Origin of the sequence: Streptomyces sp. 378 (assembly GCF_030124145.1) — a bacterium.
Lineage (GTDB): Bacteria > Actinomycetota > Actinomycetes > Streptomycetales > Streptomycetaceae > Streptomyces.
Genome location: NZ_JASKMS010000017.1, coordinates 1 through 55,340 on the forward strand (window position 1 = coordinate 1; position 55,340 = coordinate 55,340).

General features: G+C 71.0%; 54 protein-coding genes (1 of these 54 running past the window's edge). 32 read left to right on the forward strand and 22 right to left on the reverse strand.

The window, feature by feature from the left end:
- Positions 1-537, forward strand: a 537-nt coding sequence (locus QNO09_RS22375; protein ID WP_502962336.1) for a phosphoglucose isomerase-related protein, incomplete at its 5' end; no start/stop codon positions are given.
- Positions 538-847: 310 nt separating this feature from the next.
- On the opposite strand, the gene QNO09_RS22385 is transcribed toward QNO09_RS22375, so the two are convergent.
- From QNO09_RS22385 to QNO09_RS22395, 3 genes are read right to left on the reverse strand one after another with little or no spacing between them, the layout of a single operon-like run.
- On the reverse strand, positions 848-3,130 hold the full coding sequence (locus QNO09_RS22385) for an FtsX-like permease family protein (protein ID WP_283972022.1): 2,283 nt from the start codon (positions 3,128-3,130) through the stop codon (positions 848-850).
- Between the two features lie 39 nt (positions 3,131-3,169).
- The gene (locus tag QNO09_RS22390; protein ID WP_283972023.1) at positions 3,170-3,928 is read right to left on the reverse strand and encodes an ABC transporter ATP-binding protein; all 759 of its coding nucleotides are present in this window, start codon (positions 3,926-3,928) and stop codon (positions 3,170-3,172) included.
- Complete coding sequence (locus tag QNO09_RS22395) at positions 3,925-4,440, reverse strand: PadR family transcriptional regulator (protein ID WP_283972024.1); 516 nt, start codon at positions 4,438-4,440, stop codon at positions 3,925-3,927. The genes QNO09_RS22390 and QNO09_RS22395 overlap by 4 nt, the downstream gene beginning before the upstream one ends.
- 122 nt (positions 4,441-4,562) lie before the next feature.
- Between QNO09_RS22395 and QNO09_RS22400 the strand changes: the two genes are divergently transcribed.
- The 5 genes from QNO09_RS22400 to QNO09_RS22420 all read left to right on the forward strand — a co-directional run bounded on the left by QNO09_RS22400 (position 4,563) and on the right by QNO09_RS22420 (position 11,243).
- Complete coding sequence (locus QNO09_RS22400) at positions 4,563-5,834, forward strand: ABC transporter substrate-binding protein (RefSeq protein WP_283972025.1); 1,272 nt, start codon at positions 4,563-4,565, stop codon at positions 5,832-5,834.
- Positions 5,835-6,005: 171 nt separating this feature from the next.
- Positions 6,006-7,661, forward strand: coding sequence for a glycoside hydrolase family 13 protein (locus QNO09_RS22405; RefSeq protein ID WP_283972026.1), 1,656 nt, complete (start codon positions 6,006-6,008; stop codon positions 7,659-7,661).
- 52 nt (positions 7,662-7,713) lie between these two features.
- Positions 7,714-9,039 (forward strand): ABC transporter substrate-binding protein, encoded by a 1,326-nt coding sequence (locus QNO09_RS22410; protein ID WP_283972027.1) that lies wholly within the window; start codon positions 7,714-7,716, stop codon positions 9,037-9,039.
- 6 nt (positions 9,040-9,045) lie between these two features.
- Entirely contained in the window at positions 9,046-10,407 is a 1,362-nt protein-coding gene (locus tag QNO09_RS22415; protein WP_283972028.1) for a carbohydrate ABC transporter permease, read from the forward strand.
- Complete coding sequence (locus QNO09_RS22420; RefSeq protein WP_283972029.1) at positions 10,404-11,243, forward strand: carbohydrate ABC transporter permease; 840 nt, start codon at positions 10,404-10,406, stop codon at positions 11,241-11,243. Before QNO09_RS22415 ends, QNO09_RS22420 begins: the two co-directional genes overlap by 4 nt.
- A gap of 51 nt (positions 11,244-11,294) precedes the next feature.
- On the opposite strand, the gene pgl is transcribed toward QNO09_RS22420, so the two are convergent.
- Genes pgl through tkt form a run of 5 tightly spaced genes read right to left on the reverse strand, consistent with a single transcriptional unit; the run spans position 11,295 to position 17,924 of the window.
- On the reverse strand, positions 11,295-12,080 hold the full coding sequence (gene pgl, locus QNO09_RS22425; RefSeq protein WP_283972030.1) for a 6-phosphogluconolactonase: 786 nt from the start codon (positions 12,078-12,080) through the stop codon (positions 11,295-11,297).
- The gene (opcA, locus tag QNO09_RS22430; protein WP_283972031.1) at positions 12,077-13,159 is read right to left on the reverse strand and encodes a glucose-6-phosphate dehydrogenase assembly protein OpcA; all 1,083 of its coding nucleotides are present in this window, start codon (positions 13,157-13,159) and stop codon (positions 12,077-12,079) included. The genes pgl and opcA overlap by 4 nt, the downstream gene beginning before the upstream one ends.
- Entirely contained in the window at positions 13,156-14,679 is a 1,524-nt protein-coding gene (zwf, locus tag QNO09_RS22435) for a glucose-6-phosphate dehydrogenase (protein ID WP_283972032.1), read from the reverse strand. The genes opcA and zwf overlap by 4 nt, the downstream gene beginning before the upstream one ends.
- 4 nt (positions 14,680-14,683) lie before the next feature.
- Positions 14,684-15,802 (reverse strand): transaldolase, encoded by a 1,119-nt coding sequence (gene tal / locus QNO09_RS22440; RefSeq protein WP_283972033.1) that lies wholly within the window; start codon positions 15,800-15,802, stop codon positions 14,684-14,686.
- A 34-nt stretch (positions 15,803-15,836) separates the two neighbouring features.
- Positions 15,837-17,924: a transketolase gene (gene tkt, locus QNO09_RS22445; RefSeq protein ID WP_283972034.1), complete on the reverse strand. Its 2,088-nt coding sequence runs from the start codon at positions 17,922-17,924 to the stop codon at positions 15,837-15,839.
- 383 nt (positions 17,925-18,307) lie between these two features.
- Between tkt and QNO09_RS22450 the strand changes: the two genes are divergently transcribed.
- From QNO09_RS22450 to QNO09_RS22460, 3 genes are all read left to right on the forward strand, one after another.
- A complete protein-coding gene (locus tag QNO09_RS22450) occupies positions 18,308-19,225 on the forward strand; it encodes a heme o synthase (RefSeq protein ID WP_283972035.1) in 918 nt (305 codons plus the stop codon).
- 58 nt (positions 19,226-19,283) lie between these two features.
- Positions 19,284-19,616 (forward strand): hypothetical protein, encoded by a 333-nt coding sequence (locus QNO09_RS22455; protein ID WP_283972036.1) that lies wholly within the window; start codon positions 19,284-19,286, stop codon positions 19,614-19,616.
- Between the two features lie 175 nt (positions 19,617-19,791).
- Entirely contained in the window at positions 19,792-20,898 is a 1,107-nt protein-coding gene (locus QNO09_RS22460) for an amidohydrolase family protein (protein ID WP_283972037.1), read from the forward strand.
- Between the two features lie 33 nt (positions 20,899-20,931).
- Here the strand turns inward: QNO09_RS22460 and QNO09_RS22465 are convergent, their stop codons facing one another.
- From QNO09_RS22465 to QNO09_RS22480, 4 genes are read right to left on the reverse strand one after another with little or no spacing between them, the layout of a single operon-like run.
- Positions 20,932-21,939 carry a COX15/CtaA family protein gene (locus QNO09_RS22465; RefSeq protein ID WP_283972038.1) on the reverse strand — a complete coding sequence of 336 codons (1,008 nt, stop codon included), beginning with the start codon at positions 21,937-21,939 and terminating at the stop codon, positions 20,932-20,934.
- Between the two features lie 54 nt (positions 21,940-21,993).
- On the reverse strand, positions 21,994-22,710 hold the full coding sequence (locus tag QNO09_RS22470) for an ABC transporter permease (protein WP_283972181.1): 717 nt from the start codon (positions 22,708-22,710) through the stop codon (positions 21,994-21,996).
- A 56-nt stretch (positions 22,711-22,766) separates the two neighbouring features.
- Entirely contained in the window at positions 22,767-23,690 is a 924-nt protein-coding gene (locus QNO09_RS22475) for an ABC transporter ATP-binding protein (RefSeq protein WP_283972039.1), read from the reverse strand.
- A gap of 49 nt (positions 23,691-23,739) precedes the next feature.
- Positions 23,740-24,534, reverse strand: coding sequence for an AAC(3) family N-acetyltransferase (locus QNO09_RS22480; RefSeq protein ID WP_283972040.1), 795 nt, complete (start codon positions 24,532-24,534; stop codon positions 23,740-23,742).
- Between the two features lie 160 nt (positions 24,535-24,694).
- On the opposite strand from QNO09_RS22480, the gene QNO09_RS22485 reads away from it, so the two are divergent.
- The 8 genes from QNO09_RS22485 (at position 24,695) to QNO09_RS22520 (ending at position 31,281) form a co-directional block, all read left to right on the forward strand.
- Complete coding sequence (locus QNO09_RS22485) at positions 24,695-25,417, forward strand: helix-turn-helix transcriptional regulator (RefSeq protein ID WP_283972041.1); 723 nt, start codon at positions 24,695-24,697, stop codon at positions 25,415-25,417.
- On the forward strand, positions 25,414-26,835 hold the full coding sequence (gene sufB, locus QNO09_RS22490) for a Fe-S cluster assembly protein SufB (RefSeq protein ID WP_062926168.1): 1,422 nt from the start codon (positions 25,414-25,416) through the stop codon (positions 26,833-26,835). Before QNO09_RS22485 ends, sufB begins: the two co-directional genes overlap by 4 nt.
- 86 nt (positions 26,836-26,921) lie before the next feature.
- Positions 26,922-28,106 (forward strand): Fe-S cluster assembly protein SufD, encoded by a 1,185-nt coding sequence (gene sufD, locus QNO09_RS22495; RefSeq protein ID WP_283972042.1) that lies wholly within the window; start codon positions 26,922-26,924, stop codon positions 28,104-28,106.
- Positions 28,103-28,420, forward strand: coding sequence for a non-heme iron oxygenase ferredoxin subunit (locus QNO09_RS22500; RefSeq protein ID WP_073721582.1), 318 nt, complete (start codon positions 28,103-28,105; stop codon positions 28,418-28,420). Before sufD ends, QNO09_RS22500 begins: the two co-directional genes overlap by 4 nt.
- A gap of 7 nt (positions 28,421-28,427) precedes the next feature.
- Positions 28,428-29,213, forward strand: a complete 786-nt coding sequence (sufC, locus tag QNO09_RS22505) for a Fe-S cluster assembly ATPase SufC (RefSeq protein WP_283972043.1) — start codon at positions 28,428-28,430, stop codon at positions 29,211-29,213.
- Positions 29,210-30,466 (forward strand): cysteine desulfurase, encoded by a 1,257-nt coding sequence (locus tag QNO09_RS22510; protein WP_283972044.1) that lies wholly within the window; start codon positions 29,210-29,212, stop codon positions 30,464-30,466. The genes sufC and QNO09_RS22510 overlap by 4 nt, the downstream gene beginning before the upstream one ends.
- A gap of 15 nt (positions 30,467-30,481) precedes the next feature.
- Positions 30,482-30,952, forward strand: coding sequence for a Fe-S cluster assembly sulfur transfer protein SufU (gene sufU, locus QNO09_RS22515; RefSeq protein WP_033310795.1), 471 nt, complete (start codon positions 30,482-30,484; stop codon positions 30,950-30,952).
- Positions 30,949-31,281, forward strand: a complete 333-nt coding sequence (locus QNO09_RS22520) for a metal-sulfur cluster assembly factor (RefSeq protein ID WP_028809645.1) — start codon at positions 30,949-30,951, stop codon at positions 31,279-31,281. Before sufU ends, QNO09_RS22520 begins: the two co-directional genes overlap by 4 nt.
- Positions 31,282-31,340: 59 nt before the next feature.
- Here the strand turns inward: QNO09_RS22520 and QNO09_RS22525 are convergent, their stop codons facing one another.
- Complete coding sequence (locus QNO09_RS22525) at positions 31,341-32,180, reverse strand: AbfB domain-containing protein (RefSeq protein ID WP_283972045.1); 840 nt, start codon at positions 32,178-32,180, stop codon at positions 31,341-31,343.
- Between the two features lie 180 nt (positions 32,181-32,360).
- Between QNO09_RS22525 and QNO09_RS22530 the strand changes: the two genes are divergently transcribed.
- The 4 genes from QNO09_RS22530 to QNO09_RS22545 all read left to right on the forward strand — a co-directional run bounded on the left by QNO09_RS22530 (position 32,361) and on the right by QNO09_RS22545 (position 34,699).
- Positions 32,361-32,681, forward strand: coding sequence for a DMT family transporter (locus tag QNO09_RS22530; RefSeq protein ID WP_349636982.1), 321 nt, complete (start codon positions 32,361-32,363; stop codon positions 32,679-32,681).
- Positions 32,681-33,217 carry a TetR/AcrR family transcriptional regulator gene (locus QNO09_RS22535; protein ID WP_283972046.1) on the forward strand — a complete coding sequence of 179 codons (537 nt, stop codon included), beginning with the start codon at positions 32,681-32,683 and terminating at the stop codon, positions 33,215-33,217. The genes QNO09_RS22530 and QNO09_RS22535 overlap by 1 nt, the downstream gene beginning before the upstream one ends.
- 148 nt (positions 33,218-33,365) lie before the next feature.
- Complete coding sequence (gene dapD / locus QNO09_RS22540) at positions 33,366-34,355, forward strand: 2,3,4,5-tetrahydropyridine-2,6-dicarboxylate N-succinyltransferase (protein WP_234850925.1); 990 nt, start codon at positions 33,366-33,368, stop codon at positions 34,353-34,355.
- Positions 34,356-34,468: 113 nt separating this feature from the next.
- Entirely contained in the window at positions 34,469-34,699 is a 231-nt protein-coding gene (locus tag QNO09_RS22545) for a hypothetical protein (protein WP_283972047.1), read from the forward strand.
- A gap of 116 nt (positions 34,700-34,815) precedes the next feature.
- Here the strand turns inward: QNO09_RS22545 and dapA are convergent, their stop codons facing one another.
- Complete coding sequence (dapA, locus tag QNO09_RS22550; protein WP_283972048.1) at positions 34,816-35,712, reverse strand: 4-hydroxy-tetrahydrodipicolinate synthase; 897 nt, start codon at positions 35,710-35,712, stop codon at positions 34,816-34,818.
- Between the two features lie 225 nt (positions 35,713-35,937).
- On the opposite strand from dapA, the gene QNO09_RS22555 reads away from it, so the two are divergent.
- The 3 genes from QNO09_RS22555 to QNO09_RS22565 all read left to right on the forward strand — a co-directional run bounded on the left by QNO09_RS22555 (position 35,938) and on the right by QNO09_RS22565 (position 37,608).
- The gene (locus QNO09_RS22555) at positions 35,938-36,357 is read left to right on the forward strand and encodes a phage holin family protein (protein ID WP_283972049.1); all 420 of its coding nucleotides are present in this window, start codon (positions 35,938-35,940) and stop codon (positions 36,355-36,357) included.
- Entirely contained in the window at positions 36,354-36,719 is a 366-nt protein-coding gene (locus QNO09_RS22560; protein ID WP_283972050.1) for a DUF3618 domain-containing protein, read from the forward strand. Before QNO09_RS22555 ends, QNO09_RS22560 begins: the two co-directional genes overlap by 4 nt.
- Before the next feature lie 202 nt (positions 36,720-36,921).
- Entirely contained in the window at positions 36,922-37,608 is a 687-nt protein-coding gene (locus tag QNO09_RS22565; protein ID WP_283972051.1) for an antibiotic biosynthesis monooxygenase, read from the forward strand.
- A 53-nt stretch (positions 37,609-37,661) separates the two neighbouring features.
- On the opposite strand, the gene QNO09_RS22570 is transcribed toward QNO09_RS22565, so the two are convergent.
- Complete coding sequence (locus tag QNO09_RS22570; RefSeq protein WP_283972052.1) at positions 37,662-39,491, reverse strand: DUF8508 domain-containing protein; 1,830 nt, start codon at positions 39,489-39,491, stop codon at positions 37,662-37,664.
- Positions 39,492-39,802: 311 nt separating this feature from the next.
- Here QNO09_RS22570 and QNO09_RS22575 point away from each other — a divergent pair, with 311 nt between their 5' ends.
- The 8 genes from QNO09_RS22575 to QNO09_RS22610 all read left to right on the forward strand — a co-directional run bounded on the left by QNO09_RS22575 (position 39,803) and on the right by QNO09_RS22610 (position 49,040).
- Positions 39,803-41,221: a hypothetical protein gene (locus QNO09_RS22575; RefSeq protein ID WP_283972053.1), complete on the forward strand. Its 1,419-nt coding sequence runs from the start codon at positions 39,803-39,805 to the stop codon at positions 41,219-41,221.
- A gap of 179 nt (positions 41,222-41,400) precedes the next feature.
- A complete protein-coding gene (locus QNO09_RS22580; protein WP_283972054.1) occupies positions 41,401-42,855 on the forward strand; it encodes an alkaline phosphatase PhoX in 1,455 nt (484 codons plus the stop codon).
- 344 nt (positions 42,856-43,199) lie between these two features.
- Complete coding sequence (locus QNO09_RS22585; RefSeq protein ID WP_283972055.1) at positions 43,200-44,783, forward strand: TROVE domain-containing protein; 1,584 nt, start codon at positions 43,200-43,202, stop codon at positions 44,781-44,783.
- Positions 44,784-44,875: 92 nt separating this feature from the next.
- Positions 44,876-45,517, forward strand: a complete 642-nt coding sequence (locus QNO09_RS22590) for a GntR family transcriptional regulator (RefSeq protein WP_283972056.1) — start codon at positions 44,876-44,878, stop codon at positions 45,515-45,517.
- A 25-nt stretch (positions 45,518-45,542) separates the two neighbouring features.
- Positions 45,543-46,559: a 1-aminocyclopropane-1-carboxylate deaminase gene (locus QNO09_RS22595; protein WP_283972057.1), complete on the forward strand. Its 1,017-nt coding sequence runs from the start codon at positions 45,543-45,545 to the stop codon at positions 46,557-46,559.
- Between the two features lie 92 nt (positions 46,560-46,651).
- Complete coding sequence (locus QNO09_RS22600; protein ID WP_283972058.1) at positions 46,652-47,056, forward strand: VOC family protein; 405 nt, start codon at positions 46,652-46,654, stop codon at positions 47,054-47,056.
- A 318-nt stretch (positions 47,057-47,374) separates the two neighbouring features.
- A complete protein-coding gene (locus tag QNO09_RS22605) occupies positions 47,375-48,400 on the forward strand; it encodes a LacI family DNA-binding transcriptional regulator (protein ID WP_283972059.1) in 1,026 nt (341 codons plus the stop codon).
- Between the two features lie 70 nt (positions 48,401-48,470).
- Positions 48,471-49,040 carry a TetR/AcrR family transcriptional regulator gene (locus QNO09_RS22610; protein ID WP_283972060.1) on the forward strand — a complete coding sequence of 190 codons (570 nt, stop codon included), beginning with the start codon at positions 48,471-48,473 and terminating at the stop codon, positions 49,038-49,040.
- A 56-nt stretch (positions 49,041-49,096) separates the two neighbouring features.
- Here the strand turns inward: QNO09_RS22610 and QNO09_RS22615 are convergent, their stop codons facing one another.
- From QNO09_RS22615 to QNO09_RS22645, 7 genes are all read right to left on the reverse strand, one after another.
- Positions 49,097-50,296: a TerD family protein gene (locus QNO09_RS22615; RefSeq protein ID WP_283972183.1), complete on the reverse strand. Its 1,200-nt coding sequence runs from the start codon at positions 50,294-50,296 to the stop codon at positions 49,097-49,099.
- Between the two features lie 64 nt (positions 50,297-50,360).
- A complete protein-coding gene (locus QNO09_RS22620) occupies positions 50,361-50,582 on the reverse strand; it encodes a hypothetical protein (protein ID WP_283972061.1) in 222 nt (73 codons plus the stop codon).
- Positions 50,583-50,660: 78 nt separating this feature from the next.
- Positions 50,661-51,650: a zinc-dependent alcohol dehydrogenase family protein gene (locus QNO09_RS22625; RefSeq protein ID WP_283972062.1), complete on the reverse strand. Its 990-nt coding sequence runs from the start codon at positions 51,648-51,650 to the stop codon at positions 50,661-50,663.
- Positions 51,647-52,498 carry a carbohydrate ABC transporter permease gene (locus QNO09_RS22630; protein WP_283972063.1) on the reverse strand — a complete coding sequence of 284 codons (852 nt, stop codon included), beginning with the start codon at positions 52,496-52,498 and terminating at the stop codon, positions 51,647-51,649. The genes QNO09_RS22625 and QNO09_RS22630 overlap by 4 nt, the downstream gene beginning before the upstream one ends.
- A complete protein-coding gene (locus QNO09_RS22635) occupies positions 52,495-53,436 on the reverse strand; it encodes a carbohydrate ABC transporter permease (RefSeq protein ID WP_283972064.1) in 942 nt (313 codons plus the stop codon). Before QNO09_RS22635 ends, QNO09_RS22630 begins: the two co-directional genes overlap by 4 nt.
- Positions 53,433-54,806 (reverse strand): ABC transporter substrate-binding protein, encoded by a 1,374-nt coding sequence (locus QNO09_RS22640; RefSeq protein ID WP_283972065.1) that lies wholly within the window; start codon positions 54,804-54,806, stop codon positions 53,433-53,435. Before QNO09_RS22640 ends, QNO09_RS22635 begins: the two co-directional genes overlap by 4 nt.
- A gap of 81 nt (positions 54,807-54,887) precedes the next feature.
- Positions 54,888-55,340, reverse strand: partial view of a DeoR/GlpR family DNA-binding transcription regulator gene (locus QNO09_RS22645; RefSeq protein ID WP_283972066.1) — the 3' portion only. 318 nt of this gene lie beyond the right edge of the window; only the last 453 of its 771 coding nucleotides appear in the window; the start codon falls outside the window, past its right edge; its stop codon occupies positions 54,888-54,890.

Genomic DNA, 55,340 nt, shown 5'->3' on the forward strand with positions numbered 1-55,340 from the left:
TGGCAGACCGGGCCGGTGGTGTGGGGCACGCCGGGCACCAACGGGCAGCACGCCTACTACCAGCTCATCCACCAGGGCACCAAGCTCATCCCGGCCGACTTCATCGGCTTCGCGCGGCCGGTCGGCGAGCTGAGCGAGCAGCTGAAGGCGCAGCACGACCTGCTGATGGCCAACTTCTTCGCCCAGACGCAGGCGCTCGCCTTCGGTAAGACCCCGGACGAGGTGCGGGCCGAGGGTGCGCCGGAGGAACTGGTGCCGCACAAGACGTTCCCGGGCAACCACCCGACGACCACGATCCTCGCGCCCGAGCTGACGCCGTCCGTCCTCGGCCAGTTGGTCGCCCTCTACGAGCACAAGGTGTTCGTGCAGGGCGCGGTGTGGAACATCGACTCCTTCGACCAGTGGGGCGTGGAGCTGGGCAAGGTCCTCGCCAAGCGCGTCGAGCCCGCGCTGACCGAGGGCGCGCAGGTCGAGGGCCTGGACGCCTCCACCGAGGCCCTGGTCGCCGCGTACCGGGAGCTGCGCGGACGGCGGTGACCATCGCGGACGGAAAGCGGGCGGCCACGCGCCCTCCTGGGCGCTCCGGTGACCGTCAGCGCCATCGTGCTACTGGAGATGGGGCGGCTCAGACGACGCTACGGGATCCGGCTGAAAGCCCATCCCGCCACCCTGACACCGGCGCCCGGGCCGGTCCCGCCGATGCCTCCGGCGGGAGCGCCCGATCTGCCCCCGCAGGGGAGGAACCCGTACGGCCATCCGTATGCGCCGGGCGGTCAGCACCCGTACGCCCCGCACCCGCACCCGCCGTACACCCCGCGGCACCCCTACGGCGGCTGACCGCGGGAGGTCAGGCCACGGCGCTCAGCGTGTCCGCGAGCCGTCGCCGTGCCGCCCGCGCGGCGGGCACGGCGGCCAGGGCCGCCGCGCAGAGCACCGCTGCCGTGCCGAGCAGCAACATGAGCACGGCGGACGGGCCCTGGGCGATTCCGGCGCCGATGCCGCTGGATCGTCCCTGGGCGTCGATCAGCCAGTGGGCGAGCGGCAGCCCCAGGGCCGTGGCGGCGAGGACGGCCGCCAGGGCGGTGAGGCCGGTGGCCGTGACCGTGATCGCCGTGATCTGCCGGGGGGACAGGCCGATCGCCTTCAGGGCCAGCAGGTCCCGTTCGCTCTCGCGGACGGTGCCGCCGATCGCGGTCAGCAGCTCGATGAGCCCGATGAGGGCGAGCACGGCGATCAGCCCGGCCACGACCGCCCGGAGCGGCGAGAGCCCGTCCGCCGGGTTGGTCACCGTGTGCACGTCGAGGTGGCCGCGTCCGGCCGTGGCGAGCCGGTCGGCGACCTCACGCGGGTCGGCGCCGGGATCCAGGCGGAGCTCGTAGAGGGTCGGCCCGAGTCCGGGGTCGTTCGCGCGGAGCGTGTCGAGGGACGTGGAGATGACCCGGCCGGCGTTCTCCGGCTCGATGCTGCGGCCCACGATGTGCAGGATCTGCGGCTGGTCCCCGACGGTCATCCGGACCCAGTCGCCGACCCGTACGTCCAGCAGGTCGAGCAGCCCCTGCCCGGCCACGGCCTCGTCGGCGCCGCGGGCGGGGCGGCCCTCGGCGAGGGTGTAGGGATAGGGGTCCCGGTCGGTGCCGAGGCCACGCAGCGCGATGGTCGCCGTCTGGCCGGGCACCAGGGCGGCCGTCTCGACGCCCGGGTAGGCGGCGGCCACCTCCGGGTCGCGTTCCAGCAGCGTAAGGGTCTGCTCCTCGCTGTGGCCGGTGTCGGCACGGACGCTGAGCGTGGTGGGCAGGCCGATCCGCTCGGGCTCGCCGCGGAAGCGGTCGAGGGTGGTCCAGGCGCTCATCGCCACCACGATCAGCAGCAGCGGCAGCGCCAGCCGGGCGACGGTGGCCAGGGACCGGGTACGGCGGGTGAACGCCTTGTGCCAGCCCAGCACCAGCGCGGGCGGGACGCGCACGCCCAGGGCCCGGCGCGCCACGCCGGACAGCCGCCCGCCGGAGGTAGCGGCCGGCCTCGGCACCGGCACCGGCGGCACGCGCCCGGCCCGCCAGGCGGCCAGCCCGGTGGTCGCGCCGATGAACAGCACCGCGCCCGCGGGGACCACGAGCAGCGCCACGGTGTGTCCGGGCAGCCCCTGCCACACCCCCACCGCGTCCCCGAGCCGCCCCGGGATCCGGCTGCCCAGGGCCTCGGCGAGACCGGCGGCGGCCACGGCGCCCAGCAGGGCGTACGCGAGGTGCTGGAGCAGGAAGATCCGGACCACCTGGCCCGGGGTGAAGCCGATGGCCTTCAGGACGGAGAGGTCCCTCAGATGGCCGCGGATACGGGTGCCGATCGCCCCGTGCACGGCGAGCCCGGCCGCGACCAGCGCACCCAGCCCGAACAGGCCCAGCACCTGACCGAGCAGCCGGTTGTCGCCCTGCGCCTCGGCGCGAGCCTGCTGCCAGGTGGAGACCTCGCCGATCGCCCCGGATCCCAGCACGGTCACGGCACGCTGGACGAGGTAGGAGGTGTCGCCCGGGTCCGCCAGCCGCAGCCCGATCACCTGGCCGCCGGGGTCCGGCACGGCCGCCGGCAGCGCCCAGACCAGGCCCGGCTGCTCACCGGGCCGGTAGCGCGGCTCGGCGCTGTCGGCGAGGCCCACGACGGTCAGCTCCCGGGCGGTGCCGGGCACGGTGAGGGTGTCGCCGGGTTCGGCCAGCAGGGCGCGGGCGAGGCGGCTCTCCAGCACCACGCCGTGCGGGGCCGAGGCGTCCAGCCAGTGGCCGGAGACGATCGAGGGCCGGCCGACGGAGGGCCGCTCGGGGGTGGCGCGCAGTTCGACGGCGGCGCGGCTGCCGCGTGAGGAGACGGTGGTGGAGGCGGTGGGGTAGGGACCGGCGACGGAGTCGACGCCGTCCAGCGCGGCCAGTTTCCCCGTGTCGGCCGCCGGGTCGGTGTGCAGCCACACATGCGCGCCGTGCGACTGCGTGAAGACGCGCTGCCAGGGGTTGGTCGCATAGCCGAACAGGGCCGTGGCCAGCAGCAGGGCGGCGACGATGCCCGCGGTGGCGAGGACGAGGAACAGCGCCTCGCCGCGGTGCGTGCGCAGATCGGAGTGGGCCCAGCGCAGGGCGGCTCGCATACGGGTCAGCCCTTCCGGGGAACGTCGTGCACCCGCATGTCAGTCCTTCAGCTCCAGCACACCGGATATCCCGGAGCGGCGCGGCGCGGTGGCGGTGCCGTCGAGTTCCGCGTCGTCGGCGATCCGGCCGTCGAAGAAGCTGATCACCCGGTCCGCGGCGCTCGCCAGCCGGGCGTCATGCGTGACCAGCACGATCGTCTGGCCGCGCTGGTGGAAGCGGGTCAGCAGCCGCATCACCTCGCGGGTGCCCTTGCTGTCGAGGCTGCCCGCGGGCTCGTCCGCCAGCAGCAGCGGCGGGTGGTTGACCAGGGCCCGGGCCAGGGCGACGCGCTGCTGCTCGCCACCGGACAGCTCGCCCGGCATGCCGCGCTCCTTGCCCGTCAGGCCCAGCTCGGCCAGCAGCGCCTCCCGCTCGGCGCGCGCCTGCTTCGGCGGGGTCCCGGCGAGCAGGGCGGGCAGCTCCACGTTGTCCGCGACGGACAGGTTCGAGACGAGGTTGAAGAACTGGAAGACGATCCCGATCCGCTTCCTGCGCTCGACCGCCCAGCGCGCCTCGCCGTAGGTGTCGGTGGACTCGCCGTCGAGCCAGATGTGGCCCGCGTCCGGCCGCTGGAGTCCGCCCAGCAGATGCAGCAGCGTCGACTTGCCGGCGCCGGACGGGCCGGTGATCGCCACGAACTCACCGGACCGGACACACAGGTCGACCCCGCGCACGGCGTGGGCGGGCGCGCCCTCGCCGTGGTGGGTCTTCACCAGCCCCTCGGCGCGCAGCACGGGAGCGGGACGGTCGTCGCTCACTCCAGCTCCTCCAGCTCTTCCTGGCACCGTTCCAGCCAGTCGAGGTCGGCCTGCAGGTGCAGCATCGCGCCCTCGATCAGCAGGTGGGCGATGCGGTTGTCGCGGTCTTCGGCGGCGGCCAGCCTCGACAGCTGCCGCATCGTGTTCAGATACTGGCGCCGCTGCTGGTTGATCAGGGTGATCTGCTCGGCGAGGCCGGTCTGCGGAGCGAGCGCCAGCTTCATGAAGAACTCGTCCCGTACCCGCGGCTCGTCCTCGGGCGCCTCGAACCAGGCGCGCAGCGCCTCCCGCCCGGCCTCGGTGAGGTGGTAGACCTTCTTGTTGGGCCGGCTGGACTGTGTCACGTCCTCGCCCTCGATCAGTCCCGACTTCTCGAGGCGGCCGAGGGTCACATAGATCTGGCCGACGTTCGGCTGAGGGTACGCGGAGCCCAGCAGTTGCTCAAGGTCCTGCTTGAGCTCGTAGCCGTGGGCGGGTCCGCGGGCGAGGAGGGCCAGGAGGGGCAGGCGCACGCGTGCAGTCCTCCTGTCTGGTCCAATGTGCTCCAGGCCCTAGTATCGCCCATACCTAACAGGTATACATGGCCTCGGATTCCGGGCAAGGGTGCCCAGCGCCGGTGTACAGGGAGGAACCTATGCGGTGGATCCATGCCGCGGGTAGGGGCCTTCTCGTTCTCGTCGTGGTCCTGACCGGGTATGTCGCCGCCGGAGCGCAGGCGGGCGAGCCCTCCGAGGGCGCCCGGGGGCCGCTCACCCTGGCCACCGCCGGAGACCTCACCGGGTACCTCGGCCCCCTGCTGGAGGGCTGGAACCGTACGCATCCCGGTGAGGAGGTCGCTCTCGTCGAACTGCCGGACTCGGCCGACGAGACGCAGGCCCAGATGATCACCGACCTGCGCGACGGCGACCGCAGTCGGTTCGACGTGCTCAACATCGACGTCAACTGGACACCGGAGTTCGCCGCGGCGGGCTGGATCCGGCCCCTGCCCCGGGACCGTTTCCCGCTGAAGACGTTCCTCCAGCCGGTCGTGGACACGGCGACCTACGACGGGCAGCTCTACGCCGTCCCGTACGTCACCAACGCCGGCCTGCTCCTGTACCGCAAGGACGTCCTCGCGAAGGAGGGCGTCGAGCCGCCGCGCACCTGGGCGGAGCTGGAGCGGTACGCGAAGACCATCGCCCCGAAGCACGGCCTCGACGGCTATGCCGGGCAGTTCCTGCCCTATGAGGGGCTGACCGTGAACGCGGCCGAGGCGGTCTACTCGGCGGGCGGCTCGATCCTCGGCGACGAGGGGGAGCGCGTCACCGTCGACTCGGCGGCGGCCCGCAGGGGCATCGGATTCCTGGCGCGCGGCGTGCGTGAGGGCTGGATCCCGAGGGAAGCGCTGACGTACAAGGAGGAGGAGTCCAAGCAGGCCTTCCAGGACGGACGGTTGCTCTTCCTGCGGAACTGGCCGTACGCCTACGTCGGCGCCTCCGCCCCCGGCTCCAAGGTCGCCGGGAAGGTCGGCGCCGTGCCCCTGCCCGGGCCCGACGGGCCGGGGACGAGCGTCCTGGGCGGCTCCAACCTGGCCGTCAGCGCGCACACGCGGCACCCCGACTCGGCGGCCCGCCTGATCGCGTACCTCACCAGTGAGCGCGTCCAGCGCCAGGTCCTCACCCGCGGCGCGCTGCCGCCCGTACGGGCCGATCTCTACAAGGACCCCGAGCTCATCCGCAGGTTCCCCTACCTGCCGACCCTGCGCACGAGCGTCCTCGCGGCCGAGCCGCGCCCCAAGAGCCCGCGCTACGGCCAGGTCAGTCTGGTCGTCCAGGCGGTCGTGCACGACGCGATGGCGGGGCACCAGACGCCCGCGGCGGCGGTGCGGCGGCTGGCGCGGGAGCTCGCGCTCGTCTCGCGCCGGTAGCGCGAACGCGCTCGGCGGATGGAGCGGCGGCGGTCTCCCTAGTTACTTGTTAGGTAACGCAGGGGTCTCATCTTGCTTCATTGTGCCCGGTAAGTCCTGATTAGATACCTCAACCTGTCGGTAGCTTCTGCCTTTTCGTTGACACCCTCTCGACACGCCTACTTAACATGCATGCATAACCGCTGCCCTCCTCAGAGACAGGTCGATGGGTTGAACAGGCACCACTGGTGGCGTGACGCAGTGATCTATCAGGTCTACGTCCGCAGCTTCCTCGACAGCACCGGCGACGGCGTCGGCGACCTCGCCGGCGTCCGGGCCGGACTGCCGTACCTGAAGAAGCTCGGCGTCGACGGGATCTGGCTGAGCCCCTTCTACCCCTCGCCGCAGCACGACCACGGCTACGACGTGGCCGACTACTGCGACGTCGACCCGCTCTTCGGCGACCTCGGCGAGTTCGACCGGCTGGTGGGGGCCGCGCGGCGGCTCGGCGTCAAAGTGCTGCTCGACATCGTCCCGAACCACTGCTCCAGCGAGCACCCCTGGTTCCGCGAGGCGCTCACCTCGGCGCCCGGCAGCCCGGCCCGCGCCCGCTTCCACTTCGCCGACGGCCGCGGCCCGGACGGCGCCGAGCCGCCCAACAACTGGCACGCCATGTTCGGCGGCCCCGCCTGGAGCCGGGTGACGGAGCCCGACGGCCGACCCGGGCAGTGGTACCTGCACATGTTCACGCCCGAGCAGCCCGACTGGAACTGGCGCAACCCCGAGATCACCGCGGAGTTCGACCGGATCCTGCGCTTCTGGCTGGACCGGGGCGTCGACGGCTTCCGCATCGACGTCGCCGCCGGCCTCTTCAAACACCCGGAGCTGCCCGACTCCGACGACCCGGAGGCCGACGCCCGCACCCGCGACTCGGTCAACCCGCTCGCCTGGAACCAGCCCGAGGTCCACGACGTCTGGCGCCGCTGGCGCTCCCTGTGCGAGGAGTACACCGAGCGCGACGGCCGCGACCGCCTCCTCGTCGGCGAGGTCTCCGTCCCCACCGCCCGCGAGCACGCGCGGTACGTCCGCCCCGACGAACTGCACCAGGCCTTCTTCTTCGACCTGCTCAGCGCCCCCTGGAACCCGGACGCCTTCCGGAAGGTCATCTCCGAGGCCATGCAGGACATCGCCGGCACCGGCTCGACGGTCACCTGGGTCCTCAACAACCACGACCAGGTCCGCACCGTCACCCGCTACGGCGAACCGGCCACCGACGGCAGCGGCCTCGGGGCCGCCCGGGCCCGCGCCGCCGCGCTGCTGCTGCTGGCGCTGCCCGGCGCCGCGTACATCTACCAGGGCGAGGAGTTGGGCCTGCCGGAGGTCGTGGACCTGCCCGACGACGTCCTCACCGACCCGATCTTCCGCCGCACCGGCAGCCGGGCCCGCATCCGCGACGGCTGCCGGGTTCCGCTGCCCTGGTCGGGCCAGGCCTCGCCGTTCGGCTTCACCCCCGGCGTGGAGAGCGCCAAGCCGTGGCTGCCGCAGCCCGAGTACTTCGCCGAGTACGCCACCGACCGCGCCCTCGCCGACACCCGCTCCTTCTGGCACCTGTACCGCGACGGTCTGCAACTGCGCTCCGCCCTGCCCCAGTTGGGCGAGGGCACCCTGCGCTGGCTGGACACTCCGCCCGGCGTCCTGGCCTTCGAACGCGGCGACCTGGTGTGCGCCGTCAACTTCGGCACCGCCCCCACCCCCGCGCCGGTCCCCGGCTCCCCCCTGCTCGCCAGCGGCCCCTGCCCGCCCGGAGTGCTCTCCGGGTCCACGGCCGCCTGGTGGATCCGTTCCTGAACGCACCGCAAGCGAACGCCTCACAAGTCAACTCCCCGAAGGGACATCAACGATGATGCGACGACGTACCACCCTGCTCACCGGCTGCACCGCCCTCGTCCTGGCGCTCGGCGCGACCGCCTGTGGCGGCGGACCCGTCTCGGCCGGCGGCGGCGACAAGGCGCTCGACGGCCAGTCGATCACCGTGGCCGGCGTCTGGTCCGGCACCGAGCAGAAGAACTTCCAGAAGGTGCTGGACGCCTTCACCGAGAAGACCGGCGCCAAGACGCAGTTCACGTCCACCGGCGACAACGTCTCCACCGTCGTCGGCAGCAAGATCGAGGGCGGCAACGCCCCCGACGTCGTGATGGTTCCGCAGGTCGGCGTGCTCAAGCAGTTCGCGCAGAACGGCTGGCTCAAGCCGCTGTCGAAGAAGACCGAGCAGGCCGTCGACGCCGGGTACGCCCCCGTGTGGAAGAAGTACGGCAGCGTCGACGGCACCCTGTACGGCCTGTACTTCAAGGCCGCCCACAAGTCGACCGTCTGGTACAGCCCCGACGCCCTGGAGCAGGCCGGGGTCAAGCCCCCGAAGAGCTACGACGAGATGCTGAAGGCCGGGCAGACGGTGTCCGACTCCGGTCTCGCCGCGTTCTCCGTCGCCGGTCAGGACGGCTGGACCCTCACCGACTGGTTCGAGAACGTCTACCTCTCCCAGGCCGGGCCCGAGAAGTACGACGCCCTCGCCGCCCACAAGCTGAAGTGGACCGACGCGTCCGTCGTCGACGCCCTCACCACCCTCGGCAAGCTCTTCAAGGACAAGCAGCTCATCGCGGGCGGCCAGAAGGGCGCCCTGAACACCGACTTCCCCGGCTCGGTGGAGAAGGTGTTCGGCCCGCAGCCCGAAGCCGGCATGGTCTACGAGGGCGACTTCGTCGCCGGTGTCGCCAAGGACCAGTTCGGCAAGAAGATCGGCCAGGACGCGAACTTCTTCCCGTTCCCGGCGGTCGGCGGCGGCGAAGCACCGGTCGTCAGCGGCGGCGACGCCGCCGTCGTCCTCAAGGACGGCAAGAACCAGAAGGCCGCCCAGGCCCTCCTGGAGTACCTGGCGACCCCCGAGGCCTCGGCCGTCTGGGCCGAGGCGGGCGGCTTCCTCTCCCCGAACAAGAAGCTCGACCTCGCTTCCTACGGTGACGACGTCACCCGCGCCACCGCCAAGTCCCTCGTCGACGCCGGGGATTCGGTCCGCTTCGACATGTCCGACCAGGCCCCGGCCGCGTTCGGCGGCACCAAGGGCACCGGCGAGTGGAAGCTGCTGCAGGACTTCCTGCGCGACCCGTCCGACCCGAAGGGCACCGCGGCGAGGCTGGAGGCCGCGGCGGCCAAGGCGTACCAGGACTGATACGCCATGACAGCCACCCTCGTGAAAGAGACGGGCCCCCCACCGCCCGGGCCGGTCGCCGACCCCAACAGGCGGCTGCGCCGGCGCGGGAAGATCATCGCCCTGCTGTTCGTGCTGCCCGCGCTGCTGCTGCTCGGCGCGCTCGTCGTCTACCCCGTGCTGTTCAGCATCGGCCGCAGCTTCTTCGACGCCTCCGGGACGAGCTTCGTCGGCGGCGACAACTACGCCGAGATGTTCCGCGACCCGGCGACCCTCAAGGCCGTCCGCAACACGGCCGTCTGGGTCGTCGTCGCCCCGGCCCTGCTCACCGGACTCGGCCTGATCCTCGCCGTGCTGGTGGAGAAGGTCCGCTGGGCCACGGCCTTCAAACTGCTCCTCTTCATGCCGATGGCGGTCTCCTTCCTCGCCGCCGGCATCATCTTCCGGCTCGCCTACGACCAGGACCCCGACAAGGGCGTGCTCAACGCCGCGGTGGTCTCCGTTCACGACGCCTTCGAGCCGGAGTCCTCGTACCCGACGGCCCGGGCGCGTGACGGCCAGGGTCTGACCAAGGACGAGGACGGGTCGTACCGCACGAGCGCGAGCGCGTCCCCCGGGGACGCGGTGACGCTGGGCCTGGTCGGCGTACAGCCCGCCGACCTGCCCGGCGGCGCCCGGCCCGCCTTCGCGGCGGCGGAGCGCAAGGCCGGCCCCGACGAACTGCGCGGGGTCGTCTACCTGGACTTCGTGCCCGGTGGGGGAGGGGAGCAGGGCAGGGTCGACCGGGGGGAGAAGGGACTGCCGGAGATGCGGGTCGAGGCGGTCCGCGGCGGTGAGACGATCGCCACGACCACCACGGCCGCCGACGGTTCCTTCGGCTTCGAGGGGCTCGCATCGGGTTCCTACCAGGTGCGACTGCCGTCGTCGAACTTCGCCCAGCCCTACGAGGGCGTCTCCTGGCTCGGACCGGCGCTGGTCACCCCGGCGATCATCGGCGCGTACCTCTGGATCTGGACCGGCTTCGCCATGGTGCTGATCGGCGCGGGACTGTCGACGCTGCCGCGGGACGCCCTGGAGGCGGCGCGGATGGACGGCGCCAACGAGTGGCAGATCTTCCGGCGGATCACGGTGCCGCTGCTGGCCCCCGTCCTGTCGGTCGTGTTCATCACCCTCGTCATCAACGTGATGAAGGTCTTCGACCTCGTCTACATCATCGCCCCCGGGCCCGTGCAGGAGGACGCGACCGTGCTCGCGACGCAGATGTGGCTGGTGTCGTTCGGCGGCGGCAACAACCAGGGACTCGGCAGCGCCCTCGGCGTGCTGCTCCTGCTGCTGGTCGTCCCGGCCATGGTGTTCAACGTCCGCCGTTTCCGAAGGGGGCAGCGATGAACGCGGTCCGGCGCGGGCTGGGCAGCGGAGTCGTCCAGGCCTTCCTCGTCCTGGTGGGCCTGGTGTGGATGACGCCGCTGGCCGGGCTGTTCCTGTCCTCGCTGCGGTCCTCCGAGGACACGGCGAAGGGCGGCTGGTGGACGGTGTTCTCCAGCCCCGGGCAACTGTCCCTCGACAACTACTCCTCACTGCTGGGGAACGCCGGGATCACCCAGGCGTTCTGGAACACGGTGCTGATATCGGTGCCGACGACGGTGCTGGTCGTGGTGGTCGCGGCCCTCGCGGGGTACGCCTTCGCGTGGCTGGACTTCCCCGGGCGGGAGGTGATCTTCCTGGTCGTGGTCGCGCTGCTGGTGGTGCCGGTGCAGATCGGTCTGCTGCCGGTCGCCAAACTCTTCGGACAACTGGGCCTCTTCGGCACGATCCCCGGCGTCGTGCTCTTCCACGTGGCCTACGGTCTTCCCTTCGCGGTGTTCCTGCTGCGGAACTACTTCGCCGAGATGCCGAAGGAGATGCTGGAGGCGGCGCGCATGGACGGCGGCACCGAGTGGCGCATCTTCACGCGGCTCGTCCTGCCCGTGGGACGGCCCGCGATCGCCTCCCTGGCCATCTTCCAGTTCCTGTGGGTGTGGAACGACATGCTGGTGGCACTGCTGTTCGCGGACAGCGCCTCACAGCCGCTGACCGTGGAACTCCAGTCGCAGATCCGCCAGTTCGGCAGCAACATCGACGTCCTGGCACCCGGGGCGTTCGTGTCCCTGGTCGTCCCGGTGGTCGTGTTCTTCGCGTTCCAGCGGCACTTCGTGCAGGGCGTGATGGCGGGGTCGGTGAAGTAGCGCATACGTTTCGGGCCCCCGCTTCACTGCGAAGCGGGGGCCCGAAGGCGTTCACGCCGACGCTGGTGGATACAGCGAACGCGGCAGTCGGGAAGCCGCCGCCCCGTCCATCAGCCACAAGGTACGGCTCCTGCCGTACGCCCCCGCTGCCGGGGCCTGGATCTCGCCCGCGCCCGACAGGGCGATCGCCGCCGCCTGGGCCTTGTCCTCGCCCGCGGCCAGCAGCCACACCTCACGGGCCGCACGGATCGCCGGCAGGGTCAGCGTCACCCGGGTCGGCGGCGGCTTGGGCGCGCCGTGGACACCGACCACCGTGCGGTCGGTCTCCCTGACTGCCGGCAGCTCCGGGAACAGCGACGCCACGTGCGTGTCCGGGCCCACGCCCAGCATCAGCACGTCGAAGGTGGGCACGGGCCCGTGGTTCTCCGGGCCCGCCGCCGCTGCCAACTCCTGCGCGTACGCGGCAGCCGCCGCGTCCACGTCGGTGCCGTCAGGGCCGTCCGATGCGGGCATCGCGTGCACCCGCTTCGGGGCGAGCGGCACCGAGTCGAGGAGAGCCTCCCTCGCCTGGGTGACGTTGCGGTCCGGGTCCCCCTCGGGCAGGAACCGCTCGTCACCCCACCAGAGGTCGAGCCGGCTCCAGTCGATCGCGTCCCGGGCGGGCGCCGCGGCCAGGGCCGCCAGCAGGCCGTTGCCGTTGCGGCCGCCCGTCAGGACCACGGACGCCGAGCCCCGGGAGGCCTGCGCGTCCACGATCCTGGTGATCAGCCGGGCCGCCGCGGCCTGCGCCATCAGCTCCTTGTCGCGGTGCACGACCAGCTGCGGTGCCGTACTCACTTCGCCTCCGCCTTCCGGACCGGCTCCAGCGCCGGCGGTTCCCGCCTCACCGGTGCCTGCGCCGTCGCTTCCGCAGCGGGTGCTTTCGCGGCAGTTTCGACGGGAGCGGGGAGGGCGAGTCCTGCTCGCCCCTCACTTTTGGGCACCGAGCCCGAGGACTTCAGCCGGTCCACGCCGTAGCGCAGGGCGGACGCGTACGTGTCGTCCGGGTCCAGCCGCCGCAGCTCCTCCGCCATCAGCTCGGCGGTCTCCCGGCGCTTGAGCGCCACCGCCCGGTCCGGCTGGCCCTCGATGGAGAGCGTCGCCAGGGAGCCGTCGGCACGGTCCAGCTTGATGGGGCCGCAGTTGGTGTCCATCCGGACCGCCGTCAGACCGGGCCCGCCGGACAGCGAGCGCTTCACGGGGACGTCCAGCCGGTCCGCGAGCCACATCGCCAGCAGCTCACAGCTCGGGTTGAACTCCTCGCCCTCCACCTCGACGGCCCGGACCTCGCAGGCCACCTGGTCCAGGGCCGCCGCCAGCATGGAGCGCCAGGGCGTGATGCGGGTCCAGGACAGGTCCGTGTCGCCCGGGGTGTAGGTCCCGGACCGGGTGGCCAGGTCCCGTACCGGCTGCTCGGAGGCGTACGTGTCGGTGACGCGGCGCTGGGCGAGGGCCCCCAGGGGGTCCTTCGCCGGGTCGAGCGGCGCGTTCACCGGCCACCACACCACCACCGGGGCGTCCGGCAGCAGCAGCGGCAGCACCACCGACTGGGCGTGATCGACGACCTCGCCGTACAGCCGGAGCACCACCGTCTCGCCGGAACCCGCGTCGGCCCCGACCCGGACCTCCGCGTCGAGACGGGACTGCGTACGGTCGCGGGGCGAACGGGAGACGCGCTTGATGACCACGAGCGTGCGGGCGGGATGCTCGTGCGAGGCGTCGTTCGCGGCCTTCAGCGCGTCGTAGGCGTTCTCCTCGTCCGTCACGATGACCAGCGTGAGCACCATGCCGACCGCCGGGGTGCCGATCGCCCGGCGGCCCTGCACCAGCGCCTTGTTGACCTTGCTGGCCGTGGTGTCCGTGAGGTCTATCTTCATGGCCGACGCCAGCTCCGTCCGTGTCGCTCGAGCATTTCGTCCGCCTCGACGGGCCCCCAGGTACCGGCCGGGTACTGGGCGGGCCTGTCGTTCTTGTCCCAGTACTCCTCGATCGGGTCGAGGATCTTCCAGGACAGCTCGACCTCCTCGGTGCGCGGGAAGAGGTTCGAGTCACCGAGCAGGACGTCCAGGATGAGACGCTCGTACGCCTCCGGGCTGGACTCCGTGAAGGACTCGCCGTAGGCGAAGTCCATCGACACGTCCCGGATCTCCATCGACGTGCCCGGCACCTTCGAGCCGAAGCGGACCGTCACGCCCTCGTCCGGCTGGACGCGGATGACGATCGCGTTGGAACCCAGCTCCTCGGTGGCCGTCGAGTCGAAGGGGGAGTGCGGGGCCCGCTGGAAGACGACCGCGATCTCCGTCACCCGGCGGCCGAGCCGCTTGCCGGTGCGCAGATAGAACGGGACACCCGCCCAGCGGCGGTTGTCGATCTCCAGCTTGATCGCGGCGTACGTGTCGGTCTTCGACGAGGCGTTGATGCCGTCCTCGTCGAGATAGCCGATCACCTTCGCGCCGCCCTGCCAGCCGGCCGCGTACTGGCCGCGCACGGTGTCCCGGCCCATGTCCTTCGGCAGCTTCACGGCGCCGAGGACCTTGGTCTTCTCGGCGGCCAGCGCGTCCGCGTCGAAGGAGGCCGGCTCCTCCATGGCGGTCAGCGCCAGGAGCTGGAGCAGGTGGTTCTGGATGACGTCACGGGCCGCGCCGATGCCGTCGTAGTAACCGGCCCGGCCGCCGATGCCGATGTCCTCCGCCATGGTGATCTGCACGTGGTCCACGAGGGACCGGTTCCAGATCGGCTCGAACATCGTGTTGGCGAAGCGCAGCGCCAGGATGTTCTGGACGGTCTCCTTGCCCAGGTAGTGGTCGATGCGGAAGACCTGGTCCGGGGCGAAGACCTCGTGGACGACCTTGTTGAGCTCCTCGGCCGACTTCAGGTCGTGCCCGAACGGCTTCTCGATGACCGCGCGCCGCCAGGAGCCGCCCGTCTGGTCGGCCAGCTGGTGCTTCTTCAGTTGCTGGATGACCACCGGGAAGGACTTCGGCGGCACCGACAGGTAGAAGGCGAAGTTGCCGCCGGTGCCCTGGGCCTTGTCCAGCTCGTCGATCGTGGAGCGCAGCCGCTCGAACGCGTCGTCGTCGTCGAAGGTGCCCTGCACGAAGCGCATCCCCTGGATGAGCTGCTGCCAGACCTCCTCGCGGAAGGGAGTGCGGGCGTGCTCCTTGACCGCGTCGTGGACCTCCTGGGCGAAGTCCTCGTGCGCCCACTCGCGGCGGGCGAAGCCCACCAGCGAGAAGCCCGGCGGCAACAGACCCCGGTTGGCGAGGTCGTACACGGCGGGCATCAGCTTCTTCCGGGACAGGTCGCCCGTGACGCCGAAGATGACCAGGCCCGACGGCCCCGCGATACGCGGGAGCCGTCGGTCCGCGGGGTCACGCAGCGGATTGCTGCTCGACACCTGTTCAGCCCTCCGAGGGCGCGAGGCGCCGGAGTTCGGCCTCGGTCGACTTCAGCAGGTCGGTCCAGGACGCCTCGAACTTCTCGACGCCCTCCTCCTCCAGCAGCCGCACCACGTCGTCGTACTTGATCCCGAGCTTCTCGACGGCGTCGAGGTCGGCGCGGGCCTGCTCGTAGGTGCCGGCGACGGTGTCGCCGGTGATCTCACCGTGGTCCTCGGTGGCGAACAGGGTCGCCTCCGGCATGGTGTTCACCGTGTTCGGCGCGACCAGCTCGGTGACGTACATCGTGTCCTTGTACGCCTTGTCCTTCACGCCGGTGGACGCCCACAGCGGACGCTGCTTGTTGGCACCCGCCTTCTCCAGGGCGTTCCAGCGGTCCGAGGAGAAGATCTCCTCGTACGCCTGGTAGGCCAGACGGGCATTGGCGAGGGCGGCCTTGCCGCGCAGCGCCTTGGCCTCGTCGGTGCCCAGCGCGTCGATCCGCTTGTCGATCTCGGTGTCCACGCGGGACACGAAGAACGACGCCACCGAGTGGATCTGCGAGAGGTCCAGGCCGCGCTCCTTGGCCTTCTCCAGGCCGGTCAGGAACGCGTCCATGACCAGGCGGTAGCGCTCCAGCGAGAAGATCAGCGTGACGTTGACACTGATGCCCAGGCCGATGGTCTCGGCGATGGCCGGGATGCCCGCCTCGGTCGCCGGGATCTTGATGAGCGTGTTGGGGCGGTCCACCAGCCAGGCGAGCTGCTTGGCCTCGGCGACCGTCGCCCGCGTGTTGTGCGCCAGGCGCGGGTCGACCTCGATCGAGACCCGGCCGTCCTTGCCGCCGGTGGCGTCGAAGACGGGGCGCAGCACGTCGGCGGCGTCACGGACGTCCGCCGTGGTGATCATGCGGACGGCCTCTTCGACGGTGACCTCGCGGGCGGCGAGGTCGGTCAGCTGCGTGTCGTAGCCGTCACCCTGCGAAATCGCCTTCTGGAAGATCGACGGGTTGGTGGTGACGCCCACGACGTGCTGCTGGTCGATCAGCTCGGCGAGGTTGCCGGACGTGATCCGCTTGCGCGACAGGTCGTCCAGCCAGATCGCCACGCCTTCCTCGGAGAGGCGCTTGAGTGCGTCTGTCATGGAAATTCCATCTCCTACGTGTCGTATATGAGCGTCAGCGCTGGGCTGCGGCGATCGATTCCCGCGCGGCGGCGGCCACGTTCTCGGCGGTGAAGCCGAACTCGCGGAAAAGCACCTTGCCGTCGGCCGAAGCACCGAAGTGCTCCAGGGAAACGATGCGGCCGGCGTCCCCCACGTACTTGTGCCACGTGAGACCGATACCGGCCTCCACCGCGACACGGGCCCGGACGGACGGCGGCAGGACGCTGTCCCGGTACCCCTGGTCCTGCTGCTCGAACCACTCCACCGACGGCATGGACACCACGCGGGTGGGCACGCCGGCGCCCTGGAGCTGCTCGCGCGCCTCCACGGCGACGTGCACCTCCGAGCCGGTGGCGATGAGGATCACGTCGGGCTCGCCGCCGTCGGCCTCGAACAGGACGTAACCGCCCTTGGCCGCGTCCTCGTTGGGCTCGTACGTCGGCACGCCCTGCCGGGTCAGCGCCAGACCGTGCGGCTGGCCCTTGCCGAACTCCTTCGTCCAGCGCTTGAGGATCTCGCGCCAGGCGATAGCCGTCTCGTTGGCGTCCGCCGGGCGCACGACGTTCAGGCCCGGGATCGCGCGCAGCGAGGCGAGGTGCTCGACCGGCTGGTGGGTCGGTCCGTCCTCGCCCAGACCGATGGAGTCGTGCGTCCACACGTACGTCACCGGCAGGTGCATCAGCGCCGACAGCCGCACCGCGTTGCGCATGTAGTCGGAGAAGACCAGGAACGTGCCGCCGAAGATCCGGGTGTTGCCGTGCAGCGCGATGCCGTTCATCTCGGCGGCCATCGCGTGCTCGCGGATACCGAAGTGGATCGTGCGCCCGTAAGGGTCCGCCTCCGGCAGCGGGTTGTCCGCCGGGAGGAAGGAGCTGGTCTTGTCGATCGTGGTGTTGTTGGAGCCGGCCAGGTCGGCCGAGCCGCCCCACAGCTCGGGGATGACCCCGCCGAGCGCCTGCAGCACCTTGCCGGAGGCGGCACGGGTGGCCACGCCCTTGCCGACCTCGAAGACCGGGATCTTCTCCTCCCAGCCGGTGGGCAGCTCACCCTGGGCGATCCGGTCATACTCCGCGGCGCGCTCGGGGTTGTTGTCCCGCCACTGCTGGTAGGCCTTCTCCCACACCGCGCGGGCCGCCTGACCCCGCTCCAGCGCCTTGCGGGTGTGCGTGATGACCTCGCCCGCGACCTCGAAGGTCTGCTCCGGGTCGAAGCCCAGCACCCGCTTGGTGGCTGCGACCTCGTCCTCGCCCAGCGCCGAGCCGTGGGCGGCCTCGGTGTTCTGCGCGTTCGGGGCCGGCCAGGCGATGATCGAGCGCATCGCGATGAACGACGGCCGGTCCGTGACGGCCTTGGCCTGCTGGACCGCCTCGAAGATCGCGGTCGGGTCCAGGTCGCCGTCGGCCTTCGGCTCCACGCGCTGCACGTGCCAGCCGTAGGCCTCGTACCGCTTGGCGGTGTCCTCGGAGACGGCCGTCTCCGTGTCGCCCTCGATCGAGATGTGGTTGTCGTCCCACAGCAGGATCAGGTTGCCCAGCTTCTGGTGGCCCGCGAGGGACGAGGCCTCGGCGGAGATGCCCTCCTGGAGGCAGCCGTCACCGGCGATGCAGTAGATGAAGTGGTCGAACGGGGACTCGCCCTCGGCGGCCTCCGGGTCGAACAGGCCGCGCTCGTAGCGGGCGGCCATCGCCATGCCCACCGCGTTGGCGACGCCCTGCCCGAGCGGGCCGGTCGTCGTCTCCACACCGGTCGTGTGCCCGTACTCCGGGTGACCGGGGGTCTTCGAACCCCAGGTGCGGAAGGACTTCAGATCATCCAGCTCCAGGCCGAAGCCGGCCAGGTACAGCTGGGTGTAGAGGGTCAGGGACGAGTGGCCGGCGGACAGCACGAAGCGGTCCCGCCCGACCCAGTCGGCGTCCGCCGGGTCGTGCCGCATCACCTTCTGGAAGAGGGTGTAGGCGGCAGGCGCCAGGCTCATCGCCGTACCCGGATGGCCGTTACCGACCTTCTGTACGGCATCGGCGGCCAGGACACGCGCGGTGTCGACGGCCCGCTGGTCCAACTCGGTCCACTCGAGGTCTGTGGTGGTCGGCTTGGTGCTCACCCTGGGTCAGGGCTCCTCTCCACATGTCGGATGCCGGTGTATCGGGGCGCCCACCGGCCGCAGTCGAGCCTACCCCCGTGGGACGTGCGTTTTTTCGAGTCACTCCAGAGTGCCGGGGCTGATCCCGGTCCGCCTGCTGACTGGGCCGTACCGCATTCGACAGGTGAATACGGAGCCGCTCATCCGGGTGCTCAATCGAGCTTCGGCGCGCCCGTCGGAAGGCGCCCGCCAACACGAGCGGACCCCCGCGAATGTCCGACTCTGGGCAACGTCTAAAGTGGCGTGGTACGCGCGAGCCTTTACCGGGACTTCACACGGGTGGGGCTTGCTGGGATGTCTCTGTAGGGGTGTGCGTGACGGCCGTTGAATCCCGTCCAGCGGGGATGCTAGGGGCGGACCAGAGCCCGGCCCACCGGCCGTTCGGGGCCCGTGTCAAGGCGTTCGTGGCTCTCACCAAGCCGCGGATCATCGAGCTGCTGCTGATCACCACGGTGCCGGTGATGTTCCTGGCGCAGCAGGGCGTGCCCGACCTGACGCTGGTGCTGCTGACGTGCATCGGCGGCTACATGTCCGCGGGCGGCGCCAACGCGCTCAACATGTACATCGACCGGGACATCGACGCGCTCATGGACCGCACCTCGCAGCGCCCGCTGGTCACCGGCATGGTCAGCCCGCGCGAGTGCCTGGTCTTCGGCATCACGCTGGCCGTCGCCTCGACGCTGCTGTTCGGTCTCACCGTGAACTGGCTGAGCGCCTGGCTCGCCCTCGGCGCGCTCCTCTTCTACGTCGTCGTCTACACGATGATCCTCAAGCGCCGTACCTCGCAGAACATCGTGTGGGGCGGTATCGCGGGCTGCCTGCCGGTGCTGATCGGCTGGTCCTCGGTCACGAACTCGATGTCGTGGGCGCCGGTCATCCTCTTCCTCGTCATGTTCTTCTGGACGCCGCCGCACTACTGGCCGCTGTCCATGAAGGTCAGAGAGGACTACGCGCGCGTGGGTGTGCCGATGCTGCCGGTGGTCGCCTCCAACAAGGTGGTCGCCCGGCAGATCGTGCTCTACAGCTGGGTCATGGTCGCCGTCTCGCTGCTGCTGACCCCGCTCGGCTACACCGGCTGGTTCTACACGTCGGTGGCGCTGCTGGCGGGCGGCTTCTGGCTCTGGGAGGCGCACGGCCTGCAGAACCGTGCGAAGGCGGAGGTGACGGGCGCCAAGCTGAAGGAGATGCGCCTGTTCCACTGGTCGATCACGTACGTGTCGCTGCTGTTCGTTGCGGTCGCGGTCGACCCGTTCCTGCGCTGACGTACGTCACACCGCCCTGCCCTCGCGAGACGATCTACCCGTGAGTAGCATCCTGGCCATGGCAGACACGCAGCAGGTTGACCCGAAGGCCGAGCGCAAGGCCGCCCGGCTGGCCCAGCAGATCTCCTCCTTCTCCCAGGCCCACGGCGGTGCCGAGGGCCAGGTCGCCTACCTCGGCGAGCGCGGCGCCCGCATCGTCCTGGTCGGCGAGGACGGCAACTGGGGCGACCTGGTCGCCCCCTCGTACGAGATCGCCGAGAAGGCCGTGGAGAAGTCGGGCATCACGGCCCACGAGTCCTTCGACGGCGAATTCGCCGCGAAGGTCAAGACGGGCCGCTACGAGTGGTCGCGCATGGCGGGGATCCAGGTAGGCGGCCCCAAGAACGACTGACCCTCTTGGGGGCGCGGGGCTGTATCGATGTGCGGCTCCGCCGCGTGGGCGCGAGCAACCACATCTCGCCCGCGCCCGCCGAACAAACCCGCCCACACCCCCGGGACCGCGACCTCGAACCCGGTTCACCCGTTAGGACCCTTGAGAGCAACAGGGTCCACACCGGGAGGCCCGGATGATCGAAACGCCGTCACTGGTGGACCAGTACTGCCACGGAGTGCTGCGCACGGAGCTGGGCCTCGGCACCTTCGAGGCCCACCTCAGCCGCACCGAGGGCCCACCCGCCCCCGGCACCACCCTCTTCGACACCCAGACCGGCTTCGCCGTGCGGCGCTGGTGCCCGCCCCTGCTCGGCCTCGAACCGCACAGCACGCCCGCCCGCTACCTGGCCCGACGCCGGGAGCTGGGCGTTCTGGAGTCCGGCCGCCGGCTCCTGCGCGGCAGCGGCATCACCACGTACCTGGTCGACACGGGCCTCCCCGGCGATCTGACGGAACCCGGCGAGCTGGCCTCCGCGGGAGCCGCCGAGGCCCGCGAGATCGTGCGCCTGGAACTCCTGGCCGAGCAGGTCGCCGACACCTCCGGAACCGTCGAGTCCTTCCTCGCCAATCTCGCCGAGTCGGTGCACGCGGCCGCCGCGGACGCCGTCGCCTTCACCTCGGTCGCGGGTGTACGGCACGGCCTCGCCCTCGCACCGGAGCCGCCCGGCCCGGGGGAGGTGCGCGGGGCGGCCGGGCGCTGGCTCGCCGGGCGCGGCGTGGGCGGGGAGCTGAGCGACCCGGTACTGCTACGGCATCTGCTGTGGAGCGCGGTCGCCTCGGGGCTGCCGCTCCAGCTGCACGCGGGGCTGGGCGCCCCGGGGCCGAGGATCGACCGTACGGACCCGGTGCTGCTGACGGACTTCGTGCGGGCCACGGCCGGCCTGGGCACGGACCTCGTCCTGCTGCACGGCTACCCGTACCACCGGCACGCGGCCCATCTCGCCGGTGTCTTCCCGCACGTCCACGCCGACTGCGGCGCCGCCCTGGTGCGCACGGGCGCCCGGGCCGCGACCGTCCTCGCGGAGATCCTGGAGCTGGCGCCCTTCGGTAAGATCCTCTTCTCCACCGGCGCGCAGGGGCTGCCCGAACTGCACGTGGTGGGCGCCCGGCTGTTCCGCGAGGCCCTGGGGCGGGTGCTCGGCACCTGGGTCGCCGAAGGAGCGTGGTCCCTGACCGACGCGCAGCGGGTGGCGGGCATGCTGGCGTCAGCCAACGCGCGCAGGGTGTACGGGCTGGACTAGGCCCCTTCTGATGGACTCCGTGGGAGAAAGGGCCTAGGCCTTGGTCAGAGTGGCCTCGGCCGTCGGGCCGGGCAGGTCGGCCACGGCCTCCGGCCGCTCGCGCAGCGACAGCACCACCCGCAGCACCCAGATCCACATCACGGCCGAGCCCAGCATGTGCAGGCCGACCAGGACCTCGGGCAGGTCCGTGAAGTACTGGACGTAGCCGATGACGCCCTGCGCGAGCAGGATCAGGAACAGCTCTCGGGTGCGGTTCAGCGGGTCCTTGGGGGCGCCGACCGCCTTGAGGACGAACCACAGGGCGAACGTCAGAGTCACCACGATCCACGCCAGCACGGCGTGCAGCTTGCTCACCGTCTCCCAGTCGACGGGCATCCGCTCGACCTCGCTGGAGTCGCCCGCGTGCGGGCCCGCGCCGGTGACGACGGTGCCGACCAGGATGAGCAGGACGGCCGCCGCGACCAGGAACCACACCAGCTGCCGCACGGCGCTGCCGACCAGCGGGCGCGGTGCCGCGTCGCCCTCACGGGTGCGCTGCCACATCACCGTGGCCACCGCGATGAGCGCCGACGTCGCCACGAAGTGCGCCGCCACCGTGTACGGATTGAGACCGACCAGCACGACGATGCCGCCGAGCACCGCGTTGCTCATCACGATCCAGAACTGCGCCCAGCCCAGCCGGGTCAGGCCACGCCGGTACGGCTTCCGCGAGCGCGCGGCGATGATCGCCCAGCCGACGGCGGCGCACAGCACGTACGTGAGCATGCGGTTGCCGAACTCGATGGCGCCGTGCAGGCCCATCGCGCTGGTGGCGGTGAGCGAGTCGTCGGTGCACTTGGGCCAGGTCGGGCAGCCCAGACCCGAGCCCGTCAGCCGTACGGCGCCGCCGGTGACGACGATGAGCACCGACATCAGGAGTGCGGAGAGCGTCGCGCGCCGGACCGTCCGGGGTTCCGGGGTCCAGCGCTCGGCGATGAAGGCGAGCGGATTGCGCAGGGCGGCCAGGGCGTCGGCGCGGGTCACGTTGGGCACGCGAACCATCGTAAGCCGCCGCTTGTGCACGCTTTCACGAGGGCCCCTCACCGGACACGTTCCCTACTCCCAGCGGAAGAACTTCCCGGCCGCAGCCAGCCCCACGACCGCCCAGACGGCCAGGATCCCCAGGTCGCCCCAGGGCATCCCGGCGCCGTGCTGGAGCACGTCCCGCAGCCCGTCCGACAGGGCCGAGACGGGCAGCAGGCCGAGCACGTCCTGCGCGGCGGCGGGGAACTTGTCGAGCGGCACGATGACCCCGCCGCCGACGAGCAGCAGCAGGAACACCAGGTTGGCGGCGGCCAGCGTCGCCTCGGCCCTCAGCGTCCCGGCCATCAGCAGGCCCAGGCCCGAGAAGGCCGCCGTGCCGAGGATCAGGAGCAGCAGCACGGCGAACGGGTTGCCCTGCGGCGACCAGCCGAGCGCGAAGGCGATCGCCGTCAGCAGGATCACCTGGAGCACCTCGGTGACCAGGACGGACAGGGTCTTCGCCGTCATCAGGCCCCAGCGGGGCAGGGGCGAGGAGGCCAGCCGCTTCAGCACGCCGTAGCGCCGCTCGAAGCCGGTCGCGATGGCCTGGCCGGTGAACGCCGTCGACATCACGGCGAGCGCGAGGATGCCCGGTGCGAGGAAGTCGACCGCCTCGCCGGCGCCGGTGTCGACGATGTCCACGGTGCTGAACAGCGTCAGCAGCAGGGTCGGGATCACCACCGTCAGCAGCAGTTGCTCGCCGTTGCGCAGCAGCATCTTCGTCTCGAGCGCGGCCTGGGCCGCGATCATGCGGTGGAGGGGCGCCGCGCCGGGCTTCGGCGTGTACCTCCCCGTGCCGGTGGCGGTCACGAGCGCAACTCCTTGCCGGTGAGCTCCAGGAAGACGTCCTCCAGGGTGTGCCGTTCGACCGAGATCCTCTCCGGCATCACGCCGTGCTGGGCGCACCAGGAGGTGACCGTCGCGAGCAATTGGGGATCGACCTTGCCGACGACCCGGTACGAACCCGGTGTCAGCTCGGCGGCCGAGCAGTCGGCGGGCAGCGCCTTCAGCAGCGAGCCCACGTCCAGGCCGGGCCGGCCCGAGAAGCGCAGGGTGTTCTCCGCGCCGCCCCGGCACAGCTCCTCCGGGGATCCCTGGGCGATGACCCGGCCCGCGTCGATGATCGCGACGTCGTCGGCGAGCTGCTCGGCCTCGTCCATGTAGTGGGTGGTGAGGATCACCGAGACGCCGTCGGCGCGCAGATCCCGGACCAGGTCCCAGGTGGCGCGGCGGGCCTGCGGATCGAGCCCGGCGGTCGGCTCGTCGAGGAAGACGAGTTCGGGCCGCCCGACCACGGCCATGGCCAGCGCGAGCCGCTGCTGCTGACCGCCCGACAGCCGCCGGTAGGCGGTACGGCCGCAGGAGCCGAGCCCCAGCCGTTCGATCAGCCCGTCCACGTCCAGGGGGTGCGCGTGCAGCTTCGCCACGTGCCGGAGCATCTCGTCGGCTCGGGAACCCGAGTAGACGCCGCCGGACTGGAGCATCACGCCGATGCGGGGCCGCAGGCCGGCGGAGTCCGCGACCGGGTCGAGACCCAGGACGCGCACCGTGCCGGAGTCCGGCTTCCGGTACCCCTCGCAGGTCTCGATGGTGGTCGTCTTGCCCGCCCCGTTGGGGCCGAGCACGGCGGTCACACCCGCCCGGGCCACCAGGTCGAGCCCGTCCACCGCGGTCTTCGGGCCGTACCGCTTCACCAGGGCCTGGACCTGGACCACGGGCTCACTTCGCATGGGTCCAGAGTCTAGGTACGCGCGCGGTGGCCCGGACCGCGGGGTGCGGCTACTCCTCCTCACGCGGCCGGTGGACCGCCAGCCACCGCTCGGCGAAGGCGACCGCTTCCGCCACCGGGAACAACCGCGCCTCGGCCGCGCCCACCCTGCCGCGGACGACGGGGCGGTCCCGTTCGAAGTCGTAGCCCAGCTCGTCGAAACGGTCCGAGCTGATCGACACCTCGGTCACGGTCTCCCAGCCGTCCGGCCCCGGCCGGCCCACCGCGACGCGCGGGGAGGGTATCCGGTACTCGGCGAGGTGGAAGCTCGTGCAGGAGGCGTAGCCGGCGCCGAGCAGCAGCACGCGCGCGCCCATCGCCTCCAGCTTCGCCAGCGGGCTGCGCTCGCCGAGACGGCAGTCGGGCGCGTGCCCGTCGATGATGTCCGCCGCGCGCGGGCCGAGCGCCGCGAACGAGGTCTGCGGATGCGCGCTGCGCAGCGCGCCGGGCCAGGTGCGCACGGTCTCCGGGACGACGCCGACCCCGCGGGCGGGCGTGATCCGCGGATCGTAGGCGGGCATGGTGGCGCGGATGGCCGTCCACCACTGCGGGGGCACGGGCGGGTTGCTCCACAGGGCCGGGTCGGAGAGGTCACCGGTCTGGGTGGGGACCACGAGGGTCCCCTCCGGGCCGAGGACGTCGAGCAGTCCTCGCACCACCGCTACGGGGCCGCCGTTGACCCAGCCGAGGGCGCTGAGCGAGGAGTGCACGAGGAGGGTCTCGCCGGTGCGTACGCCGAGCTCGCCGAGCTGCGTCCGGAGCGTCTCGCGGGTGACAAGAGGGCCGGTCGGAGGGGGTGTGGGCATGGTTCCGGAGTGTCCCCGAAGCGGCTGCCCCATGCCACCGGTTTGATCGATCAGAGATCGTTTCCGCAGGTCAGATTAGGTATGCCTAAGTGACGTAGGGCACCGCCGGATGGACGCGGGTGGCTTGCCCGGTCCGAAGGAATTACGCAACAATGGCGTTGTGAAAAACGTCGGCGAGGCACCGCACGAGGAGCTGGCGACCGGGGAGCGGTCCACCCGCAACCGCGTCGCGCGGTCCATCCTGGACCACGGCCCCTCGACCGTCGCCGAGCTCGCCGAGCGGCTGGGCCTCACCCAGGCGGCCGTGCGCCGGCACCTCGACGCCCTCGCGGGCGACGGTGTCGTGGAGGCGCGTGAGCAGCGGGTGTACGGCGCGCGCACCCGAGGCCGGCCGGCCAAGGTGTTCGCCCTGACGGACTGCGGACGGGACGCCTTCGACCAGTCGTACGACAAGCTCGCGACGGACGCCCTGCGCTGGATCGCCGACCGCGAGGGCGGCAACGAGGCGATCGCGGCCTTCGCCCGCGCCAGGATCGCCGCGCAGGCGGGCGCCTACCGCCGCGCGGTCGAGACGGCCCCGCCCGAGAAGCGGACCCAAGCGCTGGCCAAGGCCCTGAGCGCCGACGGGTACGCTGCCACGGCGCGCAGCGCGCCCCACCCCCAGCTGGGTGAACAGCTCTGCCAGCACCACTGCCCGGTCGCCCACGTCGCCGAGCAGTTTCCGCAGCTCTGCGAGGCGGAGACGGAATTTTTCGCGGAGCTGCTCGGTACGCATGTACAGCGGCTCGCCACCATCGCGCACGGCGACGGCGTCTGCACGACGTTCATCCCCAAGATTTCCCACAACGCATCTGCAAGCACGGCCGGGAGGAACCCCGCATGACTCTCCCCACGGAGACTGCCCACCCCGAGCTCGAGGGCCTGGGCAAGTACGAGTACGGCTGGGCCGACTCCGACACGGCCGGCGCCTCTGCCAAGCGCGGTATCAACGAGGACGTCGTCCGGGACATCTCCTCCAAGAAGAACGAGCCGGAGTGGATGACCAAGCTCCGTCTCAAGGGTCTGCGCCTGTTCGAGAAGAAGCCCATGCCGAACTGGGGCTCGGACCTCTCCGGCATCGACTTCGACAACATCAAGTACTTCGTGCGCTCCACGGAGAAGCAGGCGGAGTCCTGGGAGGACCTGCCCGAGGACATCAAGAACACGTACGACAAGCTCGGCATCCCCGAGGCGGAGAAGCAGCGCCTCGTCGCCGGTGTCGCCGCGCAGTACGAGTCGGAGGTCGTCTACCACCAGATCCGCGAGGACCTGGAGGAGCAGGGCGTCATCTTCCTCGACACCGACACCGCGCTGAAGGAGCACCCGGAGCTCTTCAAGGAGTACTTCGGAACCGTCATCCCCGTCGGCGACAACAAGTTCGCGTCGCTGAACTCCGCCGTGTGGTCGGGCGGCTCCTTCATCTACGTGCCGCCGGGCGTGCACGTGGAGATCCCGCTCCAGGCCTACTTCCGCATCAACACGGAGAACATGGGCCAGTTCGAGCGGACCCTGATCATCGTCGACGAAGGTGCCTATGTGCACTACGTCGAGGGCTGCACCGCCCCGATCTACAAGTCGGACTCGCTGCATTCCGCGGTCGTCGAGATCATCGTCAAGAAGAACGCCCGCTGCCGCTACACGACCATCCAGAACTGGTCGAACAACGTCTACAACCTGGTCACCAAGCGCGCCGTCGCCTACGAGGGCGCGACCATGGAGTGGATCGACGGCAACATCGGCTCCAAGGTGACGATGAAGTACCCGGCCGTCTACCTCATGGGTGAGCACGCCAAGGGCGAGACGCTGTCCATCGCCTTCGCGGGCGAGGGCCAGCACCAGGACGCCGGCTCCAAGATGGTCCACATGGCGCCGAACACGTCGTCGAACATCGTGTCGAAGTCCGTCGCCCGCGGTGGCGGCCGTACCTCCTACCGTGGTCTGGTGGAGATCGGCGAGGGCGCCCACGGCTCCAAGTCCAACGTGCTCTGTGACGCGCTCCTCGTCGACACGATCTCCCGCTCGGACACGTACCCGTACGTGGACGTCCGCGAGGACGACGTGTCCATGGGGCACGAGGCGACCGTCTCCAAGGTCTCCGAGGACCAGCTCTTCTACCTGATGAGCCGTGGTCTGAGCGAGTTCGAGGCGATGGCGATGATCGTGCGCGGCTTCGTCGAGCCCATCGCGAAGGAGCTGCCCATGGAGTACGCCCTCGAGCTCAACCGGCTGATCGAGCTGCAGATGGAAGGCGCGGTCGGCTGACCCGCCGCCCGTTCCAGCAGCTTGGCCCGCCCCTCAGGGCGGGCCGAGGATCGCAACTGACGTAGAAAGAGAGCAGACCGACAGCCATGGCTGAGGCTCAGAACATCCCCGTGGGGTCCACCACCGCGGGCCAGATCGCGGTGGCCGCGGAGTCGACCGTCGCCACACGCATGAGCGCACCCGCGTCCTTCGAGGTGGCGGACTTCCCGGTCCCCCACGGCCGCGAGGAGGAGTGGCGGTTCACCCCGCTGGAGCGGCTGCGCGGGCTGCACGACGGGACCGCCGTCGCCACCGGCGACGGCCTGAAGGTCGAGATCGACGCGCCCGAGGGTGTCGTCGTCGAGACCGTCGGCCGTGACGACGCGCGCCTCGGCCGGGCGGGCACCCCGGTGGACCGGGTCGCCGCCCAGGCGTACTCGTCGTTCGAGAAGGCCGGCGTGATCACCGTCCCCAAGGAGACGGTCCTCACCGAGCCGATCCGTGTCGCCGTGCACGGCGAGGGCGGGACCGCCTACGCCCACCAGGTCGTCGAGCTGGGCGCCTTCGCCGAGGCCGTGGTCGTCATCGACCACACCGGTGACGCGGTGCTCGCCGCCAACGTCGACTACGTCCTCGGCGACGGCGCCAAGCTGACCGTCGTCTCCGTCCAGGACTGGGACGACAGGGCCGTGCACGTCGGCCAGCACAACGCGCTGATCGGCCGGGACGCCACCTTCAAGTCGTTCGTGGTCACCTTCGGCGGCGACCTGGTCCGGCTGCACCCGCGCGTCGCCTACGCCGGCCCCGGCGGCGAGGCCGAGCTCTTCGGTCTGTACTTCACCGACAAGGGCCAGCACCAGGAGCACCGCCTCCTGGTCGACCACAACGTCCCGCACTGCAAGTCGAACGTCGTCTACAAGGGCGCGCTGCAGGGCGACGACGCGCACGCGGTCTGGATCGGCGACGTGCTCATCGAGGCGAAGGCCGAGGGCACGGACACGTACGAGATGAACCGCAACCTGGTCCTCACGGACGGCGCGCGGGTCGACTCGGTGCCGAACCTGGAGATCGAGACCGGCGAGATCGTCGGCGCCGGCCACGCCTCCGCCACCGGCCGCTTCGACGACGAGCAGCTCTTCTACCTGATGGCGCGCGGCATCCCCGAGATCGACGCCCGTCGCCTGGTGGTCCGCGGCTTCTTCGCCGAACTGGTCCAGCAGATCGGTGTCCCGGACATCGAGGAGCGCCTCCTCACCAAGATCGAAGAGGAGCTGGAGGCGTCGGTCGCATGACCTTCGTACGCGTCTGTGGAGCGGGCGAGCTGGAGGAGGACACCCCCAAGCGGGTGGAACTCGACGGCACGCCGATCTCCGTCGTGCGGACCGAGGGCGAGGTCTTCGCGATCCACGACATCTGCTCGCACGCGAACGTCTCGCTCGCCGAGGGCGAGGTCGACGACTGCCACATCGAGTGCTGGCTGCACGGCTCGCGCTTCGACCTCCGCTCGGGCAAGCCCGACAGCCTTCCGGCGACGCGCCCCGTCCCCGTATACCCCGTAAAGATCGAAGGGGACGACGTGCTCGTCTCCCTCACCCAGGAGTCCTGAGGCACCCATGGCAACGCTTGAAATCCGAGACCTGCACGTCACCGTCGAGGTCGAGAACGGTACGAAGGAAATCCTCAAGGGCGTCGACCTCACCGTGAAGCAGGGCGAGACGCACGCCATCATGGGCCCCAACGGCTCGGGCAAGTCGACCCTCGCCTACTCCCTCGCGGGTCACCCCAAGTACACGATCACCGGCGGCACCGTGCTGCTCGACGGCGAGGACGTCCTGGAGATGTCCGTCGACGAGCGCGCCCGCGCCGGCCTGTTCCTCGCGATGCAGTACCCGGTCGAGGTCCCGGGTGTCTCCGTGTCGAACTTCCTGCGCACCTCCGCCACCGCCGTCCGCGGCGAGGCCCCCAAGCTCCGCACCTGGGTGAAGGAGGTCAAGGAGGCCATGCAGCGTCTCAACATGGACCCCGACTTCGCCGAGCGCAACGTCAACGAGGGCTTCTCCGGCGGTGAGAAGAAGCGTCACGAGATCCTCCAGCTGGAGCTGCTCAAGCCGAAGGTCGCGATCCTCGACGAGACCGACTCCGGCCTGGACGTCGACGCCCTGCGCGTCGTGTCGGAGGGTGTGAACCGCGTCCGCGAGACGGGCGAGGTCGGCACCCTGCTGATCACGCACTACACGCGCATCCTGCGCTACATCAAGCCCGACTTCGTCCACGTGTTCTCCGGCGGCCGCATCGTCGAGTCCGGTGGCGCCGAGCTCGCCGACAAGCTGGAGAACGAGGGCTACGAGGCTTACGCGAAGCAGGACGCAGCCGACACGAAGGGTGGCGTATCCGCGTGACACAGCTGCCGGGCCTCCTCGACACAGAGGCGATCCGCAAGGACTTCCCCATCCTGGACCGCCAGGTCCACGACGGCCGGAAGCTCGTGTACCTGGACAACGCGGCGACCAGCCAGAAGCCGCGCCAGGTGCTGGACGCCCTGAGCGAGTACTACGAGCGCTACAACGCCAACGTCCACCGCGGTGTGCATGTGCTCGCCGAGGAGGCCACGGCGCTGTACGAGGGCGCGCGCGACAAGGTCGCGGAGTTCGTCAACGCGCCCTCGCGCGACGAGGTGATCTTCACCAAGAACGCCTCGGAGTCGCTCAACCTCGTGGCGAACATGCTGGGCTGGGCCGACGAGCCCTACCGCGTGGACTCCGAGACCGAGATCGTCATCACGGAGATGGAGCACCACTCCAACATCGTGCCGTGGCAGCTGCTCGCGCAGCGCACGGGCGCGAAGCTGAAGTGGTTCGGCCTGACCGACGACGGCCGCCTCGACCTGTCGAACATCGACGAGGTCATCACCGAGAAGACGAAGATCGTCTCCTTCGTGCTGGTCTCCAACATCCTCGGCACCCAGAACCCGGTCGAGGCGATCGTGCGCCGCGCCCAGGAGGTCGGTGCGCTGGTGTGCATCGACGCCTCCCAGGCCGCGCCGCACATGCCGCTGGACGTCCAGGCCCTCCAGGCCGACTTCGTGGCCTTCACCGGCCACAAGATGTGCGGTCCGACCGGCATCGGCGTCCTCTGGGGCCGCCAGGAGCTGCTGGAGGACCTGCCCCCGTTCCTCGGCGGCGGCGAGATGATCGAGACGGTGTCGATGCACTCCTCGACCTACGCCCCGGCGCCCCACAAGTTCGAGGCGGGCACGCCCCCGATCGCCCAGGCGGTCGGTCTCGGCGCGGCGATCGACTACCTCGATGCGATCGGCATGGACAAGATCCTCGCCCACGAGCACGCGCTCACCGAGTACGCCGTCAAGCGGCTGCTGGAAGTCCCCGACCTGCGGATCATCGGCCCCACCACGGCCGAGGAGCGCGGCGCGGCGATCTCCTTCACGCTCGGCGACATCCACCCGCACGACGTGGGCCAGGTCCTCGACGAGCAGGGCATCGCGGTCCGGGTCGGGCACCACTGCGCCCGGCCGGTCTGCCTGCGGTACGGAATTCCTGCGACCACGCGAGCGTCGTTCTATCTGTACTCCACGCCGGCCGAGATCGACGCGTTGGTCGACGGCCTGGAGCACGTACGGAACTTCTTCGGCTGAGGGGCGTGCTGAACGGTGAAACTGGACTCCATGTACCAGGAAGTCATCCTGGACCACTACAAGAACCCGCACGGGCGGGGCTTGCGGGATGGCGACGCCGAGGTGCACCACGTCAACCCGACGTGCGGTGACGAGATCACACTGCGTGTGAAGTACGACGGCACCACGATCGAGGACGTCTCGTACGAGGGCCAGGGCTGTTCGATCAGCCAGGCGAGCGCGTCCGTACTGAACGACCTCCTCGTCGGCAAGGACCTCTCCGACGCGCGGAAGATCCAGGAGACCTTCCTGGAACTCATGCAGTCCAAGGGGAAGCTCGAACCCGACGACGCGATGGAGGACATCCTGGAGGACGCGGTCGCGTTCGCCGGGGTGTCCAAGTACCCGGCCCGGGTGAAGTGCGCCCTGCTGAGCTGGATGGCCTGGAAGGACGCTACGGCCCAGGTGCTGGGCGGAGCCGACGCCGAGAAGGAGACGACGGCATGAGCGAGACCGTTGAGATGAAGCCGGCCTCGGAAGAAGAGGTCCGCGAGGCGCTGTACGACGTCGTCGACCCCGAGCTGGGCATCGACGTCGTCAATCTGGGCCTGATCTACGGCATCCACATCGACGACGCGAACATCGCGACGCTCGACATGACGCTGACCTCGGCGGCCTGCCCGCTGACGGACGTCATCGAGGACCAGGCGAAGTCCGCCACCGACGGCCTCGTGAGCGAGCTGCGCATCAACTGGGTCTGGATGCCGCCGTGGGGCCCCGACAAGATCACGGACGACGGGCGGGAGCAGCTGCGGGCTCTCGGGTTCAACGTCTGAGATCCACGGACACACAGGAGGGCGGCACCCTTTTCGGGGTGCCGCCCTCCTGTACGTGCTCAGCTCAGCCCGGCCACCATCCGGAACGACGCGTCCGAGCGGTACTGGTGGCTGTTCTCGTAGGGGTCCAGGCGGAGCCGGAAGTCGCGGTGGCGCAGGAAACGGCCGGGGTAGTTGACCGATTCCAGCGCGAGCGCGCCCGACGGGGACCAGGAGCGGGGGCAGAACGTGGCGTCCTGGCGGAAGAGGGACGAGCCGTCGTCGTTGTTCGCGACCAGGACGAAGCTGCGGTGGCGCAGATAGCGGCCGTCGGCGGTGGTGAAGGAGTAGCAGGAGGAGTCGGCGAGGCCGGTGACGCGCTGGAAGGTGGCGTCCTCGCGCTGCTCGGGGCCTGAGCCGATCCGGTCCAGCCGCACGTAGCCGTCGCGCACCCGCCAGTAGCGGTCGGAGAAGTTGACCGAGCGTATGGAGGTGCCGTGCGAGGCCGGCGTCTTCGGGGGCTTCGACGAGCCGGAGGACGCCTTCGGCGGCTTCGGAGCCTTCTTCACGGGCTCCGGACTCGGGGCGGCGCTGGGCGCCACGGAGGTGGGGGTGGGGCTGGGAGACGAGTGGACGCGGCCCGCACCGGCCTCCTCGGAGCCGCCCTTGGAAGGGGTCGCGAAGGAGATCAGACCGCCCGGGGCCGAACTGCTCAGGGTGCTCGGCTGCGCCGCCCGGTGTTCCGGCTCGCCCGACTCGCTGTTCATCACGGTGACGGCCGTGGCGCACGCGGTGATCGTCGCCAGGGCCAGCGCGCCCGCCAGCCAGAGCCGCCGGGTCCCCGGTGCCCGGGTGGTGTCCGGTGCCCAGCCGCTCTCCCAGGGGCGGTCCTGCGGCGGCCGGGACTTCTGTTCTGACATGCGCTGTTCCTCCGGCGGGGCACCCTTGACGGCGGCGCAGTTGTGGTGGCCCGGTGTGTGATCGGTGACACCGTAGTGGACCTGTGGGGCGGCTGGGACGCGTTTTGTGAGAGCGATTTCTCATCGATATCCAGGGTCGCGTTATGTACGGCCGTACATCTGATGTGTACGCTCGTACGCATGGGTTATCTGCTCCTGGCCGCGGCCATCGCCGCCGAGGTGGGTGCGACCACCGCCATGAAGTACAGCGACGGCTTCAGCAGGCTCGCGCCGTCGCTGCTGACGGTCCTCGGCTACCTCCTCTCCTTCGGGCTCCTCGCCCAGACGCTGAAAACCGTCTCGGTCGGCACGGCCTACGCGATCTGGGCCGGCGTCGGCACCGCCGCCATCGCCACGATCGGAATCGTCTTCCTCGGGGAGGGGATGACCGTGGCCAAGGCCGCCGGGATCGCGCTGATCATCCTGGGAGTCGTGGTGCTGAACCTGGGCGGTGCCCACTGATGCCCCGGCGGCACGACCCCGAGCGGCGGCAGAGGATCATCGACGCGGCGATCCGGGTGGTGGGGCAGAAGGGCATCGCCGGGCTGAGCCATCGCACGGTCGCCGCCGAGGCGGACGTCCCGCTCGGCTCGACGACGTATCACTTCTCGACCCTCGACGAGTTGCTCGTCGCCGCGCTGCGGCAGGCCAACGAGGGCTTCGCCAAGGTGGTCGCCTCCCGGGGCGGCCTGGAGGACCCCCGCACCGACCTGGCCGCCGAACTCGCCGCGTGGGTGGGGGAGTGGCTCGCGGGCGACCGTACGGGGGTGGAGCTGGAGTACGAGCTCTACCTGGCCGCCCTGCGCCGGCCCGCCCTGCGGCCCGTCGCCGCCGAGTGGGCCGAGGACGTCGCCGAACTGCTGTCCCGGCGTACCGACCCGGTGACGGCCCGGGCCCTGGTGGCGCTGCTCGACGGAATCTGCCTGCAGGTGCTGCTCACGGAGGCACCGTACGACGAGGCCTACGCGCGCGAGGTGCTGCGCCGGGTGATCCCGTGAGGTGACGGGGCGGCGGACCGGTACGACGGTCCTGCGACCTGCCGGACCCACCGTGAACTTCTTCGCCGCCCAGCGGGGGTGGCTCGCACCCTGAGACGCCCCGCGCCCGGGTTAGCCCCGACGCGCCCCGGCCGGTTAGGTTGCCCTCATGACCGACACGACTGCTCCTCGCACCACCGGCGCCGTGGCCGCCGGCCTCGCCACGATCGCTGCCGACGGCACCGTTCTGGACACCTGGTTCCCCGCGCCCGAGCTGGCCGACCAGCCCGGCCCGTCCGGCACCGAGCGGCTCTCCGCCGAACGGGCCGCGGAGCTGCTCGGCGGTGGCGCCACCGCGGCGATCGGCCCGGACGCCCGCCGGGGCGTCGAGGTGGTCGCGGTCCGCACGGTCATCGCCTCGCTCGACGAGAAGCCGATCGACGCGCACGACGCCTACCTGCGTCTGCACCTCCTCTCCCACCGCCTGGTCAAGCCGCACGGCCAGAGCCTGGACGGCATCTTCGGCTTCCTCGCCAACGTCGCCTGGACCTCGCTCGGCCCGGTCGCCGTCGACGACCTCGAGAAGGTCCGGCTGAACGCGCGCGCCGAGGGTCTGCACCTCCAGGTGACCTCCGTCGACAAGTTCCCGCGCATGACGGACTATGTGGCCCCCAAGGGCGTCCGGATCGCCGACGCCGACCGGGTCCGCCTCGGCGCGCACCTCGCCGAGGGCACCACGGTCATGCACGAGGGCTTCGTCAACTTCAACGCCGGCACGCTCGGCACCTCGATGGTCGAGGGCCGCATCTCCGCCGGTGTCGTGATCGGCGACGGCTCGGACATCGGCGGCGGCGCCTCCACGATGGGCACGCTGTCCGGCGGCGGCAACGTCATCATCTCCGTCGGCGAGCGCTGCCTGATCGGCGCGGAGGCGGGCGTGGGCATCGCCCTCGGCGACGAGTGCGTCGTCGAGGCCGGTCTGTACGTCACGGCCGGCACCCGTGTCACCATGCCCGACGGCCAGATCGTCAAAGCCCGCGAGCTGTCCGGTGCCTCCAACATCCTCTTCCGCCGCAACTCGGTCACCGGCACGGTCGAGGCCCGGCCGAACAACGCGGTGTGGGGCGGCCTGAACGAGATCCTGCACAGCCACAACTGACCTCCGGCTGTCCCGTACGGATGACCCGGCGTGACCTCGCGATGGTTTTGGCAGATGAACGGGTGGACGCAGTGTCCGATCAGAAGCCGAACCGACGAAATGAGGACCGGGGCATGAGGAACGATGGTGGGCGGGCCGTGGCACGCCGGCTGGCCGGGGTGGTCGTGGCGCTGGCGGTGTGCTGGCTGCCTGCGGGGGCCGCGCACGCCGACGAGACCAACACGGGTTCGCACAACGGCCACCGGGTCGGTCTGATCAACGTCAACGTCGGTCAGATCGACGACCCGGCGGAGGACGTGCTGGAGCACACGCTGCTGTTCGGCGACGGGTACGCCTGGAACTGAGCGTACAGAGCAGACGGGACGGCCCGTACCGCAGGCGACTGCGGCGCGGGCCGTCCTGTCTGCTCCGTCCCGTCCGGACCGCCCTCCGTTCCCGTGCCGCGCCACATCAAGCGTGATCAGGCCCCGGTGAGCGCCGCGTGGAGCGACAGCAGGGTGTCGGTGGTGGCCGGGGCGGCGGGCCGGAGGGGGGCGCGGACCGGGCCCGCCGGGAGGGCCAGGGCGTTCAGCAGTGCCTTGACCGTGACGGTGCCCGGCAGGCCGGCGGCCATGATCGCCTCGATGAGGGGCGTCGCCTCGTGCTGGAGGCGGGCCGCCCGGGCCGTGTCGCCCGCGTCGAACGCGTCCAGGACGGCCCGGAGACGGGCCGGGATCACGTTCGCGACCGTGCTGACGTAACCCGTGCCGCCGACGGCGTACAGCGCGAGGTTGTGTTCGTCGCACCCCGCGTAGTACGCCAGGTCCGTGCGGGCCAGTACCTTCTGGGCGCCCAGGAAGTCGGACGAGCAGTCCTTGACCGCGACGATCCCGGGGTGTCCGGCGAGGCGGAGGATCGTCTCCGGTTCGATGCGGATGCCGGTGCGGGCCGGGATGTCGTAGAGCATGAGCGGGAGTTCACAGGCGTCCGCGATCTCCCGGAAGTGGGCCTCGACCGCGTCCTGCGGGGGCCTGCTGTAATACGGCGCCACCACCAAGAGGCCGTCCGCGCCCGCCTTCTGCGCCTCCTTGGCCAGTTCGACGGTGTGCCGGGTGTCGGGCGTGCCGATGCCGGCGACGATCTTCGCGCGGTCACCCACCGCCTCTCTCACGGCAGCGACGAGAGCCGACTTCTCGGTGTCCGTGGTGGTGGGCGACTCGCCGGTCGTGCCGGAGAGGACCAGGCCGTCGCAGCCGTTGGCCACCAGCTGGGCGGCGAGGTGCTGGGCGCCGTCGAGGTCCAGGGTGCCGGAGGGCGTGAAGGGAGTGATCATGGCGCAGAGAGCGCGGCGGAAGAGGGGCGCGGATGGTGAGGTCATGGGGGCAGTGTGGGTCCGCCGATTGTGTAGCTCCACTTAATTCTGCTTACGGATATCCGTAAGTTTTGGTTCAGTGCGTGGTGGAGGATCGGTGGGACTGTGCGCCCGAAGTCCTTCGCCGGGACCGCGCTGTCGCAGGCCGGGGAGCATCGAGGGAGCGCGGGGGTAGCGGGCGGGCCGTCCGGGTACCCGGGTGTTCCCTGACTTCGAGAGGAGGCGGAACACGTGACCGGGACCATGGATCACCGGGCCGTGCACGAGGAGCGCCACTCCGTGGGCGAGCTCGTCGGGCAGGCCGCGGAGCAGCTCTCCACCCTCGTACGGCAGGAAGTGGCTCTCGCCAAGGAGGAGCTGGCCGAGAAGGGGCGGCGGGCCGGGCGGGGCGGCGGGCTGCTCGGGGCGGCAGGCGCCGTCGGATACGCCGGGCTGCTCGCCCTGGCCGGTACGGGTGTCGCCGCGCTCTCGCTGGTGCTGCCCGTCTGGGCCGCGGCGCTAATCGTGACGGCGGTGCTGTTCGTGATCGCGGGGGTGCTGGCCGTGATGGGGCGGGGGCAGCTCCGCAAGGCCGCACCGCCCACGCCCGAGAAGGCTCTCGGCAGTGTCAGGGCGGACGTGGAGGAGATCAAGGAGAGGGCGCATCGATGACGGACGTGACGGGTGGGGCGAAGGGGCCCGATGAGCTGCGGCGGCAGATCGAGCGGACGCGCAGTGCGCTCGGCAACACCGTGGAGGAGCTGACGGGGAAGGCGGACGTGAAGGGGCGTGCGCTGGCCCGGGCGGCCGATCTGCGGGACAAGGCCGGGGCGATGACGGTGCAGTTGCGCAGCACGGCCGCGCAGGCGGGACACACGGTGCACGACAAGGCGACGCATACCGGGCCGCGCCCCGTGCGGACCGTTGTCCAGGCGGGGATGCGGAACCCGGGGCCGGTGCTGGTGGCCGGGGCGGCGGGGGCCGTGGTGGCGGTCGGCGTGTTGCGTTGGAGGCATGCGCACGGGTATCGATGAAGGGAGTGCTCCGCGTGAGAGTGCCCCTTCGCGGTGCGGGTTTCGGTCACCGGCGTGCGTGCGGGTTTGCCGCGCCCGCGCGCCGCTGGGCCGGATCCGCTCGCTCCGGTAGGACGCCGTGCACGGCACCCTCTTGACCTCAAGTTTGGTCGAGGTTGAAAGGTGGGGTGTGTTCGTGACCGGCGCTACGACTGGAGTGTTCATGAGCCGTCGAACCGAGCAGCACCCCGACCTCACCGACCCGCGTGCCGGTGCCCCCTTCTTCAGCACCTGGCGGGTGGGCACCCCCGAGCGGCAGTGGCAGACCGTGGAGGCCATCGGGCGTACCTGGGAGCGGCGGCCCTGGCCGGCCGGGGATCTGCTGGCGTATCACGTGTACGTGGGGGACGACGGGTCCACCCTGATGCACTACTCGCAGTGGACCGGCGAACAGGCCTACGAGTCCTTCGTCAAGGTCCACCGGCAGGAACGCGTGGACGAGATCGACACCGCCGTGCCGGGGATCGAGCGGGTCGGACTCGGGCGGTACCGGCGCTACCGGAGCCGGGAGCGCGCTGCCGGGGACACACGGACGCCGGGTCAGATCGTGACCGTGCGGGTCGACTTCGAGAGCGGGATGGAAGGGCGCCGCGAGGAATGGGTCGACCTCGTGTCGAAGGCCATGGACGGCGACCCGAAGGGGCACGCCGGGCTGGTCTCCGCGCACTTCCATCTCAGTACGGATGGCGGGCACGTGCTGAACTACGCCGAGTGGGAGAGCGGCGAGGCCTATGACCGGGCGCTGGCCGCCCCGGCGAGCGAGGCGTGGGAGCGGGTGCGGGCGTATGCGGGGATGAAGGGGAGCACCGGCAGCCGGTACGAGCACGCTCTGGGGCTGGTGCCGGACTGATCGGTGTGTGCGGGGCCGGCCGGACCGGCGGTCCGGCCGGCCCCGCACAGGTGTCACGGGCGGAAACGCAGGATCTGCGGGTCGTGGTCGCTGATCTGGTCGTGGAACTCCGCGTTGACGTGCACGCTGTCGTACTCGAAGTCGCAGGCGCGGCGGATCGACGGGCTGATCAGGATCTGGTCGAGGACCTGGCTGTTGCCCTGGTAGACGTAGGAGTAACGCTCGCCGCGCGGCAGGGATCTGATCGCCGACCACAGTTCGCCGCGACCCTCCAGGAGCTGCGTGGTCCGCGAGAACTCGAAGTCGTTGATGTCTCCCAGCGCGATGACGTCCGCGTTCTTCTGGGTGTCGAGGATGTCCTTGACGAAGGCGTTCACCAGGGTGGCCTGCTGGTGCCGCTGCGTCTCGGAGCTGCGGGACGGGGGCTGGTACTGAGCGGTCAGGCCCTGGTCGCCGCCCTTGGAGCCGAAGTGGTTGGCGATCACGAAGACCGTGCGGCCGCGGAAGACGAACTCGCCGGCCAGCGGCTTGCGGCTGTTCTCCCAGGCCTCGTCGGCAGGGGCGATGCGGCCCGGGCTGAGCGTCAGACGGGCCTTGCCGCGGATCTTCGTCACGTCGGTGGCCGTCGTGGCGTCGCCGCCCGCGCGGTCCGTGAACGAGACCCGCTCCGGGTTGAACAGGAACGCCTGGCGGATGTTGCCGCCCGGCTGACCGCCGTCGACGCCGTCGGCCGGGTCGATCGAACGCCAGTCGTACGTCGGGCCGCCGGCCGCGGCGATCGCGTCGATCAGCTTGGTCAGCGTCTGGTCGGCCGCGACCGTGCCGTCGTTGTTCGCGCCGTTGTTGTCCTGGATCTCCTCCAGGGACACGATGTCCGGCGACTTCAGGTTGTTCACGATCGCGGAGGCGTGGGCGGCGAACGTGTCGTCCGTCGGATCGAGGTTCTCGACGTTGTAGGTGGCGACCGCGAGTTCGGAGGAGCGCTGCTTGCGGGTCGTCTCGCGCTGCAGGCCCGCACTCTTCAGGGTGCCCAGCTCGCTCGCGACCAGGGTGTACCCGCCGAACTGGTTGTAGTCCAGAGGTCCCGCGGTGCTGCCCGTGAGGGTGTCGCCCACGTTCGCCTTGGGGAAGTCCGCCGTCGGTCCGAGGGACTGGATCTTGAGGCGGCCGGTGTTCTGGCCGTTGTAGGAGCCGTAGACCGTGCCGCCGTTGCGGTTGCGGTTCTCGTGCGGTTTCACCGTCACCCAGAGCTCGGTGTACGGGGTCGTGGCGCCGACGACGCGTGTGTCGGTGACCCGGACGGACATGCCCTCCAGCGCCTCGTAGTGGTCCAGAGCGTACGTCGAGGGCTTGAGGGGCAGCGCGTTGATCGAGCCGTTCGCGGCGGCGTCACCGGTCGGCGCGTAGGCGGCGGGGACCGAGCGCGAGGTGATCGCCGTGGCGGCGGGGAGCGCGTTGCCGCTGGAGACGACCGTGGTCGTCGGCTTGGTGATCTGCGTCAGCGACTGGTTGCCGGAGGCCGCGCCGCCGGGGACGTACTCCGCGACCGTGCCGCTGACCGTGACGGAGTCACCGACGGCGACACCCTTCGGCGCGGAGCCGGTGAAGACGAAGACGCCCTCGCTGGTCGCCGGGTCGGCGTCCGGGTTCGGGTCCTGGATCCAGAAGCCGCGGGACGAGCCGTAGCCCCGGATGCCGGTGACGATTCCGGCCACGTCCGTGACCTGCCGGCCGGCGTACGGGGATATGCGGGTGCTGCCCTGGATGTCGTGGACGCGGACCGATTCCGCGTGCGCGGGGCTGGTGAGGACGATCGTGGATGCCGCGGAGCACGCGGCGGCGACGGTGAGCGCGGCGAGGCGCGCGGACGACTTGCTCGGCAACGGGGTTCCCTCCGGGGACGTGACAGAGCGCCGGGACGAGGGCGGACACGTGTGGACTGGCTGGCTGTCGCCACCTGTGGGGCGATGCGGTGACGCGCGTAGAGGAAGGGGACGGACGGAACGGGTGGGGCCGGCCCGGTGAACAAGTGTCCGCCGACTTCTACGCGCGTCAATCTCCAGCCTGTTCATGTCACTTGTCAAGGTTTCGGCCATGTACGGCGGCTGACGGGCAGATGAAGTGGGCGGCATGGGTGGAAATCCGTCTAGGCTGAGCGGCTGAGTCGTATGAAGGCGCCCTAGGAGAACAGCCGATGTCAGACAGCTCCCCCCTGCCGCCGGTGCGGCTGCACACCGAAGCGGAGCTGGCGCGCGACGCACTGTCCACGCCGTTGCTGTCCCGGGCCGCCCGGCTCGCCCGCTGGGCCGGGCCGGACACCCGTGTCGACGCCGGGGGAGGGCTTGTCGACGAGCAGTTGCCCGCAGCCGCCGAGGCGCTCGGGCTGAGCGGGGACGACGCCGCCGCAGACGCGAGCGAGGCGTGGCGGGTCGCCGTGGACGCCGGGCTCGTCGAGGTCGTCGACGAGCAGGAGGGCACCGTGACGGCCGGTGAGGACCTGGCCCTGCTCACCGGTGGTGCGCCGCAGGACGTGCTCGCCGTGTGGCTCGCCGCCCTGGAGACCGTGCTCGCCGACGCGAGCGTGCCCGATCTCGACGGACTCCTGGCCGAGGACGGCGAGGTCGACCTCTCCGCCCTGGACTGGGACCCCGAGGCCGAGGCCGAGTTCCTCGACGGCGTGCTCGGCAACCTCTATCTGCTCACCGCCGCCGGGGACGCTCCCGGTGGCGCCCCGGTGCCGTTGCCGGCGCTGGCCGCCTCGGTGATCGTGCCCAGTGACATGGGCGAGCCCACCAACGACGTCCTGGAACAGGTCTCCGACGCGATGATGCGGCTGGACGACCAGTTCCGGATGCTGGAGCCGGTGGGCTTCGTCGAGTACCAGCCCGTCGACGAGGCGCTCATGGCCGACGTCGACGAGGAGCCCGCGGCACCCGTCGACGACACCGACGTCTCCCGCTACGGCATGGTCCGGCTCACCCCGCTCGGTCTGTACGGCCTGCGCGCCCGGCTGCTGGAGGCCGGGTTCGACGCACCGGCCGTCGGGGACCTCGCCGACAAGGGGGCCGACGCGCTGCTCGACGGCACGGCGGAGTTCCCTCCCGGCGCCGCGCAGGCCGAGACGGAGCAGTGGCTGCAGCGTCGGGAACCCCTCGTCGCGGCACGGGAGTTGCTGGCGGCGGCCCGCGGTTCGGACGCCGGGGCACCCTTGCGGCGGTTGCGGTGTCAGCAGGCCCTGTCGCTCGTCGGGCCGTCGGCCGAGCCCGCTTTGCGCGAGGTGCTCGACGACGCCGAGCTGGGCGGGCTCGCCCGGGTGTGGCTGACCGAGCACGGCGCGAGGGACGTGCCCGCGCCGTCCGAGGCGATGGTGTACTGGCTGACCATCGACACGGTGGCCGCGCAGCTCGCCGCGGAGGGGAACTCCGAGGAGCTGCGGGCGCTCGTGGAGGGGCTCGCGCAGCAGCACGACGGGTTCTTCGCGGCGGTGTGGCGGGTCGATCACCCCGCGACCGCCGATGTGCTGGAGGCCATGGGGCGGTTGCACCCCGACAAGAAGGTCGCGAAGGAAGCGCGGAAGGCCGCGTTCAAGGCGCGGTCACAGCAAGGGGGCTGAGCGTTCCCGGCGGGTGCGGCGCCGTTGTGGCCGGTCGCGCCCGCGCGGCGGAGCCGCGTATGAGAACAGGCCCGCGCCCCTTGGGGCGGTGTTCAACCCGCGTTCACATGTGAGCGACACGGTTTCGGCGAACGAGGTCCGCCACCCTCCACGGCATCCTCACCGTCACAGGAGACACCATGTCGCTCACCCGCAGGGACTTCGCCAGAAACTCCGCGATCACCGGTGCCGGTGTCGCTCTGGCGGGCAGTGTCGGCGCCCTCGCCACCGCGCCGAACGCCCTCGCCTCCACCGACACCGACACCGACAGCGCGGAGGACGAGGCGGCGGACGCGCGGCACCGAGTCGGCTACGGGCCGCTCGTACCCGACCCGAAGGGCATCCTCGCCCTGCCCGCCGGCTTCACGTACCGGGTCATCACCCACAGCGGCAAGACCAGGCTGGAGTCCGGCGAGTTCACGCCGTCCAACCACGACGGCACCGCCGCCTTCGACGGACCCCGCGGCACCACCCTGCTCGTGAACAACCACGAGCTGAAGGGACCGCGCGCCAAGTGGACGTACCCGGTGCCGCTCACCGAGGGCCTCGTCTACGACCCGGCCGCGGCCGGCGGCTGCACCGTCGTCGAGGTGCGCCCCGACGGACGGGTCGCCGAGTGGGTCGGCATCGCCGGCACCTCCACCAACTGCGCGGGCGGTGTCACCCCCTGGGGCACCTGGCTCACCTGTGAGGAGAACTCCGACAAGGCCGGCGTCAACGGCATGACCAAGGACCACGGTTACGTCTTCGAGGTCGACCCCTGCGACCGGCGGGCCAACCGCGCCCCCAAGCCGCTGAAGTTCTTCGGCCGCTACGACCACGAGGCCGTCGTCATCGACCCCAAGCGCGGTCACGCCTACCTCACCGAGGACGCCGCGGGCCCCAACGGCCTCTTCTTCCGCTGGACCCCGCCCCGCGGCTTCGCGTACGGCCCCGGGACGTTCCGGGGGCTCGCCGACGACGCCGGTGTCCTCCAGGCGCCCAAGTGCTTCGACTCCGGCGGTACGTTCGTCGACGACCTGTCCCGCGCCACCAGGATCGGCACCGTCTACGGCGTCGACTGGGTGGACGTACCCGACCGCGACGCCCGCACCGTCCCCGTGCGCAAGCAGTTCAAGGACGACGAGGTCACCCGCGCCCGCAAGCTGGAGGGCATGTGGTGGGGCGACGGCGGCGCCTACATCGTCTCCTCCTTCGCCCGTGCGGAGAGCCCGGAACAGCACGACGGCCAGGTGTGGTTCTACGACCCCAGGCGCCGCACGCTGACCCTGAAGGTCCTGCTCGGAGTGAACCCCGACCCGTCCCAGGACGGTGCGTTCGACGGCCCCGACAACATCACCGTCTCCCCGTACGGCGGCCTGGTCATCGCCGAGGACGGCGAAGGCGTGCAGCACCTGCTCGGGGCCACCGACAGGGGCCGCACCTACCCGATCGCCCGCAACGAGCTGAACGTCGGCACCGAAGACGAGCCGGAATACAGCGAGTTCGCCGGAATCACCTTCTCGCCCGACGGCCGGACCCTCTACGCCAACATCCAGAAGCCCGGCATCCTGCTCGCCATCACCGGCCCCTGGAAGCGCCAGAAGCGGTCATAAATTCGGTCGCAGTCCCGGACTCGCGCCTCCTACAGTGAGATCACAACGTCACGCACCTCCCGGTGCGATGGCAGCGGCTACTTCTCTTGTAAAGAATCCGACGCCGCCGCCGACTTGATCTCGGGAGGCGCAGCATGTGGTGGGTGCCCGGTGCGAAGGCAACGGCTACTTCCTGGGATCAGAGGGTTGCGGGTTCGAGTCCCGTCAGCGACTTCGGGTCGCTGTAGCTCAAGTGGGTAGAGCATCTGAATGAGTCCGTCGCCGACTTCTGTTCTCGGGCACCCACCTCTTTTCCCGCATGCAGCGTCTCCTCCGAAACACGAATGAATTCGGGGGAATTCACCATGGCGCGATTCAATTCCAAGGCGGCCCGCGCGCGTCCCGTCTCGCGTGTGACGTCCACCGGGCGTGTACTGCGCACCTACGAGGGCGGCCGGGGCCGTGAGCGCGACGCCCGCTCCGAACTCTTCCTGCTCGCCGTCTCCCACTTCGTCACCCAGCGGACCTTCTACGAGACCGGCGGCGACCGCGACGACCGCTTCGCGAAGCTCGTGGGCGAGCTCGCGGTCACCGACCCTCAGTGGACGGCCGGCCTGCTCGGCTGGCTGCGCGGCGCGGGCAACCTGCGCACGGCCTCGCTCGTCGGCGCCGCCGAGTACGTCAAGGCCCGTCTGGACGCGGGCGCCGAGGACGGCCCGTCCAACCGGCAGGTCGTCACCTCCGTCCTGCAGCGGCCCGACGAGCCCGGCGAACTGCTCGCGTACTGGACCGCCCTGTACGGCCGCAACGTGCCGAAGCCGGTCAAGCGCGGCATCGCCGACGCCGTGCGCCGGCTCTACCACGGCAAGGCACTGCTGAAGTACGACACCGCCTCCAAGGGCTACCGCTTCGGCGACGTCCTCAACCTCGTGCACGCGGCGCCGGACCCCGACAAGCCGTGGCAGGGCGAGCTGTTCCGCTACGCCCTCGACCGCCGCCACCACCCCGACACCGCCGTACCGCCCGCGTCGGACCCCGTCCTGGCGGCCCACCGCGAACTGATGGCGCTGCCCGTCGGGGAACGGCGTGCGGTCGTGACCGCCGAGGGCGGCGCCCAGCGGCTGGCCGCGGCCGGGATGACGTGGGAGGCACTGGCGGGCTGGTCGCAGGGGCCGATGGACAAGGCGGCCTGGGAGGCCGTGATCCCCTCCATGGGCACCATGGCGCTGGTGCGGAACCTGCGGAACTTCGACGAGGCCGGTGTCTCGGACGAGGTGGCCGAGCGGGTCGCCGCGCGGATCAGCGACCCGGCGGAGGTCGCACGCTCGCGGCAGTTCCCCTTCCGGTACCTCGCCGCGTACCGGCACGCGCCGTCGCTGCGCTGGTCGTACGCCCTGGAGCGGGCGCTGGGCCACTCGCTGGCCAACGTGCCCGCGCTGCCCGGCCGGACGCTCGTGCTCGTCGACCGCTCGGGCTCGATGTTCTGGTCGCGGCTGTCCGACCGTTCGGAGCTCACCCGCGCCGACGCCGCGGCGATCTTCGGTACGGCGCTGGCGCTGCGGGCGGAGCGCGCGGACCTGGTCCAGTTCGGCTCGACGAGCGACCGCGTGGCGTTCCGCGCGGGGGAGTCGGTGCTGAAGATCCTCGACCGCTTCGGCGACCTGGGCGGCACCGACACCACGGAGGCCGTGCGCCGGCACTACAAGAAGCACGACCGGGTGCTGATCGTCACCGACGAGCAGTACACGCACCACCACCGGGGCGACCCGACCGAGCAGATCCCGGCGGACGTACCGGTCTACACCTGGAACCTCGCCGGCTACCGCGCGGGCCACGGCCCGTCGGGGAAGGGCGACCGGCACACGTTCGGGGGGCTCTCGGACGCGGCCTTCCGGATGGTTCCGCTGATCGAGGCCTCCCGGGACGCCGACTGGCCCTGGGTGGCCTGACCGACCGTGGCCCGCACCGCGTGGGGAGTGCGGGCCACGGTTCTGTGCGCGCCCCTTGTTGAACGGTGGACTGACATCTAACATTTCAATTCATGAAGGCCATCCGGCCCGTACCCCGCACCCTGCTCCGGGACCGGGCGTACGCGGCGATCAGGGACGCCATCGTGGCCGGAGAGATCGAACCCGGCGCAGTGGTGCGGGACGCCGAACTCGCCGAGCTGCTCGGCCTGTCCCGGGCGCCGGTGCGGGAGGCGTTCTCCCGCCTGGTGGACGAGGGGCTGCTGGAGAGCAAACCGCAGAGCTACACCCGCGTGACCCCGCTGGTGGCCGCCGACGTGCGGGACGCCGCCGCCGTGGTCGGAGCCCTGCACGAACTCGTGACGCGGGCCGCCGTGCCCCGGCTGGATGCCGCGGACATCGCCGCGATGCGCGCCGCCAACGAACGGTTCGCCGCTGCCGTGGGCGCCGGGGACGTCGACGCGGCGCTGCGTGCCGACGACGAACTGCACGACGTCCTCGTCCGCGTGAGCGGAAACCGCGCGGCCGCCGCGACCGTCGCCCGTTACACCCCGCTCATCCGCCGCCTGGAGCGACGGCGCTTCGGCGAGGGCGGCAGCTGCCGCTCGGCCGGGCTGCACGAGCGGCTGATCGACGCCTGCGCGGCCGGCGACGTGGCCGGGGCGGTCCACGTCACGGCGGAGATCTGGCGGGGGCTCGAAGAGCTCGCCGACTGAGACGGACCCGACTCAGGGAGGACCCATGTCCCTATCCGCGTACGAGCGTTACCCCCTGCTCTTCGGGCCCTCGCCCGTACACCCCCTGGAACGGCTCACCGCGCACCTCGGCGGCGCCTCCCTCTGGGCCAAGCGCGAGGACTGCAACTCCGGTGTGGCGTACGGCGGCAACAAGACCCGCAAACTGGAGTACCTGGTCGCCGACGCGCTCGCCCAGGGCTGCGACACGCTCGTGTCGATCGGCGGGGTGCAGTCCAACCACACCCGCCAGGTCGCGGCCGTCGCCGCCCGGGTCGGCCTCGCGTGCGTGCTCGTGCAGGAGAGCTGGGTGGACTGGCCCGACGCGGTGTACGACAAGGTCGGCAACATCCTGATCAGCCGGCTCGCCGGGGCCGATGTGCGGCTGGTGAGGGCCGGGTTCGGCATCGGCTTCAAGGAGAGCTGGGAGCAGGCGCTCAGGGAGGTCGAGGAGTCGGGCGGCAAGCCGTACGCCATCCCGGCCGGTGCCTCCGACCATCCGCTCGGCGGCCTCGGCTTCGCCGGGTGGGCCTACGAGGTCGCCGAACAGGAGCGGGAGCTGGGCGTCTTCTTCGACACCGTCGTGGTGTGCTCGGTGACCGGATCGACCCAGGCCGGCATGGTCGCCGGGTTCGCCGCGCTGGAGGAGGCGGGCGGGCGGCCCCGGCGTGTGCTCGGCATCGACGCCTCGGCGAAACCGGCCGCCACCCGCACCCAGATCGCCCGTATCGCCCACCGCACCGGGCGGCTGATCGGTGTGAAGCGCGAGCTGACCGAGTCCGACGTCGCACTCGACGAGCGGTACCACGCCGGTGTCTACGGCGTTCCCGACGAGACCACCCTGGCGGCGATGCGACTCGCGGCCAGGACGGAGGGAATGGTCACCGACCCCGTGTACGAGGGCAAGTCCATGGCCGGGATGACCGACCTGGTGGCGAGGGGCGAGATCGGCCGCGACGCCACGGTCCTCTACGCCCATCTGGGCGGTCAGCCGGCACTGAACGCCTACAGCGCGCTGTTCTGACCGCCGCTGCCTCGCCGCCCGCGGGCGGGCACGGGAATCATCCGGCGGGCCGTCGGGTTGTCGCGGGCATCCGACGTCCTGGAGGAGCCGCCATGTCCGACGAGCCGGCCGTTCGCCAACTGCGCCTGGTCGTGACCGCCGACGACTACGATGCCGCACTGCACTTCTACCGGGACGTGCTCGGTCTGGCAGAGCAGGCCGCGTTCGCGTCGGAGGACGGGCGGGTCACGATCCTCGACGCCGGGCGGGCCACCCTGGAGCTGACCGACCCGAACCACGCCGCGTTCATCGACGAGGTGGAGGTGGGGCGGCGGGTGGCCGGGCACATCCGGGTCGCCTTCCAGGTGGACGACTCCGTCGCCACCACGGCGAAGCTGGCGGCCGCCGGCGCCGAGGTCGTCGCCGAGCCGACCCGCACCCCGTGGAACTCCTTGAACTCCCGGCTCGAAGCCCCCGGTGCCCTTCAGCTGACGCTGTTCACCGAGATCGGCGACTGACGGGGGTGGTCGGTGCCGGGGCGAGGGGCCGGAGGGGGCGGTCGGCTGCGGGCGGCGTCTGGGGCGTCTGGTGGCGCTGGGTGGGGGCGCGCGTCTTGGCCTGATGCCGGGTGGGGGTCGGGGCCGCGCCGGGGGGTGTCCGTCCTCGGAACGGCGCGATGGGCCCTCATACCGACTGACTGGCGTTGACGCGCCAACCGCTGCGGGCGGACATCCCCCGACACGGCCCCTTCTCGCCGTACGCGGGTGCGGACCGGCGGGGGCCTCCGTCCGGCTGCCCCTGCCGGGCGGGCAGTGGCGCCGGATACAGTGCTGCGCGTGTGGACCGACAATCAGCGTGCCGAACGGCTTGACGGTGCCCGGCGCCGGGCCACGATCCACGACGTCGCACGCCTGGCCGGGGTGTCGCGCCAGACGGTCTCCCGGGCGGTCAACGACAAGGGCGAGATCGATCCCGGCACCAAGGAGCGCGTCCTGGAGGCGGCGCGGCTCCTGGACTACCGGCCGAGCCGTTTCGCCCGCGGACTCGTCCAGAAGGGCGCGGTGACGGCCGGCCTGGTCATCCCGGACCTGCGCAACCCGTTCTTCCCCGAAGTGGCCGCCGGGGTGCTGGAGGCGGCCGAGCAGCGTGGCTGGCAGGTCGTCGTGTGGGACTCCCGGATCGACGAGGCCAGGGAGCGGGAAGCGCTCGACGTGCTCTCCCACCAGGCGGACGCGGTCGTCGGCTACTTCAAGGACCCGGACGACGTGCTCGCCCGGCACCTCGGGGGCGTTCCGCTGGTGCTGCTGGAGCGCGGACCGCGGCAGACCCGGTTCGCGGCCGTGGGCATCGACGCCACCACCGGCGTCGAACAGGGCATGAACCATCTGTTCCGCGCCGGGCACCGCAGGATCGGCATGCTGGACGGCGTGCACGGCCCCGGCCCCCGCAGACAGGCCTTCCTGGAGCAGGCCCGGCGGCTCGGACTGCCCGTCGACGAGGACTGGGTCGTGACGTGCCCCGAGCACAGCGTGGTGGGCGGCGAGGCCGGCTTGGACCGGTTGCTGACCGCGCGGCCCGGGATCACCGCGGTCTTCGGCTTCAACGACCTGATCGCGGTCGGGGCGACGCGTGCCGCCCGTCGCCGTGGCCGGAGCGTCCCGCAGGATCTGGCCGTGCTCGGTTTCGACGGCCTCTCCCTGGGCGAGTTGGTCGAACCCGCCCTGACCACCCTGCACATCGACAAGCGGCAGTTGGGACGGCTGGCCGTGGAGCAGGTGGCCCGGCTGCGCGCGGGTGAGGAGCCACTGCGGGGCGCCGACGCGTGGGTGACGCCCGAACTCGTGATCCGCGACTCCGCCTGATTCCGGCCGGTCCGGTGCCCGCCGTCTCGGTAGGGTGCGCGGAGAGTCCCCGTTCGTGAGGAGTGGTCGCGTGGTGCGGGTCAGGCCCATGCGGGCGGATGCCCGGCGTAACCACGAGCGGTTGCTGAGGGTGGCCGTGGAGGCGTTCGCCGAGCACGGGGAGGGGGCCTCGCTCGACGACATCGCCAAGCGTGCCGGGGTCGGCTCCGGCACGCTCTACCGGCACTTCCCGACCCGGCGGGCGCTGCTGGAGGCCGCGTACCTGGACCGGATCGAGGCGATCGCGGCCCGGGCCGGTGTGCTCGCCGCCGAACGGTCACCGGGCGAGGCGCTGGGGGAGTGGCTGTACGAGCTGGGCGCCGGGATGATCCGGATGCGCGGGCTGAAGGCGCTGCTGGGTCCGGCCGTCACGGACTCCGGGTCCCTCGTGAACACGGCCTGCGGCGACCCGGTCAAGGCCGCGGCGGGGCGGCTGGTGCGGGCGGCGCAGGAGGAGGGCACGCTGCGGCGGGACGTCGACCCGATCGATGTGCTGAGGCTGGCGCACGGGGTGGCGACGGCGTCGGAACTGGCGGACGGGGAGGACCGGCACATCCGGCGGTATCTGACGCTGCTGATGGAGGGACTGGGGCGTCGCTGATCCCGCGAGCCGGACGCCCCCCGGAGAGGGGGCGTCCCGGGAGGCCGGTGCGGTGCTTACAGGGCCTGCGCCGCCGGCTTCACCATCCCCCTCACCGTGCGGGACTTCACGAAGTCGCCCATGGCCGTCATGTCCCACTCGCCGGAGAACTGGCGGATCAGCTTGGCCATCAGGACGCCGGTCTGGGGCTCGGCGCCGGTGAGGTCGAAGCGGACCAGTTCCTCGCCGGTCGTGCCGTCCAGGAGGCGGCAGTAGGCCTTGGCGACCTCCGTGAACTTCTGGCCGGAGAAGGAGTTGACCGTGAAGACCAGGCCCGTGACCTCCTGGGGCAGTCGGCCGAGGTCGACCGTGATGACCTCGTCGTCGCCGCCGCCCTCGCCCGTGAGGTTGTCGCCGGAGTGCCGGATCGCGCCGCCCACGATCTGCAGCTTGCCGAAGTAGCAGCTGTCGATGTGGTTGCGCTGTGGCCCGTAGGCGATGACCGAGGCGTCCAGGTCGATGTCCTTGCCGCGGTACGCGGGCTCCCAGCCGAGTCCCATCTTGACCGAGGAGAGCAGGGGGCGGCCGCCCTTGATCAGGGAGACGGTCTGGTTCTTCTGGAGACTGACGCGGCCCTTGTCGAGGTTGATCTTCCCGGCGCCGGGGGCGGGCGGCGGAGGCGTGGCCGGGGCGGCCGGGGGCGCGGCGGGAGCGGAGCGGGGCGGGGCGGGCGGCTGCACCGGGGCCGGCGGCGGGGTCATCGGCTGGGCCGGGGCGGCGGCCGGTTCCTCCACCGTGACGCCGAAGTCCGTGGCGATGCCCGCGAGGCCGTTGGAGTATCCCTGGCCGACGGCCCGGGCCTTCCACTGGCCGTTGCGCAGGTAGACCTCCACGATCACCAGGGCCGTCTCGTCACCGAGCTGCGGGGGCGTGAAGGACGCCAGGACGGAGTTGTCGTCCGCGTTGCGGATCGTGGCCGTCGGTTCGATGCCCCGGAAGGTCTGGCCCGCGGCGTCCGGGCTGGCCGTGACGACGATCTTCTCGATGCCGGGCGGCACGGCGGTCGTGTCGACCACGATCGCGTCGGGCGCACCGCCGCCGCCCGAGCGGTAGGTCACGCCCGCGCCCGAGGGCTGGTTGTAGAAGATGAAGTCGTCGTCGGAGCGCACCTTGCCGTCGGCGGTGAGCAGCAGGCCCGATACGTCGAGCCGCTCCGGGGCGGTGACGTCCACCGTCACGCGGGCGGCGGACAGGGGGATGTTCGAGCCGGGGGTCATAGCTGTCATGCCGGGTGAACGAGCGAGGTGGTTTTGCCGTTCCCTTACCTTGGGGCCAATCGGGTCAGCGGCGATTGCGGGGGTGGTCCCGGGCGGCGCGTTCGTTGCCCCGCTTGTAGTTGCCGGTCCAGCGGGCCATGACGAGCTGTGGGTCGGAGGTCTCGACCTCGGCGAGGAACTGTGCGGCCCGGGGGCCGTTCAGCAGGGTGGCGGGGCGGCCGTGGTGGGTGATGCGGACGGTTCCGGCCGCGTGCTGCTCGTAGGCGAATCCCTGGGGTCGTGGCATGGCGTGAGCGTACGGGGGCGAGGGCGGGCGTCCCACCGGATTTCGCCCGCCCTCGCGCCTGCGCGGTGGCCCGTCGCCCTACGGCACGACCACGATCTTGCGGCCGACCCCGGAGGCGAACTGCTCCAGCGCCTCGGGGTACCGCTCCAGCGGGATCCGGTCGCTGATGAAGACCTCCGGGTCGAGGACGCCGTTCGCGAAGAGTTCCGCCGCGCGCTCGAAGCTGTGCAGGACGGCCATCGAACCCGTGATGGTGATCTCCTGGTTGTAGATGCGGTACGGGTCGATCGTGACGCGGGTCGCGTAGTCCGCCACCCCGAACTGCAGGAACGTGCCCGCCTTGGCCACCCGGTCCAGGCCGTCCTGGATCGCCGCCGCGTTGCCCGTGGCGTCGACGACCAGGTCCCAGCCCTGCGGGCGGTCCAGTTCGTCGGGGTTCGCCGCGGACGCCGAGACGCCGAGGCGGCGGGCCGTCTCCAACCGGGCGGGGTTCACATCGACCATGTCCACGCTCGCCGCGCCGGTGCGCTTGGCCAGCTCCAGCATCATCAGGCCCATCGTGCCGGAGCCGTAGATCAGGACGTGGGCGCCGAGGCGCGACTGGAGGACGTCGTAGCCGCGGACCGCGCAGGACAGCGGCTCCACGAGAGCGGCGTCCTCGGTGCGGACGTGGTCGGGGAGCTTGACGCAGTTCGCCACGGGGGCGACCGCGTACCGTGCCGCTCCTCCGGCGGTCGTGACGCCGATCGCCGCCCAGCGTTCGCAGAGGTTGTTGTGCCCGGTGCGGCAGTAACGGCACTCGAAGCAGTACAGGGACGGGTCGACGGCGACCCGGTCGCCCACCGCCACCTCGGTGACCTGCGTGCCGACCCCGACCACCGCGCCCGCGAACTCGTGCCCGGGCACGATCGGCAGCTTCGGGGCGAACTCGCCCTGGAGGATGTGGAGATCGGTTCCGCACAGGCCGCAGGCCGCGACCTCGACCACGACGTCGCGCGGTCCTGGCGTCGGGTCCGGGACCTCGGTGACGACGGCCCTGCCCACGGACTCGATGACGGCGGCCTTCATTTCACGGCTCCCAACGACAGACCCTGGACCAGCTTGTCCTGGGCGGCGAACCCCGCGGCGAGCACCGGCAGGGAGATGACGAGCGACGCGGCGCACACCTTCGCCAGGAACAGGCCCTGGCTGGTGATGAAGCCGGTCAGGAAGACGGGGGCGGTCTCGGCGACCACACCGGTCAGCACCCGGGCGAACAGCAGCTCGTTCCAGCTGAAGATGAAGCAGATCAGGGCGGTGGCGGCGATGCCGGGGAGGGAGATCGGTGCGACCACGCGCGCGAGGACCGTCGGCAGCCGTGCTCCGTCCACCCGGGCCGCCTCGATCACCGCGACCGGGATCTCGGCGAGGAACGACTGCATCATCCACACCGCGATCGGCAGGTTCATGGAGGTGTAGAGGATGACCAGCAGCCAGATGTTGTCGAGCATCCCGGTGTTCTTGGCGAACAGGTAGATCGGCAGCAGGCCGGCCACCACGGGCAGCATCTTCGTGGAGAGGAAGAAGAACAGCACGTCCGTCCACTTGCGGACGCGGTTGATGGACAGCGCGTACGCCGCCGGGAAGGCCAGCAGCAGGACCAGCAGTGTCGAGGCCACGGACGCGACCAGGGAGTTGATCAGGGCCGGCCAGGGGCTGGCGCCGCCGCCCGCGCCGAAGAACTCGCGGTAGCCGTCCAGGGTCAGCGAAGCCGCGAAGGACGGCGGGTTGGTCGCCGCGTCCGCCTCCGAGTGCAAGGACGTCAGTGCCATCCACGCGATGGGCAGGAAGAACGCGATGCCGAGCAGCCAGGCCAGCAGGCCCAGGCCCGCTCCCTTGCCACGGACACGGCGGGCACGCGGTGCGGTGGTGCTCATGCGCGGGACACCTCCTCGCGGAACAGGGACGACACCACGCGCAGGGCGAAGGTCGCGATGACGATCGAGCCGATGACCACCAGGACGCCCGCGGCCGAGGCGAGTCCGTTCTCATGGGCCTGGTAGAAGCTCTGGTAGACGGTGTAGGGGAGGTTGGCGGTGCCCAGGCCGCCGGACGTGATCGTGAAGACCGCGTCGAAGTTCTGGACGATGTAGATCGAGCCCAGCAGGGCGCCCAGCTCGAGGTAGCGGCGCAGGTGGGGGAGCGTCAGATGGACGAAGATCTGCCAGTCGCTCGCGCCGTCGACCCGGGCCGCCTCGATCTGCTCGTGGTCCCGGCTCTGCAGGCCGGCGAGCAGGATCAGCATCATGAACGGCGTCCACTGCCACACGAGGGAGGCCTCGACGGCGAGCAGCGGGGTGGTGGAGATCCAGTCGGGCTGTGGGCCGCCCACATAGTGCAACAACCCGTTCAACAGGCCGTATTCAGGGTTGTAGAGCACATGCTTCCAGAGCAGGGCCGCCGCGACGGGCACCACCAGGAAGGGCGCGATCAGCAGGGTCCGTACGAGGCCCCGGCCGCGGAACCTCCGGTCCAGCAGCAGGGCCAGGACGAGTCCGATGACCAGGCTGGCCAGGACCACCGCCACCGTGAGCAGCACGGTCGTCCACACCGACTGGCGCAGGCCCGGATCGGTGAGGACCTCCCGGTAGTTGTCGACGCCGGTGAAGCGGCGGGCGTCGGGATAGAGGGAGTTCCAGTCGAAGAACGAGATCACCAGCGTGGCCACGAAGGGCAGCTGGGTGACGACGATCATGAAGATCAGGGCGGGCAGCAGCGGGGCGCGGGTCGCCCAGGCACGCAGCCGGGTGGAGGGGCGGCGGACCGGGGTGTGCAGCTCTGGTGCGGCCACGGGAGCCGTCGTGGTGGCGGTCATCGTCCCTCGTACTCCTCGGAGATCTTCTCGGCGAGCGCTTGCGACTTCCTCAGGGCCTCCTCGACGGACTGTCGTCCGGCGATGGCCGCGCTGATCTCCTGGGAGACCTTGGTGCCGAGGTCCGTGAACTCGGGGATGCCGACGAACTGGATGCCGGGGGCGGGCCGCGGCTGCACGCCGGGGTCGTTCGGCCGGGCCTTCTCGATGGCCTCCTTGGTCATCTCCTGGAAGGCACCGGCCTCCTTGCGGTAGTCGGGGTGGGCGTAGGTCGACGCCCGCTTGCCGGCCGGGACGTCGGACCAGCCGGAGGTGTCGCCGACCAGTTCCTCGTAGCCCTTGCCGGACGCCCAGGAGACGAACTTCCAGGCGTCGTCCGGGTTGCGGGAGGCCTTCTGGATGCCCCAGGCCCAGGTGTAGAGCCAGCCGGAGGACTTCGTCTTCTCGACGGGGGCGGGGGCGTAGCCGATCTTGCCCTTGACGGGGGAGTTCGCCGCCTCCAGGGAACCGGCCGCGGAGGTGGCGTCGTACCACATCGCGACCTTGCCCTGGGTCATGTTGTTCAGGCACTCGGCGAAGCCGGACTGGGCGGCGCCGGACTCGCCGTGCTCGCGCACCAGGTCGACATAGAACTGCGTCGCCTTCTCGAAGGCGGGGGAGTCGAGCCGGGCCTTCCAGTCCTTGTCGAACCAGGTGCCGCCGAAGGTGTTCACGACCGTGGTGAGCGGGGCCATCACCTCGCCCCAGCCGGGCAGGCCGCGCAGGCAGATGCCCTTCATGCCGGGCTCGGCGCCGTCCGCCTTCGCCGCGAGGTCCGCCACCTGCCGCCAGGTGGGGTGCGCGGGCATCGTCAGGCCCTTCTTCCCGAACACGTCCTTGCGGTACATCAGGAACGACGACTCGCCGTAGAAGGGCTGGCCGTAGAGCTTGCCGTCGTCGGCGGTGAGGGACTGGCGCATCGGCTTCAGGATGTCCTGCTCGTCGTAGGCCGGGTCCTCGGCGACGTAGCCGTTCATCTCGTGCAGCCAGCCGTTGCGGGCGTAGATCGGTATCTCGTAGTTGGACAGCGTGGCGACGTCGTACTGCCCGGCCTGGTTGGCGAAGTCCTGGCTGATCTTGTCGCGGACGTCGTTCTCGGGCAGGACCGTGAAGTTGACCTCGATGCCCGTCTCCTCGGTGAAGTGGGCGCGGGTCAGCTTCTGCAACTCGACCATCTGCGGGTTGTTGACCATGAGGACGTTGATGGCGTCGCCGCCGGAACCGGTCCCGCCCGCGCCGACCCAGCAGCCGGACAGCAGCGGGGCGAGCAGCGTCCCTGCGGCGGCCAGGGCGAGCGTGGCTCGCGGTGGCCGTCGTCGGCTCTGGGTTCGCATGGATCGCTCCTGGATGTATGGGGAGATAAGGGGCAACGCAAGGCGTGGGGGCGCCCTGGGAGGTCGTGGGGCCGATATGGGTCAGACTCGGATGACCTGCGGTCCGAGCAGCGAGTAGCGGTGGGCCTCGGCGGTCGGCAGCAGGGTGCTCGTCACGATCGCCTCCAGCGCGGCGACCTCGGCGAACCGGCAGAAGCTGACCGCCCCGAACTTGGTGTGCACGCCCGCGAAGACCACACGGCGGGCCGCCCGGATCGCCTGGGCCTTGACCTCGCTGACGGCCGGGTCGGGGGTGGTGAGGCCGTGTTCGCGGGAGATGCCGTTGGCGCCGATGAAGGCGAGGTCGACGACGAAGCCGGACAGCATCTTCGTCGTCCAGTGGTCGACGGTGGCGAGGGTGCCGCGCCGCACCCGGCCGCCGAGCAGCAGCACCGAGATGTGCTCGACCTCGGCGAGGAGGCCCGCGACCGGCAGGGACGCGGTGACCACGGTCAGCGGGCGGTCCCGGGGGAACGCCTCGGCGATGAGCTGGGG

What these genes read in the sequence shown, in the direction of transcription:
- QNO09_RS22530 (WP_349636982.1), top strand. Translation starts at nt 32,361, where the DNA reads ATGGGTTATCTGCTCCTGGCCGCGGCCATCGCCGCCGAGGTGGGTGCG.
- QNO09_RS22580 (WP_283972054.1), top strand. Translation starts at nt 41,401, where the DNA reads ATGTCGCTCACCCGCAGGGACTTCGCCAGAAACTCCGCGATCACCGGT.
- sufB (WP_062926168.1), top strand. Translation starts at nt 25,414, where the DNA reads ATGACTCTCCCCACGGAGACTGCCCACCCCGAGCTCGAGGGCCTGGGC.
- QNO09_RS22640 (WP_283972065.1), bottom strand. Translation starts at nt 54,806, where the DNA reads ATGCGAACCCAGAGCCGACGACGGCCACCGCGAGCCACGCTCGCCCTG.
- QNO09_RS22420 (WP_283972029.1), top strand. Translation starts at nt 10,404, where the DNA reads ATGAACGCGGTCCGGCGCGGGCTGGGCAGCGGAGTCGTCCAGGCCTTC.
- sufC (WP_283972043.1), top strand. Translation starts at nt 28,428, where the DNA reads ATGGCAACGCTTGAAATCCGAGACCTGCACGTCACCGTCGAGGTCGAG.
- QNO09_RS22460 (WP_283972037.1), top strand. Translation starts at nt 19,792, where the DNA reads ATGATCGAAACGCCGTCACTGGTGGACCAGTACTGCCACGGAGTGCTG.
- dapA (WP_283972048.1), bottom strand. Translation starts at nt 35,712, where the DNA reads ATGACCTCACCATCCGCGCCCCTCTTCCGCCGCGCTCTCTGCGCCATG.
- QNO09_RS22615 (WP_283972183.1), bottom strand. Translation starts at nt 50,296, where the DNA reads ATGACCCCCGGCTCGAACATCCCCCTGTCCGCCGCCCGCGTGACGGTG.
- QNO09_RS22500 (WP_073721582.1), top strand. Translation starts at nt 28,103, where the DNA reads ATGACCTTCGTACGCGTCTGTGGAGCGGGCGAGCTGGAGGAGGACACC.
- QNO09_RS22535 (WP_283972046.1), top strand. Translation starts at nt 32,681, where the DNA reads ATGCCCCGGCGGCACGACCCCGAGCGGCGGCAGAGGATCATCGACGCG.
- QNO09_RS22590 (WP_283972056.1), top strand. Translation starts at nt 44,876, where the DNA reads ATGAAGGCCATCCGGCCCGTACCCCGCACCCTGCTCCGGGACCGGGCG.
- QNO09_RS22625 (WP_283972062.1), bottom strand. Translation starts at nt 51,650, where the DNA reads ATGAAGGCCGCCGTCATCGAGTCCGTGGGCAGGGCCGTCGTCACCGAG.
- QNO09_RS22560 (WP_283972050.1), top strand. Translation starts at nt 36,354, where the DNA reads ATGACGGACGTGACGGGTGGGGCGAAGGGGCCCGATGAGCTGCGGCGG.
- tal (WP_283972033.1), bottom strand. Translation starts at nt 15,802, where the DNA reads ATGACAGACGCACTCAAGCGCCTCTCCGAGGAAGGCGTGGCGATCTGG.
- sufD (WP_283972042.1), top strand. Translation starts at nt 26,922, where the DNA reads ATGGCTGAGGCTCAGAACATCCCCGTGGGGTCCACCACCGCGGGCCAG.
- QNO09_RS22545 (WP_283972047.1), top strand. Translation starts at nt 34,469, where the DNA reads ATGAGGAACGATGGTGGGCGGGCCGTGGCACGCCGGCTGGCCGGGGTG.
- QNO09_RS22480 (WP_283972040.1), bottom strand. Translation starts at nt 24,534, where the DNA reads ATGCCCACACCCCCTCCGACCGGCCCTCTTGTCACCCGCGAGACGCTC.
- QNO09_RS22415 (WP_283972028.1), top strand. Translation starts at nt 9,046, where the DNA reads ATGACAGCCACCCTCGTGAAAGAGACGGGCCCCCCACCGCCCGGGCCG.
- QNO09_RS22465 (WP_283972038.1), bottom strand. Translation starts at nt 21,939, where the DNA reads ATGGTTCGCGTGCCCAACGTGACCCGCGCCGACGCCCTGGCCGCCCTG.
- QNO09_RS22410 (WP_283972027.1), top strand. Translation starts at nt 7,714, where the DNA reads ATGATGCGACGACGTACCACCCTGCTCACCGGCTGCACCGCCCTCGTC.
- QNO09_RS22405 (WP_283972026.1), top strand. Translation starts at nt 6,006, where the DNA reads ATGCATAACCGCTGCCCTCCTCAGAGACAGGTCGATGGGTTGAACAGG.
- QNO09_RS22595 (WP_283972057.1), top strand. Translation starts at nt 45,543, where the DNA reads ATGTCCCTATCCGCGTACGAGCGTTACCCCCTGCTCTTCGGGCCCTCG.
- QNO09_RS22620 (WP_283972061.1), bottom strand. Translation starts at nt 50,582, where the DNA reads ATGCCACGACCCCAGGGATTCGCCTACGAGCAGCACGCGGCCGGAACC.
- QNO09_RS22575 (WP_283972053.1), top strand. Translation starts at nt 39,803, where the DNA reads ATGTCAGACAGCTCCCCCCTGCCGCCGGTGCGGCTGCACACCGAAGCG.
- QNO09_RS22525 (WP_283972045.1), bottom strand. Translation starts at nt 32,180, where the DNA reads ATGTCAGAACAGAAGTCCCGGCCGCCGCAGGACCGCCCCTGGGAGAGC.
- QNO09_RS22630 (WP_283972063.1), bottom strand. Translation starts at nt 52,498, where the DNA reads ATGAGCACCACCGCACCGCGTGCCCGCCGTGTCCGTGGCAAGGGAGCG.
- QNO09_RS22400 (WP_283972025.1), top strand. Translation starts at nt 4,563, where the DNA reads ATGCGGTGGATCCATGCCGCGGGTAGGGGCCTTCTCGTTCTCGTCGTG.
- QNO09_RS22585 (WP_283972055.1), top strand. Translation starts at nt 43,200, where the DNA reads ATGGCGCGATTCAATTCCAAGGCGGCCCGCGCGCGTCCCGTCTCGCGT.
- QNO09_RS22565 (WP_283972051.1), top strand. Translation starts at nt 36,922, where the DNA reads ATGAGCCGTCGAACCGAGCAGCACCCCGACCTCACCGACCCGCGTGCC.
- dapD (WP_234850925.1), top strand. Translation starts at nt 33,366, where the DNA reads ATGACCGACACGACTGCTCCTCGCACCACCGGCGCCGTGGCCGCCGGC.
- QNO09_RS22470 (WP_283972181.1), bottom strand. Translation starts at nt 22,710, where the DNA reads ATGATCGCGGCCCAGGCCGCGCTCGAGACGAAGATGCTGCTGCGCAAC.
- QNO09_RS22450 (WP_283972035.1), top strand. Translation starts at nt 18,308, where the DNA reads ATGCTAGGGGCGGACCAGAGCCCGGCCCACCGGCCGTTCGGGGCCCGT.
- QNO09_RS22635 (WP_283972064.1), bottom strand. Translation starts at nt 53,436, where the DNA reads ATGACCGCCACCACGACGGCTCCCGTGGCCGCACCAGAGCTGCACACC.
- QNO09_RS22385 (WP_283972022.1), bottom strand. Translation starts at nt 3,130, where the DNA reads ATGCGAGCCGCCCTGCGCTGGGCCCACTCCGATCTGCGCACGCACCGC.
- QNO09_RS22600 (WP_283972058.1), top strand. Translation starts at nt 46,652, where the DNA reads ATGTCCGACGAGCCGGCCGTTCGCCAACTGCGCCTGGTCGTGACCGCC.
- opcA (WP_283972031.1), bottom strand. Translation starts at nt 13,159, where the DNA reads ATGAAGATAGACCTCACGGACACCACGGCCAGCAAGGTCAACAAGGCG.
- QNO09_RS22455 (WP_283972036.1), top strand. Translation starts at nt 19,284, where the DNA reads ATGGCAGACACGCAGCAGGTTGACCCGAAGGCCGAGCGCAAGGCCGCC.
- QNO09_RS22520 (WP_028809645.1), top strand. Translation starts at nt 30,949, where the DNA reads ATGAGCGAGACCGTTGAGATGAAGCCGGCCTCGGAAGAAGAGGTCCGC.
- QNO09_RS22475 (WP_283972039.1), bottom strand. Translation starts at nt 23,690, where the DNA reads ATGCGAAGTGAGCCCGTGGTCCAGGTCCAGGCCCTGGTGAAGCGGTAC.